The organism is Sediminivirga luteola, assembly GCF_014639315.1.
Taxonomy (GTDB): Bacteria; Actinomycetota; Actinomycetes; order Actinomycetales; family Brevibacteriaceae; genus Sediminivirga; species Sediminivirga luteola.
On sequence record NZ_BMFY01000004.1, the window covers coordinates 222,361 to 276,681 of the forward strand.

General features: G+C 69.3%; 62 protein-coding genes and 1 riboswitch (2 of these 63 cut by a window edge). Of the genes, 9 read left to right on the forward strand and 53 right to left on the reverse strand.

Annotated features, from left to right (window positions below):
- From IEW13_RS06205 to IEW13_RS06215, 3 genes are all read right to left on the reverse strand, one after another.
- Positions 1-503, reverse strand: the 5' end (the start) of a protein-coding gene (locus tag IEW13_RS06205; RefSeq protein WP_373283554.1) for a polyprenyl synthetase family protein. It extends 604 nt beyond the left edge of the window; 503 of the gene's 1,107 nt are visible here — the first part of the coding sequence; it begins with the start codon at positions 501-503; the stop codon falls past the left edge of the window.
- Positions 504-549: 46 nt separating this feature from the next.
- The gene (locus tag IEW13_RS06210; RefSeq protein ID WP_188550069.1) at positions 550-1,839 is read right to left on the reverse strand and encodes a geranylgeranyl reductase family protein; all 1,290 of its coding nucleotides are present in this window, start codon (positions 1,837-1,839) and stop codon (positions 550-552) included.
- Between the two features lie 84 nt (positions 1,840-1,923).
- Positions 1,924-2,613, reverse strand: a complete 690-nt coding sequence (locus IEW13_RS06215) for a demethylmenaquinone methyltransferase (protein ID WP_188550070.1) — start codon at positions 2,611-2,613, stop codon at positions 1,924-1,926.
- A gap of 81 nt (positions 2,614-2,694) precedes the next feature.
- Between IEW13_RS06215 and IEW13_RS06220 the strand changes: the two genes are divergently transcribed.
- From IEW13_RS06220 to metE, 3 genes are all read left to right on the forward strand, one after another.
- Entirely contained in the window at positions 2,695-4,035 is a 1,341-nt protein-coding gene (locus tag IEW13_RS06220) for an isochorismate synthase (RefSeq protein ID WP_229744963.1), read from the forward strand.
- 326 nt (positions 4,036-4,361) lie between these two features.
- Positions 4,362-5,303, forward strand: a complete 942-nt coding sequence (locus IEW13_RS06225; RefSeq protein ID WP_188550071.1) for a methylenetetrahydrofolate reductase — start codon at positions 4,362-4,364, stop codon at positions 5,301-5,303.
- An 84-nt stretch (positions 5,304-5,387) separates the two neighbouring features.
- The gene (gene metE / locus IEW13_RS06230; protein WP_188550072.1) at positions 5,388-7,709 is read left to right on the forward strand and encodes a 5-methyltetrahydropteroyltriglutamate--homocysteine S-methyltransferase; all 2,322 of its coding nucleotides are present in this window, start codon (positions 5,388-5,390) and stop codon (positions 7,707-7,709) included.
- Positions 7,710-7,746: 37 nt separating this feature from the next.
- On the opposite strand, the gene menD is transcribed toward metE, so the two are convergent.
- From menD to IEW13_RS06265, 7 genes are all read right to left on the reverse strand, one after another.
- Positions 7,747-9,399 carry a 2-succinyl-5-enolpyruvyl-6-hydroxy-3-cyclohexene-1-carboxylic-acid synthase gene (menD, locus tag IEW13_RS06235; protein WP_188550073.1) on the reverse strand — a complete coding sequence of 551 codons (1,653 nt, stop codon included), beginning with the start codon at positions 9,397-9,399 and terminating at the stop codon, positions 7,747-7,749.
- A gap of 41 nt (positions 9,400-9,440) precedes the next feature.
- Complete coding sequence (locus tag IEW13_RS06240; RefSeq protein WP_188550074.1) at positions 9,441-10,457, reverse strand: threonine aldolase family protein; 1,017 nt, start codon at positions 10,455-10,457, stop codon at positions 9,441-9,443.
- A complete protein-coding gene (locus IEW13_RS06245; protein WP_188550075.1) occupies positions 10,454-10,915 on the reverse strand; it encodes a hypothetical protein in 462 nt (153 codons plus the stop codon). The genes IEW13_RS06240 and IEW13_RS06245 overlap by 4 nt, the downstream gene beginning before the upstream one ends.
- A gap of 53 nt (positions 10,916-10,968) precedes the next feature.
- Positions 10,969-12,081 carry an adenosine deaminase gene (locus tag IEW13_RS06250; RefSeq protein WP_229744964.1) on the reverse strand — a complete coding sequence of 371 codons (1,113 nt, stop codon included), beginning with the start codon at positions 12,079-12,081 and terminating at the stop codon, positions 10,969-10,971.
- Between the two features lie 45 nt (positions 12,082-12,126).
- On the reverse strand, positions 12,127-13,497 hold the full coding sequence (locus IEW13_RS06255; RefSeq protein WP_188550076.1) for a BMP family ABC transporter substrate-binding protein: 1,371 nt from the start codon (positions 13,495-13,497) through the stop codon (positions 12,127-12,129).
- A gap of 4 nt (positions 13,498-13,501) precedes the next feature.
- A complete protein-coding gene (locus IEW13_RS06260; protein WP_188550077.1) occupies positions 13,502-14,710 on the reverse strand; it encodes an amidohydrolase in 1,209 nt (402 codons plus the stop codon).
- A 66-nt stretch (positions 14,711-14,776) separates the two neighbouring features.
- A complete protein-coding gene (locus IEW13_RS06265; protein ID WP_188550078.1) occupies positions 14,777-15,886 on the reverse strand; it encodes a mannose-1-phosphate guanylyltransferase in 1,110 nt (369 codons plus the stop codon).
- Positions 15,887-16,162: 276 nt separating this feature from the next.
- Between IEW13_RS06265 and sdhC the strand changes: the two genes are divergently transcribed.
- The 5 genes from sdhC (at position 16,163) to IEW13_RS06290 (ending at position 21,531) form a co-directional block, all read left to right on the forward strand.
- On the forward strand, positions 16,163-16,546 hold the full coding sequence (sdhC, locus tag IEW13_RS06270; protein ID WP_188550079.1) for a succinate dehydrogenase, cytochrome b556 subunit: 384 nt from the start codon (positions 16,163-16,165) through the stop codon (positions 16,544-16,546).
- Positions 16,543-16,995 carry a succinate dehydrogenase hydrophobic membrane anchor subunit gene (locus tag IEW13_RS06275; protein ID WP_188550080.1) on the forward strand — a complete coding sequence of 151 codons (453 nt, stop codon included), beginning with the start codon at positions 16,543-16,545 and terminating at the stop codon, positions 16,993-16,995. The genes sdhC and IEW13_RS06275 overlap by 4 nt, the downstream gene beginning before the upstream one ends.
- Positions 16,996-17,013: 18 nt before the next feature.
- Entirely contained in the window at positions 17,014-18,774 is a 1,761-nt protein-coding gene (gene sdhA, locus IEW13_RS06280) for a succinate dehydrogenase flavoprotein subunit (protein ID WP_188550081.1), read from the forward strand.
- The gene (locus tag IEW13_RS06285; protein ID WP_188550082.1) at positions 18,774-19,559 is read left to right on the forward strand and encodes a succinate dehydrogenase iron-sulfur subunit; all 786 of its coding nucleotides are present in this window, start codon (positions 18,774-18,776) and stop codon (positions 19,557-19,559) included. Before sdhA ends, IEW13_RS06285 begins: the two co-directional genes overlap by 1 nt.
- 739 nt (positions 19,560-20,298) lie before the next feature.
- Positions 20,299-21,531 carry a D-alanyl-D-alanine carboxypeptidase family protein gene (locus IEW13_RS06290; RefSeq protein WP_188550083.1) on the forward strand — a complete coding sequence of 411 codons (1,233 nt, stop codon included), beginning with the start codon at positions 20,299-20,301 and terminating at the stop codon, positions 21,529-21,531.
- Between the two features lie 86 nt (positions 21,532-21,617).
- Here IEW13_RS06290 and IEW13_RS06295 read toward each other — a convergent pair whose 3' ends face one another.
- The 5 genes from IEW13_RS06295 to IEW13_RS06315 all read right to left on the reverse strand — a co-directional run bounded on the left by IEW13_RS06295 (position 21,618) and on the right by IEW13_RS06315 (position 25,555).
- A complete protein-coding gene (locus IEW13_RS06295; protein WP_188550084.1) occupies positions 21,618-21,911 on the reverse strand; it encodes a cupin domain-containing protein in 294 nt (97 codons plus the stop codon).
- Between the two features lie 125 nt (positions 21,912-22,036).
- The gene (locus tag IEW13_RS06300; RefSeq protein WP_229744977.1) at positions 22,037-23,029 is read right to left on the reverse strand and encodes an App1 family protein phosphatidate phosphatase; all 993 of its coding nucleotides are present in this window, start codon (positions 23,027-23,029) and stop codon (positions 22,037-22,039) included.
- A gap of 77 nt (positions 23,030-23,106) precedes the next feature.
- Positions 23,107-23,646, reverse strand: a complete 540-nt coding sequence (locus tag IEW13_RS06305; RefSeq protein WP_188550085.1) for a 2'-5' RNA ligase family protein — start codon at positions 23,644-23,646, stop codon at positions 23,107-23,109.
- Positions 23,624-24,721: a tryptophan--tRNA ligase gene (gene trpS, locus IEW13_RS06310; RefSeq protein ID WP_188550086.1), complete on the reverse strand. Its 1,098-nt coding sequence runs from the start codon at positions 24,719-24,721 to the stop codon at positions 23,624-23,626. The genes IEW13_RS06305 and trpS overlap by 23 nt, the downstream gene beginning before the upstream one ends.
- An 18-nt stretch (positions 24,722-24,739) precedes the next feature.
- Positions 24,740-25,555, reverse strand: coding sequence for an exodeoxyribonuclease III (locus IEW13_RS06315; protein WP_188550087.1), 816 nt, complete (start codon positions 25,553-25,555; stop codon positions 24,740-24,742).
- A 115-nt stretch (positions 25,556-25,670) separates the two neighbouring features.
- Between IEW13_RS06315 and IEW13_RS06320 the strand changes: the two genes are divergently transcribed.
- Positions 25,671-26,162 carry a GNAT family N-acetyltransferase gene (locus IEW13_RS06320; protein ID WP_188550088.1) on the forward strand — a complete coding sequence of 164 codons (492 nt, stop codon included), beginning with the start codon at positions 25,671-25,673 and terminating at the stop codon, positions 26,160-26,162.
- Between the two features lie 118 nt (positions 26,163-26,280).
- On the opposite strand, the gene IEW13_RS06325 is transcribed toward IEW13_RS06320, so the two are convergent.
- The 38 genes from IEW13_RS06325 to rpsL form a co-directional block, all read right to left on the reverse strand.
- Complete coding sequence (locus IEW13_RS06325; protein WP_188550089.1) at positions 26,281-27,177, reverse strand: bifunctional methylenetetrahydrofolate dehydrogenase/methenyltetrahydrofolate cyclohydrolase; 897 nt, start codon at positions 27,175-27,177, stop codon at positions 26,281-26,283.
- The gene (glyA, locus tag IEW13_RS06330; RefSeq protein ID WP_188550168.1) at positions 27,177-28,442 is read right to left on the reverse strand and encodes a serine hydroxymethyltransferase; all 1,266 of its coding nucleotides are present in this window, start codon (positions 28,440-28,442) and stop codon (positions 27,177-27,179) included. The genes IEW13_RS06325 and glyA overlap by 1 nt, the downstream gene beginning before the upstream one ends.
- A 57-nt stretch (positions 28,443-28,499) precedes the next feature.
- A riboswitch (ZMP/ZTP riboswitch) is annotated at positions 28,500-28,597 on the reverse strand.
- 110 nt (positions 28,598-28,707) lie between these two features.
- Positions 28,708-29,265, reverse strand: coding sequence for a 50S ribosomal protein L17 (gene rplQ / locus IEW13_RS06335; protein ID WP_188550090.1), 558 nt, complete (start codon positions 29,263-29,265; stop codon positions 28,708-28,710).
- Between the two features lie 27 nt (positions 29,266-29,292).
- Entirely contained in the window at positions 29,293-30,303 is a 1,011-nt protein-coding gene (locus tag IEW13_RS06340) for a DNA-directed RNA polymerase subunit alpha (protein ID WP_188550091.1), read from the reverse strand.
- Between the two features lie 184 nt (positions 30,304-30,487).
- On the reverse strand, positions 30,488-30,886 hold the full coding sequence (gene rpsK / locus IEW13_RS06345; protein WP_188550092.1) for a 30S ribosomal protein S11: 399 nt from the start codon (positions 30,884-30,886) through the stop codon (positions 30,488-30,490).
- A gap of 38 nt (positions 30,887-30,924) precedes the next feature.
- Positions 30,925-31,293: a 30S ribosomal protein S13 gene (gene rpsM / locus IEW13_RS06350; protein WP_188550093.1), complete on the reverse strand. Its 369-nt coding sequence runs from the start codon at positions 31,291-31,293 to the stop codon at positions 30,925-30,927.
- 298 nt (positions 31,294-31,591) lie between these two features.
- Entirely contained in the window at positions 31,592-31,813 is a 222-nt protein-coding gene (gene infA, locus IEW13_RS06355) for a translation initiation factor IF-1 (RefSeq protein ID WP_188550094.1), read from the reverse strand.
- Positions 31,814-32,135: 322 nt separating this feature from the next.
- Positions 32,136-32,966, reverse strand: coding sequence for a type I methionyl aminopeptidase (gene map, locus IEW13_RS06360; RefSeq protein ID WP_188550095.1), 831 nt, complete (start codon positions 32,964-32,966; stop codon positions 32,136-32,138).
- 38 nt (positions 32,967-33,004) lie between these two features.
- Complete coding sequence (locus tag IEW13_RS06365; RefSeq protein ID WP_188550096.1) at positions 33,005-33,574, reverse strand: adenylate kinase; 570 nt, start codon at positions 33,572-33,574, stop codon at positions 33,005-33,007.
- A 77-nt stretch (positions 33,575-33,651) separates the two neighbouring features.
- Complete coding sequence (gene secY / locus IEW13_RS06370) at positions 33,652-34,953, reverse strand: preprotein translocase subunit SecY (protein ID WP_188550097.1); 1,302 nt, start codon at positions 34,951-34,953, stop codon at positions 33,652-33,654.
- 303 nt (positions 34,954-35,256) lie between these two features.
- Positions 35,257-35,712, reverse strand: a complete 456-nt coding sequence (gene rplO / locus IEW13_RS06375; RefSeq protein WP_188550098.1) for a 50S ribosomal protein L15 — start codon at positions 35,710-35,712, stop codon at positions 35,257-35,259.
- 2 nt (positions 35,713-35,714) lie between these two features.
- Positions 35,715-35,897, reverse strand: coding sequence for a 50S ribosomal protein L30 (gene rpmD, locus IEW13_RS06380; protein ID WP_188550099.1), 183 nt, complete (start codon positions 35,895-35,897; stop codon positions 35,715-35,717).
- Positions 35,897-36,577 carry a 30S ribosomal protein S5 gene (gene rpsE / locus IEW13_RS06385; RefSeq protein ID WP_188550100.1) on the reverse strand — a complete coding sequence of 227 codons (681 nt, stop codon included), beginning with the start codon at positions 36,575-36,577 and terminating at the stop codon, positions 35,897-35,899. Before rpsE ends, rpmD begins: the two co-directional genes overlap by 1 nt.
- A complete protein-coding gene (gene rplR / locus IEW13_RS06390; protein WP_188550169.1) occupies positions 36,574-36,954 on the reverse strand; it encodes a 50S ribosomal protein L18 in 381 nt (126 codons plus the stop codon). Before rplR ends, rpsE begins: the two co-directional genes overlap by 4 nt.
- A 2-nt stretch (positions 36,955-36,956) precedes the next feature.
- Positions 36,957-37,493 (reverse strand): 50S ribosomal protein L6, encoded by a 537-nt coding sequence (gene rplF / locus IEW13_RS06395; protein ID WP_188550101.1) that lies wholly within the window; start codon positions 37,491-37,493, stop codon positions 36,957-36,959.
- A 13-nt stretch (positions 37,494-37,506) separates the two neighbouring features.
- Positions 37,507-37,905: a 30S ribosomal protein S8 gene (rpsH, locus tag IEW13_RS06400; protein WP_188550102.1), complete on the reverse strand. Its 399-nt coding sequence runs from the start codon at positions 37,903-37,905 to the stop codon at positions 37,507-37,509.
- A 92-nt stretch (positions 37,906-37,997) separates the two neighbouring features.
- Positions 37,998-38,576, reverse strand: coding sequence for a 50S ribosomal protein L5 (gene rplE, locus IEW13_RS06405; RefSeq protein WP_188550103.1), 579 nt, complete (start codon positions 38,574-38,576; stop codon positions 37,998-38,000).
- Entirely contained in the window at positions 38,576-38,941 is a 366-nt protein-coding gene (gene rplX / locus IEW13_RS06410) for a 50S ribosomal protein L24 (RefSeq protein ID WP_229744965.1), read from the reverse strand. The genes rplE and rplX overlap by 1 nt, the downstream gene beginning before the upstream one ends.
- A 2-nt stretch (positions 38,942-38,943) precedes the next feature.
- A complete protein-coding gene (gene rplN / locus IEW13_RS06415; protein WP_188550104.1) occupies positions 38,944-39,312 on the reverse strand; it encodes a 50S ribosomal protein L14 in 369 nt (122 codons plus the stop codon).
- Positions 39,313-39,450: 138 nt separating this feature from the next.
- The gene (gene rpsQ / locus IEW13_RS06420) at positions 39,451-39,729 is read right to left on the reverse strand and encodes a 30S ribosomal protein S17 (protein ID WP_188550105.1); all 279 of its coding nucleotides are present in this window, start codon (positions 39,727-39,729) and stop codon (positions 39,451-39,453) included.
- On the reverse strand, positions 39,729-39,980 hold the full coding sequence (rpmC, locus tag IEW13_RS06425) for a 50S ribosomal protein L29 (RefSeq protein WP_188550106.1): 252 nt from the start codon (positions 39,978-39,980) through the stop codon (positions 39,729-39,731). The genes rpsQ and rpmC overlap by 1 nt, the downstream gene beginning before the upstream one ends.
- Positions 39,981-39,982: 2 nt before the next feature.
- Positions 39,983-40,399, reverse strand: coding sequence for a 50S ribosomal protein L16 (gene rplP, locus IEW13_RS06430; protein ID WP_188550107.1), 417 nt, complete (start codon positions 40,397-40,399; stop codon positions 39,983-39,985).
- Between the two features lie 3 nt (positions 40,400-40,402).
- Positions 40,403-41,200, reverse strand: a complete 798-nt coding sequence (gene rpsC, locus IEW13_RS06435) for a 30S ribosomal protein S3 (protein WP_188550108.1) — start codon at positions 41,198-41,200, stop codon at positions 40,403-40,405.
- 6 nt (positions 41,201-41,206) lie between these two features.
- Complete coding sequence (rplV, locus tag IEW13_RS06440) at positions 41,207-41,590, reverse strand: 50S ribosomal protein L22 (RefSeq protein WP_188550109.1); 384 nt, start codon at positions 41,588-41,590, stop codon at positions 41,207-41,209.
- Between the two features lie 32 nt (positions 41,591-41,622).
- Positions 41,623-41,904, reverse strand: coding sequence for a 30S ribosomal protein S19 (gene rpsS, locus IEW13_RS06445; RefSeq protein ID WP_188550110.1), 282 nt, complete (start codon positions 41,902-41,904; stop codon positions 41,623-41,625).
- 15 nt (positions 41,905-41,919) lie between these two features.
- A complete protein-coding gene (gene rplB, locus IEW13_RS06450; RefSeq protein WP_188550111.1) occupies positions 41,920-42,756 on the reverse strand; it encodes a 50S ribosomal protein L2 in 837 nt (278 codons plus the stop codon).
- 39 nt (positions 42,757-42,795) lie between these two features.
- On the reverse strand, positions 42,796-43,095 hold the full coding sequence (gene rplW / locus IEW13_RS06455) for a 50S ribosomal protein L23 (protein ID WP_188550112.1): 300 nt from the start codon (positions 43,093-43,095) through the stop codon (positions 42,796-42,798).
- Positions 43,092-43,751, reverse strand: coding sequence for a 50S ribosomal protein L4 (gene rplD, locus IEW13_RS06460; RefSeq protein ID WP_188550113.1), 660 nt, complete (start codon positions 43,749-43,751; stop codon positions 43,092-43,094). Before rplD ends, rplW begins: the two co-directional genes overlap by 4 nt.
- A gap of 5 nt (positions 43,752-43,756) precedes the next feature.
- The gene (rplC, locus tag IEW13_RS06465; protein ID WP_188550114.1) at positions 43,757-44,431 is read right to left on the reverse strand and encodes a 50S ribosomal protein L3; all 675 of its coding nucleotides are present in this window, start codon (positions 44,429-44,431) and stop codon (positions 43,757-43,759) included.
- A gap of 14 nt (positions 44,432-44,445) precedes the next feature.
- Complete coding sequence (gene rpsJ / locus IEW13_RS06470; RefSeq protein ID WP_188550115.1) at positions 44,446-44,754, reverse strand: 30S ribosomal protein S10; 309 nt, start codon at positions 44,752-44,754, stop codon at positions 44,446-44,448.
- Positions 44,755-45,288: 534 nt separating this feature from the next.
- Positions 45,289-46,545, reverse strand: coding sequence for an ABC transporter ATP-binding protein (locus tag IEW13_RS06475; protein ID WP_188550116.1), 1,257 nt, complete (start codon positions 46,543-46,545; stop codon positions 45,289-45,291).
- Positions 46,546-46,614: 69 nt separating this feature from the next.
- Complete coding sequence (locus tag IEW13_RS06480; RefSeq protein WP_188550117.1) at positions 46,615-47,463, reverse strand: carbohydrate ABC transporter permease; 849 nt, start codon at positions 47,461-47,463, stop codon at positions 46,615-46,617.
- A gap of 2 nt (positions 47,464-47,465) precedes the next feature.
- Positions 47,466-48,383 carry a carbohydrate ABC transporter permease gene (locus tag IEW13_RS06485; protein WP_229744966.1) on the reverse strand — a complete coding sequence of 306 codons (918 nt, stop codon included), beginning with the start codon at positions 48,381-48,383 and terminating at the stop codon, positions 47,466-47,468.
- The gene (locus tag IEW13_RS06490; protein WP_229744967.1) at positions 48,380-49,729 is read right to left on the reverse strand and encodes an extracellular solute-binding protein; all 1,350 of its coding nucleotides are present in this window, start codon (positions 49,727-49,729) and stop codon (positions 48,380-48,382) included. Before IEW13_RS06490 ends, IEW13_RS06485 begins: the two co-directional genes overlap by 4 nt.
- A gap of 256 nt (positions 49,730-49,985) precedes the next feature.
- On the reverse strand, positions 49,986-51,179 hold the full coding sequence (gene tuf / locus IEW13_RS06495) for an elongation factor Tu (protein WP_188550118.1): 1,194 nt from the start codon (positions 51,177-51,179) through the stop codon (positions 49,986-49,988).
- Between the two features lie 141 nt (positions 51,180-51,320).
- The gene (gene fusA / locus IEW13_RS06500; RefSeq protein ID WP_188550119.1) at positions 51,321-53,426 is read right to left on the reverse strand and encodes an elongation factor G; all 2,106 of its coding nucleotides are present in this window, start codon (positions 53,424-53,426) and stop codon (positions 51,321-51,323) included.
- Positions 53,427-53,488: 62 nt separating this feature from the next.
- Entirely contained in the window at positions 53,489-53,959 is a 471-nt protein-coding gene (gene rpsG / locus IEW13_RS06505; protein WP_188550120.1) for a 30S ribosomal protein S7, read from the reverse strand.
- On the reverse strand, positions 53,959-54,321 hold the 3' portion of the coding sequence (rpsL, locus tag IEW13_RS06510) for a 30S ribosomal protein S12 (protein WP_188550121.1). It continues 12 nt past the right edge of the window; only the last 363 of its 375 coding nucleotides appear in the window; its start codon lies beyond the right edge, outside the window — the gene reads right to left on this strand; it ends in the stop codon at positions 53,959-53,961. The genes rpsG and rpsL overlap by 1 nt, the downstream gene beginning before the upstream one ends.

Genomic DNA, 54,321 nt, shown 5'->3' on the forward strand with positions numbered 1-54,321 from the left:
TCGGAGACCAGCCTGGAGGCCTGCGCCAGGAGCATGTCCCCGGCGAGGATGGCGATCGAGTTGCCCCACAGCACATGCGCCGAGGTCGCGCCGCGCCGGACCGGGGCGTCGTCCATCACGTCGTCGTGGTAGAGCGTGGCCAGATGGGTCAGTTCCACGACCGTGGCGGCCTCGACCACCTCCGGCCGGCGCGGGTCGCCCAGCTGCGCGGCAAGGACCACCAGCATCGGCCGGGCCCGCTTGCCGCCGGCTTTGAGCAGATGCTGGCAGGTGGTGCTGATGAACTCGTCGGTGTGCGCGGTGGTCTCCGTCAGCCGTTCCTCGATCGCGGCCAGCCGCTCGGCCATGAGCGCGTCCTGGGCGGATCCGCTGAAGAGTGCGCTGCCGAGCAGCAGCGGCGAGGTCTGCGGCGCGCTGATGCTGCCGGCCGCGCCCGGGGTGTCCTGGCGGTCCGGCGTGCCTGTGCCGCTCTCGGCACGGTCATCCGACTGCGGGTTGGTCATCATCTCTCGTCGTTCTCGCTCCTGCCCGGGACCTGCGGTTTCGCGCTCACTGATTGCTCGTCGCCGGAGTCAGCCGCTCCAGCGCGTGGATGAGCCGGTCATAGGCGTCGCGGTCCGGCCGGTGGGGCGTCTCGGTGAGGTTCGCCAGGAGCTTCACGACGAACCGCATCAGCACCGTGGACCCGAGTCCGTACTTTACCCCGAGCTGCATGAGGGCCGGACGGCCGATCACCTCGGTGAAGCCGCGACCGAGCGTGAAATACGAGCCGAAGCGGTCACGGACCAGCTCCGGGTAGGCTGCCAGGCTCCGCTCCCTCGCCGCGGCCGGCAGATGCGCGGCGTCCGCGACGACCTCCGCCGCCAGCCGCGCGGACTCCATCGCGTAGGCGATGCCCTCGCCGTTGAACGGGTTGACCATGCCGCCGGCGTCGCCGATCAGCATCAGCCCATCGCGGTAGTGCGGCGTCCGGTTGAAAGCCATCGGCAGGGCGGCTCCGCGCACCGGACCGCGCTGGTTCTCCTCGCGGTAGCCCCACTCCTCCGGCAGGGACGAGGTCCAGGAGGTGAGCACCTTGCGGTAGTCCACCTTGCCGAACTGCTTCGAGGTGTTCAGAATCCCTAAGCCCACATTGGACGTGCCGTCGCCGACGCCGAAGATCCAGCCGTAGCCCGGCAGCACCTCACCGGGCCTGCCGTCCTCGCCCGGCGCGCGCAGCTCCACCCAGCTCTCCAGCCAGTCGTCGTCATGGCGGGGGGATTCGAAGTACGTGCGCACCGCGACGCCCATCGGGCGGTCATCGCGTTTCTCCACGCCCATCGCCAGCGCCAGCCGCGCGGAGATGCCGTCCGCGGCCACCACGAGGTCGCCGTGGAAGTTCTCCTCCGGCCCGACCTTCCGGCCCCGCGCATCCGTCCCGGTGGTCCGCACGCCGATGAGCCGGCCGGATTCGTCCAGGATGGGATCGGTGACGAAGACGTGCTCGCGCAGGTCCGCTCCGGCCGCCTGCGCCCGCCTGGCGAGCGCCTCGTCGAAGCCTTCGCGGGTGCGCACCAGCCCGTACTCGGGGAAACCGCTCAGGGCGGGCCAGGGCATCTCCATCGTGTGCCCGCCGCCGATCAGCCGCAGGCCCTTGTTCTTGCGCCACCCCTCCGATTCGGGGTGCTCGATCCCCATCAGGTTCATCTCGCGCACGGCACGCGGAGTCAGGCCGTCACCGCAGATCTTCTCCCGCGGAAAGCCGGTCTTCTCCAGGACGATCACCTCTACGCCGGCGGTGGCCAGGTAGTACGCCAGGGTCGATCCGGCCGGGCCCGCGCCGACGACGATGACTCTCACTGATGCTCCTGTCTGACTCTCGTGGGTCTGTAGCTGCTCACCTGCCACCGGCCGGTTGCTCGCCGGGGCGGTGACCGGGCGCGGTTAGAGGAACGCCCGGTGCAGGGCGACGATGCCGCCGTTCAGGTTCCGGTGCGACACCGAGTACCACCCGGCATCGAGGATCCGGTGGCTGAGCTCCTGCTGGTCGGGCCAGGCGCGGATGGACTCCGCCAGGTAGATGTAGGCCTCCGGATTGGAGGCGATCAGCCGGGCGACCCTGGGCAGCGCCTTCATCAGGTACTCCATGTACGCGGTCCGCACCACGGGGTTCACCGGCGTGGAGAACTCCGCGATCACCAGGCGGCCGCCGGGCTTCGTCACCCGGGCCATCTCGCGCAGCGCGGTGGCGGTGTCGGCGATGTTGCGCAGGCCGAAGGAGATCGTCACCGAATCGAAGGAGTCATCGGCGAACGGAAGATCGCAGGCGTCGGCATAGCGGAAGTCGATCTCCGGATGGCGTCGTTTGCCCTCCTCCAGCATCCCGGAGGAGATATCCCCCGCGACCACCTCGGCGCCGGCACGCAGGAACGGAACGCTGGAGGTGCCGGTACCGGCGGCCAGATCCAGGATGCGCTGGCCCGGCTGCGGGTCGACCGCGCGGGTGACGGCCTTACGCCAGCGGGTCGCCTGCCCAGCGGAGAGGATCTCGTTGGTGAGGTCATAACGCCTGGCCACCTCGTCGAACATGGCGGCGACCTCGCGGGGCTTCTTGTCCAGCTGGGCACGGTTCATGCCCTCCATGATCCCAGTGCCGGGCTGGTTGCGCTAATCCCGGCTGCGCTGCCCGGCGCGGCGGCTTCGTAGACTGGCGGTGTGAACGCCACCTCCGCCGAGACCGGGCATCCGGCCCGCACACTGCTCAGCCGCACCCGCTTCATCGACGGCATCAGCGAGGAGGTGGCCTCCCCCTTCGGCGACGACCTGCCGACCTCCGCCCAGGAGTTCCTGCGGCTGCTGCCCGCCGACGGCTTCTCCTGCTGGGTGCGGGAGAACTCCGGGCTGGTCGGCTGGGGCGAGCTCGCCCGGCTCACCGCCCGCGGACCCGGCCGGTTCCGTGAGCTGCAGCGGCAGTGGGACGCCCTCCTCGCCGGCGCGGAGGTCACGGACGCGGTGCGGATGGAGGGCTCGGGTCCGCTGGCTTTCGGCTCGATCGCATTCGCCGCCACCTCCGCCGCCGAATCGGTGCTCGTCGTGCCCCGCGTCGTGCTCGGCCGGCGGGACGGGCGGGTGTGGATGACCACCATGCGCTTCGCCGGCGAGCCGGAGGAGGCCTCCACACTCCCCCGGCTGCGCCCCACGCCCATCCGCCCGCCGGTGTCGGCGTCCATCCGGGAGGGCCGGCTGGGCGCCGATGCCTGGGGCGCGCTCGTGGATCAGATCGCCCCCCGCCTGGGCCGGCCCGGCGCGCCGGACAAGGTGGTGCTGGCGCGCGATCTGCTCGTGCACGACGAACAGCCCTTCGACATCCGTTATCTGCTCGGGCATCTGCACGCCTCCTACCCCTCCTGCTGGACGTTCCTGGTGGACCGGCTGCTCGGTGCCACGCCCGAGCTGCTGGTCAGCGTCTCCGACGGCGCCGTGACCTCGCGGGTCCTGGCCGGCACCTACCGCTCCAGCGGAGACCGCGGGCGTGACCTGCACGAGGCGAAGGAGCTCTTCACCCAGGCCAAGGACTCCGATGAGCACCGGCACGCGGTGGACTCCCTGGTGGAGGCCCTGGCACCCCTGACCGCCACCCTGGACGTGGACCCCCAGCCGTTCCTGCTGGAACTCGCCAATGTCATCCACCTGGCCACGGATGCGCACGGCCGACTCCGGGCCGGCTCCGACGGTGCCGTCCCCACCGCGCTGGAGGTCGCCGAGGCCGTGCATCCGACCGCGGCCCTGGGCGGCACGCCGCGCGGCGCGGCGATGGAATGGATCGAACGGCACGAGGAGATGGACCGCGGCCGCTACGGCGGGCCGGTCGGATGGATCGACGCGCGCGGCGGCGGGCAGTGGGGCATCGCGCTGCGCTGCGGCGAACTGCTCGACGAGTCGACCGCCCGCGTGTTCGCCGGCGCAGGGATCATGCCACAGTCCCGCGGCGAGATCGAGGTGGCCGAGACCGCGGCGAAGTTCGCGCCGATGCTCGGCGCCCTCGGCGCCCGCTGAGCGCTCCGGCGCAGGCATCGGCGACTGCCGGTGCGGTCTGTGACGAAATGCGACACCGGCCCTTGCGGCGCGCCGCGCCCCGCAGCCAGAATGAGGCCATCGAGCCCCGCACCACGGCCCGCGACGCAGATGCCTCGTGGACCAGCCCGGCCCGCAGCGCTGATGGCCCTGCGGACCCTCTCTTCTCCGGCGGGGCGTCACGATGCCGAAGCCCGGGCCATGCCGCGCGTTCCTGCTGCGCATTCCTTCCGGGCCGGTGCCCCGGGTGATGGGTTCGGCATCCTTCTTCAGATCCAGCCTCATGCTGCCTTCTGCAAAGGATGCCCATGCCGCCACCCCTTTCCGCCTCCGCACCCTCGGACGCCGATGACGCCCCCGCGTCCGTCAGGCGGCCGCCCCGGCGGCTGACACTGTCCTACGAGCTGTTCCCGCCGCGCTCCGACGTCCAGGCCCGGACCCTGCCGGACACCATCGAACGGCTCGCCGCGACCGGACCCGATTTCGTCTCGGTGACCTACGGCGCCGCCGGCCCCCGGCGCGCCACCACCACGGAGCTGCTGCGGTTCCTGGTAGACCAGACGCCGCTGCGCCCGCTCGCCCACCTGACCTGCGTCGGCAACACCGAGGAACAGCTGCGCGAGATCATCGACGAGTTCCTGAGCGCCGGTGTGCGCGGCATCCTGGCGATCCGCGGCGACATCCCGGACGGGCTCGGCTGGCCGCCGCCGGGCGCGCTGCGCTACGGCCACCATCTGGTCCGGCTGATCCGCGAGGTGGAGGCCGAGCGGGCGATCGAACTGGCTGCCGGCCGCGTCTCGATCGGCGTGGCGGCCTACCCCAACGGGCACCCGGACTCCCCGGGTCCCAGGCATGACATCGACGTGCTGCTGGCCAAGCAGCGCGCCGGCGCGGATTTCGCCATCAGCCAGCAGTTCTACGCTCCGGGCGAGTACCTGGCGCTGCTGCGACGGGCCGAGCTGGCCGGCGTGCGGCTGCCGATCCTGCCGGGGATCATGCCTCTCACGGAGCCTGGCCGCATCCTCAAGCTGTCCCGGCTGGCGCAGATCGAACCGCCCGCCGCGCTGCTGCACGAACTGGAACTGGCCCGGGACGAGACGGAACGGCACCGCCTCGGCGTCGCCGCGACCGTGCGCCTGATCCGCGCGGTGCTGGACGAGGGCGCGCCTGGCCTGCACCTGTACACCTTCAACAACCACCGCGCCGCCCTGGACGTGCTCGACGAACTCGGCTGGCCGTCCGCCGCTTGAGCACTCCCCCGCCGGGCTGCGATCCGCCCGGTTCTGCCACCGGCAGCACCTCACCGCGCCATCACCACCACAGGAGGAATCTCGATGACCACCACACCGTTCCCCGCCGCGACCATCCTCGGCTACCCCCGCATCGGCCCCCGCCGCGAACTCAAACGCGCTGTGGAGGCCTACTGGTCGGGCGCCATTCCCGCCGAGGAGCTGGAGGCCACCGCCGCGTCCCTGCGCATCGACGGCTACGCGCGGCTGGCCGAACTCGGGCTCGGCGCGCAGGACTGGTCGATCCCCGCGTCGTTCTCCTACTACGATCAGGTGCTCGACACCCTCGCGGCGGCCGGCGCCGTCCCGGACCGCTTCACCGGGCTGGGACCGGATCTCGACCTGGACGGGTACTTCACCCTGGCCCGCGGCGACGCCGAGCACCAGCCGCTGGAGATGACCAAGTGGTTCGACACCAACTACCACTACCTGGTGCCGGAGATCGGCCCGGAAACGGCGTTCTCGGCCCAGCCGGCGCGCCTACTGGAGCAGGTGCGCCAGGCGAAGGAGGCCGGCTTCGCGGCGCGGCCGGCCCTCATCGGCCCGGTGACCTTCCTGGCGCTGAGCAAGCCCGCGGCCGGCTCACCGGCGGACTTCCACCCGCTGGACCGGCTGGAGGACCTGCTGCCGGTCTACCGGGAGCTGCTGCGTGCCCTGAGCGCAGAGGGCGCGGCCTGGGTCCAGCTGGACGAGTCCGCGCTCGCGGCGGACCACCCTCAGCGCGACGACGCGGCCCTGGCCGCGCTCGCCCAGGACGCCTACCAGCGGCTGAGCCAGGGGTCCGGCGAGGACGTTCCCGGGATCTTCGTCGCCACCGCCTACGGCCGCCTGGAAGCGGCGCTGCCAGCCCTGCTGGGGACCGGCATCGGCGCCCTGTCCCTCGACCTGGTGAAGGGTGCCAGGCAGCTGGAGCGGCTGCGCGGACTGGACCTCGGAGGCACCCGCATCGCCGCCGGCGTCGTCGACGGGCACAACGTCTGGCGGACCGATCTGGACCGCGCCCTGGAGACCCTGTCCGGGCTGCGGGACACCCTCGGCGCGGACGTCACGGTGGCCACCTCCACCTCCCTGCTGCACGTGCCCTACACCCTCGACGTGGAGGACGACCTTCCGGCCGAGGTGGTCCCCTGGCTTGCCTTCGCCGAAGAGAAGGTGCGTGAAGTCACCGCCCTGTCCGGAGCGCTGCGAGCCGGCCGTGCGTCCCAGGCGCAGGCGTTCGACGCGGCCGCGAGCGCGCTGCAGGCCCGCCACGACTCACCGCTGCGGCGGCGGGAGGACGTGCGGCGGCGCACGGAAGCGCTCGGGGAACAGGACTACCGCCGCACTCCCGCCGGCCAGCGCCGCGCGGCGCAGCGCGAACGCCTCGGCCTGCCGGCGCTGCCGACCACCACCATCGGCTCCTACCCCCAGACGAAGGAGGTCCGCCGCGCCCGCGCCGACTACGCCGCCGGCACGCTGGACCGCGCCGGATACGAGGCGCGGATGCAGGAGGAGATCCGCTCCGTGATCGCGCTGCAGACCGAGCTCGGCCTGGACGTGCTGGTGCACGGCGAGCCCGAGCGCAACGATATGGTGCAGTACTTCGCCGAGCATCTGGACGGGTTCGCCGTCACCCGGTTCGGCTGGGTCCAGTCCTACGGCTCCCGCTGCACCCGCCCGCCGATCCTGTTCGGCGATGTCGCCCGTCCCGAGCCGATCACCGTGCCGTGGGCCCGCTACGCCCAGTCGCTCACCGATAAGCCGGTCAAGGGCATGCTGACCGGCCCGGTGACGATCCTGGCCTGGTCGTTCGTCCGCGACGATCAGCCGCTGGAGACCTCCGCGACGCACATCGCCCTGGCCCTGCGGGACGAGGTGGCGGATCTGGAGACCGCGGGCATCGGCATCGTCCAGGTGGACGAGCCCGCCCTGCGGGAACTGCTCCCGCTGCGGCGCGCGGACCAGCCGGCCTATCTGGACTGGTCGGTGCGCGCCTTCCGGGTCGCGACGGCCGGAGCCGCCGACGCCACCCAGATTCACACGCACCTGTGCTACTCGGAGTTCGGCGAGGTCATCGGCGCCATCGACGGCCTGGACGCCGATGTCACCAGCATCGAGGCGGCCCGGTCGCGGATGGAGATCCTGGAGGACATCTCCGCCAGCGGCTTCACCCGCGGCATCGGCCCGGGCGTGTACGACATCCACTCCCCGCGAGTGCCCTCGGCGGAGGAGATCGCCGAGCTGCTCGGCGCGGCGCTGGCGCATGTGCCGGCGGAGGCGCTGTGGGTCAACCCGGACTGCGGCCTGAAGACGCGCGGCTATGCGGAGGTGACGGAGGCGCTGGCGAATCTGCGGCAGGCCACCGAGCGGGTCCGGGCCACGCTCTGAGACCTCCGCACCACCGGTGATCGGCCGGCCGGCGTTGTCAGCCGGCCGGCACGATCTCCAGCAGCCGGCCGGGCACCACGCCGCCGGCCAGGGCAGCCCGCAGCTGCCCGGCGGTGTCCGCTCTGAGGTGCTCCCAGCCCAGCGCCGCGGCGATGGGCCCGAAGCCGAGGCCGTGAGGGGTGCCGAAGAGGCGCGGGAACCGGTCGGCGAACTGCGGCCGGCCGTGCTCGAGGCCCGCGAAGATGCTGCCGCCGTCGTCGTTGACGACCACGACCTCCAGCGCCGGGCGCGCTTCCAGCGAAGGGAGCACCAGCCCGCCCAGGTCGTGCAGGGCGCTGATGTCGCCGATGACCGCGCGCACCGGTTCCCCGCTGCCCAAGGCGAGGCCGGCCGCGGTGGAGATCAGGCCGTCGATGCCGGCCAGGCCGCGCGAGGCGTGCACCCGGGCGCGATGGGCGGGCGTCATCGCCGCGTCCAGGTCCCGGATGACCGAGGATGATCCGGCCAGCAGCAGCCCCTCGGGTTCCGCGAGCAGCGCTGCCGCTGCGGCACGGTCCAGGGGAGCAGCGGCGTCCTGGCCCAGCGGCCGGGCGTTCCCTGCCTCGCGCCAGCGCCGGAGCCAGGACGGCTCGGCGTGCGGGGCTTCCGGCTGCGCCGGCAGCTCTGCGGGGCGCAGCAGCGTGGCGCCCGGGACGCCGGCCCCGAACCACTCCGGTTCGGGGCTGATCACGATCTGGGGCAGCCCGGACCGGGCCAGCAGCCTCGCGACGGGACGGGACAGCGTGGGGCGGCCCAGCGTGAGCACACCGGTGATCTCCGGTGCGGGCCCCGCCGCAGCGGCCAGGACTTCCCGGTAGCGCGGGATCGCGTGCGGGTGCGAGCGCAGGCCGGAGGACGGTTCGGCCAGGACCGGCCAGCCTCGGTCCGCGGCCAGCTCGGCGGCCCGGCGCAGCGCTCCCTCACCGGGACCGGCGCCTCCGGTCTCGCCGGCGACCAGGACCGGGCGGGGCCCCAGGCCGGCAAGGCTGCCGGGCGAGGCGCTGGCATCGGGCTCGGATTCCCAGCCGTCCCGGGGCGCCGGCAGCGGCTCAGCGTCCGCACGCCCGGGGCCCCACGGCGTCGCGTCCTCAGGCACGAGCGGATCGCGGAACGCCGCATTGGCCTGGACCGGCCCGCTTCCGGCGACCGCCTCCTGGATCAGCCGGCGCAGCGATTCGCGCCAGCGGAGTTCCGCATCGGCAAGGTCGCCCGGCTCCGGGGCGGGCAGTTCGGCGGTGGCACGCAGTTCGGCGCCGAACAGCGCGCCCTGCTGCCGCATGGTCTGATTGCTGCCCGTGCCGCGCAGCTCCGCGGGACGGTCCGCGCTGAGCACCAGCATCGGCAGCCGGGAGTAGGAGGCTTCCAGGACCGCCGGGTGCAGGTTGGCCACCGCCGTGCCCGAAGTGGTCACAACCGCGGCCAGGCCGTTCTCGCCGCGGGCGCGCAACCCTCGGGCGATGCCCAGCGCCAGGAAACCGGCATCGCGTTCGTCCAGGCGCACGTGCAGCCGCAGCCGGCCGGCCTGCTCGGCGTCGTAGAGGGCGTATGCCAGCGGAGCCGAGCGCGAGCCGGGCGCCAGGACCACGTGGCGGATCCCGCAGCCGAGCAGCTCGGTCACCGCGGCGCGGGCCAGACGGGTCGAATCGTTCACCGGCCGGCTCCCTCTGGCCGGGCAGCTGCGCCTGGCATGCCTCAGGGCTCCACGAGCGGCGCCAGGCCGGTCAGCAGGGCGTCGATGTCGTCCTCGGCGGTGTCGAAGGACGCCACGGCACGCAGGGTGGAGGCGTCCCACGGCACGACCGGCAGCACCGCGGCGATCTCCGCCGCGCGGCCTTCCGGCACGGGGATGAAGACGGCGTTGGCCTCCACCGGGTAGCGGGGATGCAGTCCCAGTCCCGCCAGGCCCTCGGCCAGCCGGGTGGCGGCGGCATTGGCATGGGCGGCGTTGCGCCGCCACAGATCGTCCTCCAGGAGCGCCAGGAGCTGCGCGGAGAGGAAACGCTGCTTGGACGCCAGCTGGGCGGAGGCCTTGCGCAGCCGCTCCAGCGGTTCGGCGAACACCGGGTCCGTGGCGATGACGGCTTCGGCGCCCAGGGCGCCGTTCTTGGTGCCGCCGAAGGAGACCAGGGCGGCTCCGCCGGCCGCGCCGCCCAGTCCGGTGCCAAGCCGGACGGCGGCATTGGCCAGCCGGGCGCCGTCCAGGTGCAGCCTGGCGCCGTGGCGGCCGGCCAGCGTGGCGAACTCGTCCAGTTCGGCGGCGGAGTAGACCGTGCCGTATTCCGTGGCCTGGGTCAGGCTCAGCGCCGCCGGCTCCGGCTGGTGCACCGAGCGGCGGGGGGCCTCCAGGACGGCGGCGACGGCCGCGGCATCGGCTTTGCCCGCCGTGTGCGGCACCGGGAGGATCCGGGTGCCGCCGATCCGCTGCGGCGCGGTCGACTCGTCGGTGAGCATATGCGAGGCCGCAGGGGCCAGGAGCGCCTCCCAGGGGCGGAGCATCACCTGCGCGGCCAGCACATTGGCACCGGTGCCGTTGAAGACCGGGTGAACGGTGGCGTCCGGTCCGAAATGGTCCGTGATGCGCTCGCGCAGGGCCGCCGTCCAGCGGTCGGCGCCGTACGCAGGGGCGTGTCCCTCGTTGGCCTCCGCGAGCGCGGCGAGCACCCGCGGGTGGACCCCAGAGGCGTTGTCGGACCAGAAGCCCCGCGTCATCGGCGGCCGTCCTGGCCGGGATCCTCACCGGCGGCGGCGCCACCGAGCGTGCCTTCGGTGTAGGCCAGCACGCGAGGAGTGAACATGCACAGCAGCGCGGCGATGTTGGGGATCAGCAGGAGCAGGCCGAAGGGCTGTCCGCTGCCGAGCATGGAGGCGCCGGCCATGCCGGAGAGCAGCTGCCAGGCGACCGCCGCGGCGCGGGGCCAGCGGTAGCCGAGCCATAGGGCCCGGGCCGTCATGAGCAGCCCGAAGGCGAAGGCGAGCAGCAGGAGCCCGAGCGCGATGCCGGAGACGATGAGCTCGTATTCGCCCTCCCCGAGCAGCGCCAGCCAGGCGATGACCGCCCAGACGGCCAGCGCGAGCCCCTGCAGCGTGACGATCCCGACCAGCACCGCCAGCAGCGGCGGGCGGCCTTTGAGGTTTCGCGTCCCCTTGGCGGGCGGGGTCCCCTTCATCGGCGTGTCATTCCCTTCACCTGTGCTCAGCCGCTGTGCTCGCCGGTCTCCGGTCAGAGGCTCACGGCGGCGAAACCGGGCACCAGCTGATCGTCGATCAGCCGTTCGCGCTCGTCCAGCGGCAGGAAGGCGCTGCCGAGCGCGTTGACGGTGACCCATTCCAGATCGGCCAGTTCCCAGCCGCAGCGGTCCACCAGGAGACGCATCTCCTTCGTCACCGAGGTGTCCGACATGAGCCGGTTGTCGGGGTTCACGGTGACGGCGAAGCCGTGCTCCTTCAGGAAGGTGATGGGGTGCTCCTCGATGGCGGCGGCGATGCCGGTCTGCAGATTCGAGGAGGGGCACAGCTCCAGGGGCACCTGGTGGTCCAGGATCCAGCTGGCCAGGCGGCCCAGGGCGATGTCGTCCTCGCCTGCCGAGGTGATGTCCTCGACGATCCGGGCGCCGTGGCCGATCCGCTGGGCGTGGCAGATCTGGACGGCTTCGAAGATGCTGTCCACGCCGGCGGCCTCACCGGCGTGGATGGTGACCGGGAAGCATGCCCGGTGAAGCGCCTGGAAGGCCGGCAGATGCGCACTGGGCGGGAAGCCATCCTCGGCACCGGCGATGTCGAAGCCCACCGCGCCGCCGTCCCGGTGCCGCAGCGCCAGCTCGGCCACGGCCAGGCTGTTGTCGGCGTGCCGCATCGCGGTGATGAGCTGACCGGTCTTGATGAAGCGGCCCTGATCGGCGGCGATCGCCTCACCGGCCTGCAGCCCGCGCTGAACGGCCTCGACGGCGGCGTCCATCGTCAATCCCTGGCCCAGGTGCTGTTCCGGGGCCCAGCGCGCCTCGGCGTAGATGACTCCGTCAGCGACCTGGTCAAGGGTCCATTCGGTGGCGACCCGCTCGAGCGCCTCGGCGGTCTGCATCACGGCGATGGTGTGGTCGAAGGTCTCCAGGTACCGGACCAGATCCCCGGAGCTGGCGGCTTCCCGGAACCAGACGCGCAGCTCCTCAGGATCGCCCACCGGGAGCTGATGGCCCACCTCGGCGGCGAGTTCGACGATGGTGGCCGGCCGCAGGCCCCCATCCAGGTGGTCGTGCAGGGAGACCTTGGGCAGTCTCAGCAGCGGATCGGATTCGCTGACGCCAGACGGGGCGGGGAACAGGGTTTCGGAAGACACGCCCCTAGCCTAACCGTTCCCTTCCGGTGCCCCGGAGCACCGGCCCTAGGGCAGGTCGATGCGGCCCTCGGCGATCTCGCGCTGGAGCACCTCCAGCTCCGCCTGGAGGGACCCGCCGGAGAGCAGCGCGATGTCCGTCGGCGGCACCAGCCGTGTCCCGCCGTTCTCCAGGTCACCGGTCCAGCTGTGCGACCGTACCGCGAGGGTGCGCCTGGCGGCGTCCGTGTCTCCGTCCCCGGCGTCTGCGGCCTCCGAGGCAGCCTGGGCCGGATCCGCCTCGTCGCCCGCGGCATCGTCCGGGTCGTCGGCGCCGCGCCCGTTCGGCTCGCCGCCGTCCCCGGCATCGTCCTCGGCAGCGTCGCCCTCAGCGGCATCTGCGCCCTGTGGCGTGTCCCAGCCTGCCAGCACGGCGGAGAGCCCCAGCTCGGCGCGCAGTTCGACGCTGGCGAGGACCCGCTGCCGCGCGTCCTCGGGCAGCAGCCTGGCGCCGTCCGCGCCGTGCCAGATGAGTCGCACCTGATCCGGGTCGACCTGGTCCTGGTGTTCCTCCGCCACCGCGATGGGCGGCTCGGCCTCCTCGCCGTCCTCGGCGTCGAGGCGCCGGGCCTCGGCCGCCTCCGCGGCGGCCTCGTCGATCGCGTCGGCGGCGCCCAGCCCGGCCGGGCCCGCCACGGGATAGATCACATCGGCGCCGGCGTCGATGAAGTCACGAGTCACCCGCGCGGCGCGGCCGCTGTCGGAGGTGGACTCGGTGAAGGCGCCCTGGCGTTCCTCCGGGTCCCAGCCCAGCAGCTCGATCTCCGCCTCCCGGCTGTCGTTGAAATGCTCGACTCCGGCGGCGAAGCCCTGGAGCGCGGCCACCGTCGAGGGGGTCGGGAGCGCGGCGAAGGCCGCGACGGTCCCGGTGCGCGACTGCGAGGCGGCGACGTACCCGGCCAGGAACGCGGCCCCGGTGGGATCGAAGGTCACCGCCGCGAGGTTCTCGGCCCCCTCGGCCTCTTGCGGGGGTTCGGCGTCGATGAGCACGTACAGCGTCTCCGGGTGCTGCGCGGCGGCTTCGGCGAGGCCTTCCCCCACCGCGCCGCCGGCGCCCATCACCAGGGTGCAGTCCTGCGCGGCGAAACGCTCGAGCGCGGCGTCCAGGCTGCCCGGACCGGTGATCCGCTGTGAGGAGGTCCCCGCCAGGACGCCGGCGTTGCGCGCCTGCTGCATGGCGGCGAAGGCCTGCTCGGCAGCGCCGGCCTGACCTCCTCCGGCACCTCCGGCGACGAGACAGCCGGCCTCGGGCATCGGCGCATCGGGATCGGGCGCCTGCTCCTCGACTCCCCCGCAGCCGGCGATGAGCCCCACGCTGAGCAGCGCGGTAGCGCCGAGCAGCACGGCACGGGAATGCGAGGGACGACCGGTGCGGGACATGCCCCTAGTCTACGGAGGCGGCCCCTTCGGGTCCTCCGGCCAGCGCCGTCAGCGCAGTCGCGGCGAGGACCCGGGCGCCGATGACGATGGCACGCTCGTCCGGTTCGTAGTCGCCCTGGTGCAGATCGTATGTCGGCCCGCCGGGCGTGCGGGTGCCCAGCCGGACCATCGCGCCGGGGATGTGGGAGACGTACCAGGCGAAGTCCTCCCCGCCCATCGACTGCGGGGTGAGCTCGACGCTGCCGGGACCCAGCTCGGCGCGGACCGCGGCCTCGATGAGAGTGACCTCCGCCTCGGTGTTGACCACCGGCGGCACGCCGCGCCGGTGATCGAGGTCGGCGGCGATGCCGTAGGGCGCGGCCAGGTTCTGCACGATCTCCGGCAGCAGTTCCCCGGCCTGATGCCAGCCCTGGACGTCCAGGCAGCGCAGCGTGCCCTGCAGGGTGCCATGGTCCGGGACCACATTCGGGGCGTGCCCGGCCCCGATGGCTCCCCACACCAGGGAGACCGAGTGCCGCGGGTCGATCAGCCGCCCCAGCGCGGCCGGGACCTGCGTGGCCAGATGGCCGAGCGCGTAGACGAGGTCCTCGGTCAGATGCGGTCGGGAGGTGTGCCCGCCGCGCCCGGTGACGGTGATGGTGACGGTGTCCCCGGCTGCGGTGATGGGGCCGATGCGCGAGCCGACCCGCCCCAGATCCGTCTTCGGATCGCAGTGCAGCGCGAAGATCCGGGGAACGCCGTCCAGACCTCCCTGGCGGATCACGTCGAGCGCACCGCCCGGGGTGACCTCCTCGGCCGGCTGGAAGAGGAACCGCACCCGCCCGCCCAGGCCGCCCGGCTGCTCCCGGTCGAGGCGGGCCAGCGCGACCGCGGCGCCCAGCGCGGCAGTGAGGTGGACGTCGTGGCCGCAGGCGTGCGAGACACCCTCGACGACGGAGGCGTGGGCGGTGCCGGTGCGGTCCTCCAACGGGAGGGCGTCGATGTCGGCGCGCAGCGCCAGGGCCACGGGACCGGAACCGACATCGCACATCAGTCCGGTGTCGTCGAAGCGGACCGGCGAGAGCCCTTCGGCTTCCAGGCGCGCGGCCAGGCGCTCGGTGGTGCGGTGCTCCTGGCGGGAGAGCTCGGGGTGCCGGTGGATGTCCCGGCGGAACGCGACGAGCTCCTGGCCCAGCGGCGCCAGCCGGGCCTGAAGATGGTCCGATAACAGCATCGCCCGATGCTATCGCAGCGCCGGCGACCCGGACCGTCGCGCGGCGTCACCGCCCGTCACAAATGATCAGAGCAGATCCTCGCGTCCGCTTCGCCGCACTTCCTCCACCGCCTGCTTCACCCGCTGCGCATGCCGGCGCGTGGTGACCAGCAGGACGTCCGCGGTGTCCACCACGACCAGGTCCTCCACGCCGACGAGCGCCACCAGCCGGTCGCTCTCGGAGAGCACCACGCCGCTGGCGTCGACGGAGACGAGCTCGGTGTCCTCATTGGTGGCGAAGACACCCGAGCCCTCCCCCGGCACGGGCTGGCGCAGCGAGGCCACCGAGGCGAAGTCGCCGACGTCGTCCCAGCCGAAGTCGCCGGGGATCACGATGACCTTCCCGGCCTCTGCGGCGGGTTCGGCGACGACGTAGTCGATCGCGCGCTTCTCCAGGGAGTCCCACAGCCGGCGGGCCTCGTCGGCCCGGCCCCCGTCCTGGCGGGCGGAGGCGATCAACGCGAGGGTGGAGCGCAGCTCGGGGGCGTTGGCCTCGATCTGGGCGAGCATGGCGTCGGCGCGGGAGATGAACATCCCCGCGTTCCAGCGGTAGCGGCCGGAGAAGACATACCGGCGGGCGGTGCTGGCCTTCGGCTTCTCCACGAAGCCCCCGGCGCGGCGGGCCGAGGGGGCGCCGGGCAGGTCGAGGGGCTCGCCGGTGCGGATGTAGCCGTATCCGGTGGCGGGGAACGTCGGCGTCACGCCCACCGTGACGATCTCACCGCCAGCGGCTGCGGCGATGGCCTCCCGGATGACCTCGTGGAAGCCGAGCTGATTGGTGATCGAATGGTCCGCCGCGAAGGACCCGATGATCGCCTCGGGATCCCGGCGGCTGATCAGTTCCGCGGCCAGGCCGATGGCAGCGGCGGAGTCCTTGGGCGAGGGCTCCCGGACGAGGTTCTCCTCCGGGAGGTCCGGCAGCTGGGCGCGCACGGCCTCGGCGTGCGCCTCACCGGTGACCACGTGGATACGCTCAGGGTCCGCCAGCGGCACCAGGCGGTCCCAGGTGGACTGCAGCAGGGAACGGCCGGCGCCGAGCAGATCGTGGAGGAACTTGGGGCTCTGCTGCCGGGACAGCGGCCACAGGCGGGTGCCGTGGCCGCCGGCGGGTATGACGGCGTGGAAGTGCTCTCGCATAGACAGAACCTATCGCCTCGCGGTGACAACGGCATCACATCAAAGGCCCGCCAGGCGTCCGGCCATCAACCCCGCCGCGGGCGACCGGCGCCGTTGTGACCTGGGCCACAGCCGATTTTCGATACTGCACGTTTTCCAATAGGCTTCCCAGGAGCTTTCAAGCCTCATCTTCACACGCGACACCCCACGGCCGTGGGGGCAAAGTGGCGGACGAGGGCACGGGAGGCGTAAAGATGTAAGGAAGCATCGTGTTTCTTCATACCTGGAGGATGGTCCGTGGCTAAAGCGTCAACGGGCACCCTGTACCGGGGAGACGAAGGCATGTGGTCATGGGTGCTCCATAGGATCACCGGTGTCGGCATTTTCTTCTTCCTGCTGGTGCATGTGCTCGACACCTCACTCGTGCGTGTCTCCCCGGAGGCCTACAACGCCGTGATCGCGACGTACAAGACGCCCGTCATGGCAATCGGTGAGATCGGCCTCGTCGGCGCCATCGTCTTCCACGCCTTCAACGGCCTGCGCGTCATCGCGGTCGACTTCTGGAAGGGCGGTCCCGCCAATCACAAGAAGCTGCTGTGGGTCGTCGTCGGGCTCTGGGTCATCACGATGATCGGATTCCTGTCCCGTCACCTCGCCCACGCGTTCGGATGGTGGTCATGAGCCAGGCAACGATTCCCGCGCCCCGCTCCGGGTACAACCGCAGCAAGTCCGGCGGCTCGAAATTCGAGCTGGCCGCCTGGCTGTACATGCGCCTGTCCGGCATCCTCCTGGTGGTCCTGATCTTCGGGCACCTCTACGTCAACATGATCGCCGGCGAAGGCGTCCAGCAGATCGACTTCGGCTTCGTCGCCGGCAAGTGGGCCTCGCCGTTCTGGCAGATCTGGGATCTGCTGATGCTGTGGCTCGCGATGCTCCACGGCACCAACGGCATGCGCACCATCATCTCCGACTACGCGGAGAAGCCGGCCACGAGGATGTGGTGGCAGATCATCCTGTACGCCTCGAGTCTGACGATCATCGTCCTGGGCACCCTGGTGATCTACACCTTCGAGCCCTGCCCGGCCGGCGCCGATCCGAGCGTCCTTGCCAGCTTCTGCACCGCGGACTGAGGAGAAAACGACACTCTCATGAAGATCCACCAGTACGACGTCGTCATCGTCGGGGCCGGCGGCGCCGGGATGCGGGCTGCGATCGAAGCCGGGCAGCGCACCCGGACCGCGGTCCTGACCAAGCTCTACCCCACCCGCTCCCACACGGGCGCCGCGCAGGGCGGCATGTGCGCCGCGCTGGCGAACGTGGAGGAGGACAACTGGGAGTGGCACACCTTCGACACCATCAAGGGCGGCGACTACCTGGTCGATCAGGACGCTGCCGAGGTGATGGCGAAGGAGGCCATCGACGCGGTCCTCGACCTGGAGAAGATGGGCCTGCCGTTCAACCGCACGCCCGAGGGCAAGATCGACCAGCGACGGTTCGGCGGTCACACCCGCGATCACGGCAAGGCCCCGGTGCGCCGGGCCTGCTACGCCGCTGACCGTACCGGCCACATGATCCTCCAGACCCTCTACCAGAACTGCGTCAAGCACGGCGTGGAGTTCTACAACGAGTTCTACGTCCTCGACCTCATCCTCACCGAGGTCGACGGCCGCCGCCGCGTCGCCGGTGTCGTGGCCTACGAGCTGGCGACCGGCGAACTGCACATCTTCCAGTCCAAGTCCGTGGTGTTCGCCACCGGTGGCGTGGGCAAGGTCTTCAAGACCACCTCCAATGCGCACACCCTCACCGGCGACGGCATGGCCGTCGCCTACCGCCGGGGCATCCCGCTGGAGGACATGGAGTTCTTCCAGTTCCACCCGACCGGCCTGGCCGGCCTGGGCATCCTCCTCTCCGAGGCGGCCCGTGGCGAGGGCGGCATCCTGCGCAACGCCGACGGGGAGCGCTTCATGGAGCGCTACGCCCCGACCATCAAGGACCTGGCCCCGCGCGACATCGTCGCCCGGTCCATGGCCAATGAGGTGCGCGAAGGCCGCGGCGCCGGCCCCAACAAGGACTACGTGCTGCTGGACCTCACCCACCTGGAGCCCGAGCACATCGACGCCAAGCTCCCGGACATCACCGAGTTCGCCCGCACCTACCTGGGCGTGGAGCCGTACACGGAGCCGGTGCCCGTCTTCCCGACCGCGCACTACGCCATGGGCGGCATCCCGACGAACGTCGACTCGGAGGTCCTGGCCGACAACGACACCGTCATCCCGGGCCTGTTCGCCGCCGGCGAGGTCGCCTGCGTCTCGGTGCACGGCTCCAACCGCCTGGGCACCAACTCGCTGCTGGACATCAACGTGTTCGGCAAGCGGGCCGGCAAGGCTGCCGCCGCCTACGCCGCGGGCGCCGACTACGTCGAGCTGCCCGAGGCGCCGGAGACCGAGATCGCCGCGACGCTGGAGAGCCTGCGCACCAGTGATGGCAGCGAGAACATCGCCGCGATCCGCAAGGATCTGCAGGACATCATGGATGCCAACGTCCAGGTGTTCCGCACCGAGCAGACGTTGCGCGAGGCGCTCGACGTGATCGCCACCCTGCGCGAGCGCTACGCCAATGTGGGCATCCACGACCGCGGCAAGCGCTTCAACCTGGACCTGCTGGAGGCCGTCGAGCTCGGCTTCCTGCTGGAACTGGCCGAAGTCATCACCGTCTCCGCCCTGCACCGGAAGGAGTCCCGCGGCGGGCACTTCCGCGAGGACTACGAGAAGCGCGATGACGAGAACTTCATGCACCACACCATGGCCTACCTCGACCCGGAGAGCGAGGCCGAGGGCGTCAGGGGCGTCCGGCTGGACACCAAGCCGGTCGTCGTGACCCGCTATCAGCCGATGGAGCGCAAGTACTGATGACTACCGAGATCGCAGAGCCAGCAAGCAAGGTCGAGCTGCCCAGCCACCTGTCCGGCGACGCCGGCGAGATCCCTTCCTTCGAGTGCACCATCCGGATCGCCCGCTTCGTCCCGGAGCAGGACGAGGAGCCGCACTGGGAGGACTACCAGGTCACGATGTACGGCACCGACCGGGTGCTGGACGCGCTGCACAAGATCAAGTGGGAGATCGACGGCTCGCTGTCCTTCCGCCGGTCCTGCGCGCACGGCATCTGCGGCTCCGATGCGATGCGCATCAACGGCCGTAACCGCCTGGCGTGCAAGACGCTGCTGAAGGACCTGGACACGTCCAAGCCCATCACGGTCGAACCCATCAAGGGCCTGCCGGTGGAGAAGGACCTGATCGTGGACATGGAGCCGTTCTTCCAGTCCTACCGCGAGATCATGCCCTTCCTCATCACGACCGGCAACGAGCCCACCCGGGAGCGGCTGCAGTCGCAGGAGGACCGCGCGCGGTTCGACGACACCACCAAGTGCATCCTGTGTGCCGCCTGCACCTCCTCCTGCCCGGTGTTCTGGACCGACGGCCAGTACTTCGGGCCGGCGGCGATCGTGAACGCGCACCGCTTCATCTTCGACAGCCGGGACGAGGGCGGGGATCTGCGCCTGGAGATCCTCAACGACAAGGAAGGCGTCTGGCGCTGCCGCACGACCTTCAACTGCTCGGAGGCCTGCCCCCGCGGCATCGAGGTCACCAAGGCCATCGCCGAGGTGAAGCAGGCGCTGTTCACCCGGGCGTTCTGATCGTCCTCACGGCTGCCGGGTAGACCTGACACCGGACCCACGCAGAACGCCGCGGCAGTGCCGGAAGACCACTTCGTTCCGGCACTGCCGCGGTGTTCGTGCTCTCAGGTCGGTATCGGAGCATCCCTCATCCACCCGCCCGGAAAACACGACCTTCGTGCCAGGGCATACCCGTAGTGCCGAAACACCACCGTAGACGGTGGTGTTTCGGCACTACGGTGGTGTTTCGCGGACCAGACGCGCCTGACGCCCGGTGCGTGCCGCCTGTGCCAGACGCAGCGGCCTGGCGGTCCAGCGGCGCGCTCGATCTCGGGACCGATGGGGGCGAACGCCTCGCGGCCCTCATCCGCACCCTCCGCGAACGCGCAGATCCGCTGCCGCCTAGGCGCATGCGCGCTGCAACGGGACGAGCCAGCCATTCCGGCCACAGCGCACCAGCCTCATGATCTGCGTCGGCAGAAAGGTCATCCACGATCCCGGATCGAAGGGGCGAGCGTCGATGGCCGCCCCCGGTCCAGGACGCCAGTACAGTGGTACGGTGATCCATCGCCTTCCCCGCGCGCGTCACATCCGCGCCGCCGAAGCGGCTGCCCGAATGCCCGCCCGGTCGCGGTTCGGCGCTGCTGCGTGTCTGCCGGACTCACCGACCCGCCAGTCCGGGGCACGGTTTCCATCGGCTCTTCATACCGGACGTCTTCATGCCCGGCGCGCCCTCGCCGCGCTGGCTGCGCTGCTGTGCGTGCTGATCGCCCCCGGACAGGCCGCATCCGCGACGCCGGCCGGTCACGGACCTTCCGGCTCGGCGTCCGGGCCCCTCGCGCTGGCCGGGCCCGCCCCGGAACAGCCGGCGCCCGAGGAGACCACGGCCACCTACGCTCCCCCGGAGATCACCGATGGCGGTCCTGCCCCGCAGCCGCCTGCCGGTGGCTGGCTGGTCGGCGACGCCGAGACCGGCGAGGTGTGGGCGGGCGAGCACATCGAGCAGCCCTTCGCCCCCGCATCGACGCTCAAGCTCTTCTCCGCGCTGGCACTGGAGCCGGTCCTGGACAAGGACGAGGTGTACACCGCCACGGCGGAAGAGGTCAGGGTGGACGGCACCAAGGTCGGCATGGTCGACGGCGGCGAGTACACCATCGATCAGCTCTTCCACGCCATGATCATGTCCAGTGCGAACGATGCCAGCTACGCGCTGGCCGAAGCCGCCGGAGGGCAGGACCGCGCGCAGGAGCTGATGGCGGACCTGGCGGACGAGCTCGGCCTGCAGGACTCCCGCGCCGTGAACACCTCGGGGCTGGACGCCGACGGGCAGGCCTTCTCCGCACGGGATCTGATGGTGGTGGCACACCATTTCGCCCAGAACGACTACCTCATGGAGGTCGCCGGCACCGACGTCTACGACTGGCCCGGGGCCACGGACCGCGACGGCCGCCGCTGGGACGGCTTCCAGATCCAGAACCACACCCGCGTCGCAGGCCGCGTGGACGGCGGGCTGGGCCTGAAGAACGGCTACACGCAGAACGCCAGGGGGTCTTTCGTCGCGCTGGCAGAACGGGACGGGCGCCGCGTGGTGTCCGTGCTGCTGCGCAACGAGACCATGACCCGCGAGGCGGCCGTGGACCTGCTGGAGTGGGGCTTCGCCCAGAGCGATCCCGAGCCTCTGGCGATGGTGCGGATGGACCCGCCGGACGACGATGAACCGGGTGCCTCTGCTGCCCCTCATCCAGTGGCCGAGAACCTCCACGCCGCAGCCGATGACGATGACGCGTCCGCGGGCACCGCGTTCCCGCCCGCGGCCCTGTGGGGCGCCGGGGCGCTCGCCGTGCTGGCGCTGCTGCTGGGTCTGGTCATCGGGCTCCGCGCCTCACGCGGCCGGCGCAACCGGCGCCGGCAGCGCGACCGCCGGAGCGCCCGTCGCCCTGGTGCTCAGCCGGCTCGTTCCGATGCCCGGCCGGCAAGGCGCCCGCGGCACTGAACCCGGGTGGCCCCGCAGCCAATCGCGGCCAAGCCCACGGCACCCGCAAGGTCGCCTCACCGGCGCCGGACCGGGCCCGCGCCGGTTCAGCTCAGGCGTTCGACCTCGACGAAGACGATCGCGTCCTGCGTACCGCGGTTCTCCACCTGGTGTTCCTGGCCGGCCGGACGCGTGTAGCTGGTGCCTGTGACCAGCTCGGCGGCGATCTCGGTGCCGTCGGCGTTCGTCACGTGCATGGTCCCGGTCACCAGCGGGACCACGACGTACTCGTAGTCGTGCCGGTGCATCGGGATCACTCCGCCGGGTTCGATGGTCCACTTCGTCACCCGGAAGTGCTCGTTCTCCAGCTGCACCTCGCCGTTCGAACCGTGCTCGCTCATCGCCGCCTCCGTATCGTGCCGCATCGTGCTGTCTCGCGCGGTCTCACCGCTCGATTCATCATCCACAGCGTATACGTCCCGCCATAGCGGCCTCGTGCCCGGCCCGCGCACCTGACGGCGCGGCTTCAGAGGATTCCGCGCTCCATCAACTTCGAGGCCAAGCCGGCTCCATCGGGCGCGTAGATCCACGGCACTCCCCTGCCGCGTCCAGCTCCCTTCGAACGGCCGCCGGCCCAGACCGCCTCGCCCACGGAGAGTTCGCGGATCGCCACGGCGACGACGTTCTCCGGGTGGTTCTCCACGAACTCCCCGTAGATCTCCTCGTCGTGCTGGCCGTCGTCGCCGATCAGCAGCCATTTGACCCAGGGGAACTCCCTGGCCAGACGCGCCAGGGTGGAGCGTTTGTGCTCGCTCCCGGAGCGGAAGACCCGGTCGGTCGTCGGGCCCCAGTCGGTCAGCAGCAGCGGCCCGGCCGGGTACAGATGCCGGGAGAGGAACCGCTTGAGGGTGGGGGCGACGTTCCACGCTCCGGTGGAGAGGTAGAACATCGGGGTGTCGGGTTTGAGGTAGACCAGGCGGTCGTACAGCACGGCCATGCCGGCGACGGCGCTGCGGGCGTGCTCGTCCAGCACGAAGGTGTTCCACGCGGCCAGCAGCGGCCTGGGGAGCTTGGTGACCATGACGGTGTCGTCGATGTCGGAGATGATGCCGAAGGTCTGCTCCGGGCCGATGATGCGGATGGACGCCGTGACGACCTCCGAGCCCTCGCACCAGAGCTCTGCCGTGGTCCAGCCTGGGGTGAACTCCCCGGGGATCTCCGCGTCGATCACGCCGCCTCGGTCGGCCTGCACCACATGTTCCTGGCCGCCGACCCGCACCCAGGCGACCTCCTTGTTCAGGGGTACCGCCCGGAAGGAGCGCCAGCCGCGGATGCTCTTGGACATGTGCGTTTCCGGTCGGCCGTCCTTGGTGAGCACAGTCCGGGCGAGGATCCGGACCGAGTGCACGCCGCCGTAGCTGTCGTAGGGGATCACGGTGGGCCGGTAGCCCCGGTCGAGGCCGCGGCGGGCGAACCACGAGTGGAGGGTGTCCTCGACCCGTGCCGCCGTGTGCATCATCTCGGTGGACAGATGCAGCGGGTTCTCCCCGTGGCGCTGCGGTTCCTCCGGCACGTGGCCTCCTCGTTGCTTGCGTCTCACGGGCCGAAGTGCACGCGGTCCTGGAGCCGCCACTCGCCATCGGGGCCGTGCAGGTACACGCCGAATCCGTGCACCATGAACGACAGCTCGAAGTCGGCCAGGGCGTCGTAGGCGATGTCCAGGCGCTCGTCGTCGAGTTCCTGGGCGATGGTCACATGCGGGTGGTACGGGAACGCCAGGTCCTGGTCCAGGACGCCTTGGCGCAGCTGCGCGGACAGGGACTGGCAGTGGGCGATGCCGTTGGCGACCGCGACGAACACGACCGGTGAGACAGGGCGGAAGGTGCCGGTGCCGCGCAGCTCGATGGTGAACGGCGAGGTCTGATCGGCCACCTCGACGATGTGCTCGCGCACGCCGGGCCAGGAACCGGCGGGGATGGTGCACGGCGGGATGATCGTGATGTGCGCCGGTATGGTCTCGGCCCGCGCGTCGCCGAACTGCAGTCGCCGGCCGCGCAGCTCCGAGCCGTACGGCTCCGGGATGTCGATGGTGACGCCGACGCTGAGCAGCTCGTCAGAGGAATCCGACGGCAGCATAGACGTCCTTCACAGTCGTGTCGGCGATCTCCCGTGCCCGCGCCGCGCCGCGGTCGAGGATCCGTTCGAGCTCGGCGGTGTCGGCCAGGAGTTCCTGGGTGCGTTCGCGGACGGGACGTAGCGACTCCACGACCACCTCGGCGAGGTCGACCTTCAGGTGCCCGTACATCCGTCCCTCGTACTCGGATACGAGCGCCTCGACGCTCGACCCGGTCAGGGCCGCGTAGATGGTCAGCAGGTTCGAGACACCGGGTTTGCCCTCGGGATCGTAGGCGATCTCGGTGCCCGCGTCGGTGACAGCGGACTTGATCTTCTTGGCGACGGCCTTCGGCTCGTCCAGGATGTCTATCCGCCCGGCCGCCGTCGGCGAGGACTTCGACATCTTGGCGGTGGGATCCTGCAGATCGTAGATCTTGGCGGTGGCCTTGAGGATATGGGGTTCGGGCACCGTGAACGTCTCGCCGAAGCGCGCGTTGAACCGCTCGGCCAGGTTGCGGGTGAGTTCCAGGTGCTGACGCTGGTCCTCGCCCACCGGGACGACGTCGGGGTGGTAGAGCAGGATATCCGCGGCCTGCAGCACCGGATAGGACAGCAGGCCCAGGGAGACCCGCTCGTTCCTGGCGGACTTGTCCTTGAACTGGGTCATCCGGCGCAGCTCCCCCAGGGAGGCGACGCATTCGAGCACCCAGCTGGCCTGCGTGTGCGCCACCACCTGGGACTGGACGAAGACGGTGGCCCGTTCCGGGTCGAGGCCGGCAGCCAGGAACTGCGCCGCCGTGCGCAGCGTCCGCTCCCGCAGTTCGGCCGGATCGTGGTCCACCGTGATGGCGTGCAGGTTCGCGATGAAGAAGAACGCCTCATGCGTGTCCTGCTGGGCGACGAACTGCCGCAGCGCCCCGATGTAGTTGCCCAGGTGGAGGGAATCAGAGGTGGCCTGCACCCCGGAGAGGGACCTCGGGCGGCGGGTGGGGTCGGCCTGCCGGCGGGTGGGGTCGGCCTGCCGGCGGGTGGGGTCGGCCTGCCGGCGGGTGGGGTCGGCCTGCCGGCGGGTGGGATCGGCGGTGGAACTCGTCATGTCTCCCATTGTGCCCGATCAGGAGACCGCGAGCGCCGGCAGCTCGTAGCGCACCCGCAGCGGCGCGTGGTCGCTCCAGCGCTCCGCGTAGCTGGGCGCGCGGTCGACCTGGCTCTCCCGTGCCAGCGCCGCGAGCGCGGGGGTGGCCGCGTGGTAGTCGATGCGCCAGCCGGTGTTGTTGTCGAACGCCTGGCCGCGCATCGACCACCAGGTGTAGGGGCCTTCGACCTCGCCGGCCAGGGAGCGGGCGACGTCGACCCAGCCGAGCTCGCCGAAGAAGCGGTCGAAGTAGGCGCGCTCCTCCGGCAGGAAGCCGGCCTTCTTCACATTGCCCTTCCAGTTCTTGATGTCCAGCGTGGTGTGCCCGACGTTGAGGTCGCCGGTGATCACCGCGTAGGGGCTGTGTTCGGCCAGCTGCGGCAGCCGTTCGATCATGGCGTCCAGGAACCGGTACTTGGCCTCCTGGCGGGGCGTGCCCACCTCCCCGGAGTGCACGTAGGCGCTCACGACGGTGAGGATGCCTCCGTCCTGCAGCCGGTAGTCGGCCTCCAGCCACCGGCCGTCCGTGGCGAAGCTGCCATCCGGGAAGCCGGCACGGATCTCCACGGGGGCGACGCGGGCGCCGAGCGCGACCCCGGCCCGGCCCTTCTGGTCCGATTCGGCGCCATGCATCAGGTACCCGGTCTCGGCGAAGATGCCCTCCAGGATCCCGTTGTCGGCCCGCACCTCCTGCAGGGTGAGGACATCGGGAGCAGCCTCTTCCAGCCAGGGAGCCATTCCCTTGCGCCATGAGGCTCGGATACCGTTGACGTTCACGCACGCGATCTCGATCATGACTCCCCATCCTGCCAGATCGGCGGGGCGGCTTTCGGCATCCGAGATCGCTTTGGCGCCGGTTGCTCTACGAGAAGTAGTATGAGGGCATCCGCCCACCAGTGAAGGAGGAGCCATGTCCGATGCTCAGCCCGGGATCGACTTCGAGAAGGTCTCGATCGTCCCTTTCTCCGAGATCGACCCCTTGGACCTCCGTGAGTTCCTGGTCAACGCCCAGAGCGAGTTCTGGGAGGACCGCGATTTAAGCGGTGAGCACGGCGCGTTCTGGTTCCGTCAGTTCGCGGAGTTCGGTCTCGTCGCCCGCTATGAGGGCACCACCATCGGCTACCTCCTCGGCTGCGTGCCGATGACGGGCCCGGCCTACATCCACCTGGTCGCGGCGCACCGGGACTACCGGCACATCGGCGTGGGTACCGAGCTCTACAAGGCGTTCATCCAGAATGCCAAGCAGGCGGGCGCCTCCCAGGTGCAGGCCACCACCGTGCCGGGCAACAGCCACACCATCGCGTTCCACTCCGCGCTCGGCTTCAGCGGGGAACTGGTGGAGGATTACGCCGGCCCGGGGAACGCACGCGTGTTCTTCGAGCTCTCCCTGCACTCGGCCTGAAGGTCTGCCTGAGCGCCTTCAAGCACTCGCACGGATGACAAAGAGCCGCCCCGTCCGACCGGACGAGGCGGCTCTAGTCGTTCTCGTGTCGTTCTCGCCGCGCGGGTCGCCGGCGTGGTCAGCCGGCGGCGCGTTCGGCCGTCAGGACCACGTTCTCCAGCAGCAGCGCCCGGGTCATGGGGCCCACTCCCCCGGGATTGGGCGAGATCCACCCGGCGACGGACGCCACCGCCGGATCCACATCGCCCACCACCCGGGATCTGCCGGTCTCGGGGTCGATCCGGCGGCTGACGCCGACATCAAGCACGACCGCTCCCGGCTTGACCGCCTCGGGCCGGACGATTCCCGCGGACCCGGCCGCCGCCACGATCACATCCGCCTGCCGCAGCAGGGAATCGAGGTCGCGGGTGCCGGTGTGGGTGAGGGTCACCGTGGCGTTGTGCTCGCGGCGGGTGAGCAGCGCGCCGATGGAACGGCCCACCGTCACGCCGCGGCCGATGACCACCACATGCGCCCCGTCCAGTGAGATCCCGTGCCGTCTCACCAGCTCGATCACCCCGCGCGGCGTGCACGGCAGCGGCGTGGTGATCTCCCTGCTGGTGTTGAGCATCAGCCGGCCCAGATTCATCGGGTGCAGCCCGTCGGCGTCTTTCTCGGGCCGGATGCGCTCCAGGATGGCGTCGGTGTCGATCTGCGCCGGCAACGGCAGCTGCACGATGTAGCCGGTGCAGGCGGGGTCCTCGTTGAGCTCGTCGATGACCGCTTCCAGCTCCGCCTGCGAGGCATTGGCCGGCAGATGCCGCCGGATCGATTCGATGCCCACTTCGGCGCAGTCGGCGTGCTTGCCGTTGACGTACCAGGTGGAGCCGGGGTCGTCGCCGACGAGCACGGTGCCCAGGCCCGGCACGATCCCTCGAGTCTTGAGCGCGGCTACGCGCTCGCGCAGTTCCTCCTTGATGCGTGCGGCCGTCTTCTTCCCGTCCAGTACCTGCGCGGTCGGTGTCTGCTCCGCCATCAGTACTGCTCGAGCCCTTCGTAGAGCGGGAAGTCGTCGGCCAGGCGCTGCACCCGGGCGCGCAGCGAATCCACATCGGCGGCGGCGCCCTGGGCCAGCGCGATCGCGATGACGTCGGCCACCTCGCGGAACTCGGCCTCGCCGAATCCCCGCGAGGCCAGTGCCGGGGTGCCGATGCGCAGACCGGAGGTGACCATCGGCGGGCGGGGGTCGAACGGCACGGCGTTGCGGTTCACGGTGATGCCGATCTCGTGCAGCAGATCCTCGGCCTGCTTGCCGTCCAGCTGCGAGTCCCGCAGGTCCACCAGCACCAGGTGGACATCGGTGCCGCCGGTCAGCACGCTCACGCCGGCCTCGGTAACGTCCTGCGCGGCCAGCCGTTCGGCCAGGACGCGGGCACCGTCGAGGGTCCGCTGCTGCCGCTCGCGGAACTCCTCGCTGGCGGCGATCTTGAAGGCTACGGCCTTGGCGGCGACGACGTGCATGAGCGGCCCGCCCTGCTGGCCCGGGAACACCGCGGAGTTGATCTTCTTGGCCCACTCCTGCTTGGCCAGGATGAACCCGGAGCGGGGGCCGCCGATCGTCTTGTGCACGGTCGAGGAGACCACATCGGCGTGCTCCACCGGGTTCGGGTGCAGGCCGGCGGCGACCAGGCCGGCGAAGTGCGCCATGTCCACCCAGAGCTTGGCGCCGACTTCGTCGGCGATGGAGCGGAAGGCGGCGAAGTCGAGCTGGCGGGGGTAGGCGGACCAGCCGGCGACGATCACCTCGGGGCGGTGCTCCAGCGCGCGCTTGCGGACCAGGTCCATGTCGATCACGTGCGTGGCCGGATCCACCTCGTAGGAGGCGACGTCGTAGAGGCGGCCGGAGAAGTTGAGCTTCATGCCGTGGGTGAGGTGCCCGCCGTGGGCCAGGTCGAGACCGAGCAGCTTGTCGCCGGCCTGCGCCAGGGCATGCATGACCGCGGCGTTGGCGGTCGCGCCGGAGTGCGGCTGGACATTGGCGAACTCAGCGCCGAACAGCGACTTGGCGCGGTCGCGGGCGAGTTCCTCGGCCACGTCGACTGCCTCGCAGCCGCCGTAGTAGCGCCGGCCCGGGTACCCTTCCGCGTACTTGTTCGTCAGCACGGAACCCTGGCACTGCAGCACGGCTCGGGGCACGAAGTTCTCCGAGGCGATCATCTCCAGGGTCCCCCGCTGGCGGGCCAGCTCGGCATCCAGGACGGCGGCGATCTCCGGATCGACCGCGCTCAGGCTGCCGTTCATCGTCTCATTGCTCACGTGGGCGTCTCCTTACATAGGCCACAGCTGGACATCATGACCGCGCGGGGCCCAGGCGAACGGCCGAGCGGGTCTGCACAAAGGGGTGTCGCTCCACGGTGGTTGTGTCCCACCTTAAAACGCCAGTCACGACTGCAGAGATCCCGCCGGCGCGGACGACGCGCCGTTGGGGCGGAACCTCTAGGGAACACAATAGCAACGGCCGCCACCCGGCAATCGGGCGGCGGCCGTCGCATGGGACGTCTGGACGTCAGGCCTTGGCCTCGCCGTCCTCGGTCTCCTCGGCAGTGTCTTCCGCGTCGGCGGCCTCGTCGGTCGGAGTGTCCTCCGACGTCTCCTCAGCAGCGGTGTCCTCCGCAGCGGTCTCCTCCGCCTCGTCGGCGGCCGGCTCCTCGCTGGCGGCCTTCGTCGCGGCCTCGGCCTCCTTCACGGTGGCCTGCTTGGGCGAATAGGGCTCGAGCACGAGCTCGATCACGGCCATCGGCGCGCGATCGCCCTTGCGGGGCTCCAGCTTAGTGATGCGCGTGTAGCCACCAGGACGCTCGGCCATGGCCGGGGCGATCTCGGTGAACAGCTCGTGCACGATGCCGGCGTCCTGGATCTGCGCCAGCACGCGGCGGCGAGAGGCCAGGTCACCGCGCTTGGCGAAGCTGATCAGGCGCTCGGCCACCGGGCGGAGCCGCTTGGCCTTGGTGACGGTGGTGGTGATGGAACGGTGCTCGAACAGCTGGGCGGCCAGGTTGTTGAGCAGCAGGCGCTCGTGCGCCGGCGAGCCGCCGAGGCGCGGGCCCTTGGTAGGCGTAGGCATGGTTCGTGTCTCTCCTTGGAAATGTGCTTAGAGCTGCTCGTCTTCGGCGAAGGCGCTGCTGTCGTCGTCCTCGTCGGAGGCCGCCGGCGACTCGTATCCGGGAGGGCTGTCCTTGAGCGAGAGGCCCAGCTCGGCCAGCTTGCTCTTGACTTCCTCGATGGACTTCGAGCCGAAGTTGCGGATGTCCATCAGATCCGCCTCGCTGCGGGTGACCAGTTCGCCGACGGCGTGGATCCCCTCGCGCTTGAGGCAGTTGTAGGAGCGGACCGTCAGGTCCAGATCCTCGATCGGCAGCGCCAGGTCCGCGGCCAGGGCCGCATCGACCGGCGAGGGCCCGATCTCGATGCCCTCGGCCTCGGTGTTCAGCTCACGGGCCAGCCCGAACAGCTCGACCAGGGTCTTGCCGGCGGAGGCGACGGCATCGCGCGGGGTGATGGAAGGCTTGGTCTCCACGTCCAGCACGAGGCGGTCGAAGTCGGTCCGCTGCTCCACACGGGTGGCCTCGACCTTGTAGGTGACCTTCAGCACCGGCGAGTAGATCGAGTCCACCGGGATCCGCCCGATCTCGGCGTCGGCGCTCTTGTTCTGCGCCGCCGAGACGTAGCCGCGGCCACGCTCGATGGTGAGCTCCAGCTCCAGGCGGCCCTCGCCGTTGAGCGAGGCCAGGCGGAGGTCCTTGTTGTGGATCTCCACGCCGGAGGGCGCCGTGATGTCCGCGGCGGTCACATCGCCGGGACCCTGCTTGCGCAGGTAGGCCACGACCGGCTCGTCGAACTCGGAGGAGACCACGAGCGACTTGAGGTTGAGGATGAACTCCGTGACGTCTTCCTTGACACCCGCCACGGTCATGAACTCGTGGAGCACACCGTCGATGCGGATGCTGGTGACCGCCGCGCCGGGAATCGACGACAGCAGGGTGCGGCGCAGGGAGTTGCCGAGGGTGTAGCCGAATCCGGGCTCCAGCGGCTCGATGGTGAACCGCGAGCGGTGCTCGGAGACGACCTCTTCATTCAGAGTGGGACGCTGTGCGATCAGCACGTGGGCTTCCTTTCAGCAGACATCCGCCATATGACGTCTGCATGCACTTGGTGAGTCCTCCGGGTGATCCGGACGAGTTCTCCTAATTGAGGGTCGAACGTATGAGCGCCGGTCCGCGGTGCCCGCCGAGGCCGTCGTACGGTACGGCGGTCCCGCGGGCCGGTGCTCGAGGAACGCGAGCGTCTTACACGCGGCGGCGCTTGGGCGGACGGCAGCCGTTGTGCGGGGTCGGCGTGACGTCCTGGATGGAGCCCACTTCGAGGCCGGCGGCCTGCAGCGAGCGGATCGCCGTCTCGCGCCCCGAGCCGGGGCCCTTGACGAAGACGTCGACCTTCTTCATGCCGTGCTCCTGCGCACGCCGGGCCGCGGACTCGGCGGCCATCTGCGCGGCGTAGGGAGTCGACTTACGCGAACCCTTGAAGCCGACCTCACCCGAGGAAGCCCACGCGATGACGGCGCCGGACGGATCGGTGATCGACACGATGGTGTTGTTGAAGGTGCTCTTGATATGCGCCTGGCCGGCGACGATGTTCTTCTTCTCCTTGCGGCGGGGCCGCTGCGCGGAGCGAGTCTTGGGAGGCATTGTCTACTGTTCTCCTGATCGAATCTGCTACCGGGTGCTTACTTCTTCTTACCGGCCACCGTGCGCTTGGGGCCCTTGCGGGTACGCGCGTTGGTCTTGGTGCGCTGTCCGCGGACCGGCAGGCCGCGACGGTGACGGAGGCCCTCGTAGCTGCCGATCTCAACCTTCCGGCGGATATCGGCGGCGACCTCGCGGCGGAGATCGCCCTCCACCTTGAACGTGCCCTCGATGAAGTCGCGCAGCTGCACGAGCTCGGCGTCGGTGAGATCCTTCACCCGGGTGTTCGGGTCGATCCCGGTCTCGGTCAGGGTCTGGCTCGCACGAGTGCGGCCCACACCATAGATGTATGTCAGGGCGACCTCGACCCGCTTCTCACGGGGCAGATCGACTCCGGCAAGACGTGCCATTTCTCTCTTCTCTCATTCGTTTCAGGGGTGCTTCGGCAGTCTCTCTCCCCTTGCCCGTTCACTGCTCGTGCGATGAACGGGCTCCGGGTCCCCGGCCCCTGACCGGGGGTGTCATCGAACGCTCGCGTTCCCTGCTGACGGGAGCGGCGCCGAAGGAGCCTGCCTCGGGTGTGGTGCGCGCATGCGACGGGTAGCACCCGTGTCGCCGTGACGCCCCTTCACGCGGGCCCCGGCGCACTGCGCCGGACACCCGCTCGGCCGGACCCGCGCTCGTCGCGCCGGCCCGGCCGGAAGCTCTTTACTTGTAGCGGTAGACGATGCGGCCCCGGGAGAGGTCGTACGGGCTGAGCTCCACCACGACCCTGTCCTCCGGGAGGATGCGGATGTAGTGCTGGCGCATCTTGCCCGAGATGTGCGCCAGGACCACGTGGCCGTTCGTCAACTCAACGCGGAAGAACGCGTTGGGCAGCGCTTCGACCACAGTGCCCTCGACTTCGATGACCCCTTCTTTTTTGGCCATGTCGTTCGCAAACCTCATATCCCCCGCGCTCGCTGCGCGGGCCTCGTCGTCTCGCGGTCGTGCCCCGGTGCGTGACCGGGTATTCCTCACGACAGCCGTCCTTCTGTCGTTTCCACGGGGTTTCCCCGGTGCCCGGCTTGCGCCTTCGTCAGGCGCACCCGCCCGGCACCGCGCAGCGCGCGCGCCTGACGGCGTGCGGGCAGCATGAAAGGACAGACCAGTCCACTACGATACGGCATCCCCGCCGTGAACGCCAAATCATCGAGCAGCCGACGCGACGACTACGGACGCCGCCGTGAGCTCGCGCCGGGCGGGCCGGGGTTCAGTCCTCCAGCGGGACCGGTTGGACCCCGAAGCGCGCCAGCTCGGCGGCGCCGCCGTCGGGCGCCGTGAGCACCCAGATGCCCCCGGCGTGCCGGGCCACCGTGTGCTCCCACTGGGCGGCGCGTCCCCCGTCGTCGGTGACGACCGTCCAGCCGTCGTCGAGCACGTGCGTGCCGATCCCGCCGGTGACGAGCATCGGCTCGATGGCCAGGCACAGGCCCGGCTTGATCCGGGCGCCGGCGTGCTGGCTGCGGTAGTTGAGGACATCAGGGGCCTGGTGCATCGCCGAGCCGATGCCGTGGCCGACGTAGTCTTCGAGAATGCCCAGGTCCGGTGCCTCGGCGGAGACGAAGTCATCGATCGCCTCGCCAATCTCCCCCACCCGGGACGCCGTGGCGAAGGCGGCGATGCCGGCCCACAGTGCGCGTTCGGTGACGCGGCTCAGCCGCACGTCCGCAGCCGCGGCGGCGGCCTCACCGCCGACCGGGAAGGTCAGCGCCGAGTCCGAGTGCCAGCCGTCGACGATGCAGCCGCAGTCGACCGTCACCAGGTCACCGGCCGCCAGGACGCGATCTCCCGGGATGCCGTGAACGGCCTCGTCGTTGACCGAGATGCAGGAGACGGCCGGGAAACCCGAGTAGCCGAGGAAGTTGGGCGTCGCCCCGGCCTGCTCGATCACCGCGGCGGCCGCGGCGTCGACCTGCGCGGTCGTGGCGCCCGGCACGGCCGCTTCCCTGGCGGCGGCGAGCGCCCGGGCGGTGATCAGCCCGGCGGCGCGCATGGTGCGGATCTGCGCGTCGGTCTTCATCTCGATCTTGCGACCGAACATGTCTGCCGTCCCTTGTGTCTCTCGTCGTATCGCGTGGCTCAGCGGCCGAGGGCGGCCAGGATGCGATCGGTGACGTCCTCCACCTCGCCGAGGCCGTCCACTTGCTTGAGCAGGCCGCGCTTGGCGTAGATATCGGTCAGCGGCTGAGTCTGCTCGGCGTAGATGTCCAGCCGGTGCCGGATGACGTCCTCGGTGTCGTCGGACCGTCCTTGCAGCTGGGCGCGGGCCAGCAGCCGGCCGACCACCTCATCGGTGTCAGCGGTGAGTTCGACCACCGCGTCCAGCCCGGTCCCCTGCTCGGCGAGCATGGCGTCGAGCTCTTCGACCTGCTGGGCGGTGCGCGGATACCCGTCGAGGAGGAAGCCCTCCGCGGCGTCCGGCTGGGCCAGGCGGTCGCGGACCATCTTGTTCGTCACCTCGTCGGGAACGTACTCGCCGGCGTCCATGTAGCGCTTGGCCAGCACGCCCAGCTCGGTCTCCTCAGCGACGTTCTGGCGGAAGATGTCCCCGGTCGAGATGGCCGGCACGCCGAGCTTCTCCTGCAGGCGCGCGGCCTGGGTGCCCTTGCCGGCGCCGGGGGCTCCGATGAGGATGATGCGAGCTGTCATGGGTTTCCTCTCGTAGGTGCGTCATGCGCGCGCGAAGCGTCCTCGCCTCACGCGCGCATGCCGCATCGGACTAAGGATCAGCGGAGCAGGCCCTCGTAGTGCCGCTGCTGCATCTGCGAGTCGATCTGCTTCACCGTCTCCAGGCCGACGCCGACGATGATCAGCAGCGAGGTGCCACCGAACGGGAAGTTCTGGTTCGCGTTGATGAGCACGAGCGCGATCAGCGGGATCATGGCGACGAACGCCAGGTAGAGCGCACCGGTGAACGTGATCCTGGTGAGGACGAAGTTCAGGTACTCCGCCGTGGGACGGCCCGCGCGGATGCCCGGGATGAAGCCGCCGTAGCGCTTCATGTTGTCGGCGACTTCCTCCGGGTTGAAGGTGATCGCGACGTAGAAGTACGTGAAGAAGATCGTCAGCAGGAAGTACCCGGCCATGTACACCGGGTGGTCCCCGGTGGTCAGGTACTGGCCGATCCACTGCACCCAGGCGTCTTCGGGATCGCCGAACTGGCTGATGAGGCTCGGCAGGTACAGCACGGACGAGGAGAAGATGACCGGGATGACGCCGGCCATGTTCACCTTGATCGGGATGTAGGTGGACGTGCCGCCGAACATCCGGCGTCCCACCATGCGCTTGGCGTACTGCACCGGCACCCGGCGCTGCGACTGCTCGACGAAGACCACCAGGGCGACCAGCAGCAGGCCGACGGCGCAGACGATCACGAAGATGTCGATGCCCTGCTCGCTCAGGATGGCGCCCAGCGCCGCCGGGAAGCCGGCGGCCACGGCGGTGAAGATCAGGATGGACATGCCGTTGCCGACGCCGCGCTCGGTGATCTGCTCGCCCATCCACATGATCAGACCGGTGCCGGCCGTCATCGCCAGGACCATGACGGAGATGCCGAACCAGGTCTCGTCGGCGATCAGGTTGTCACAGCCGGGAGCGTTGCCGAACAGCGCGCCGGTGCGGGCGGTGGCGATGAGCGTGGTGGCGTTGAGCAGCGCCAGGCCGATCGTCATGTACCGGGTGTACTGGGTCAGCTTGGCCTGCCCTGTGGCGCCTTCCTTGTGCAACTGCTCGAAGCGCGGGATCACCACGCGCAGCAGCTGCGTGATGATGCTGGCGGTGATGTAGGGCATGATCCCTAGCGCGAACACCGACAGCTGCAGCAGCGCGCCGCCGCTGAAGAGGTTGATCAGTCCGAACGCGCCCGACTCGAAGTCGTTGTTGTTCACACAGGCCTGCACGGCGGTGTAGTCCACGCCCGGGGCGGGGATGTACGAGCCGAGGCGGTACAGCACGATGATGGCAAGCGTGAACAGCAGCTTGCGTCTGAGGTCAGGCGTGCGGAACGCGCGCCCAATTGCGCCGAGCAAACATCCTCCCGGGATTCGTTCATGAGGGCCCTTGCATCCGCGCCGCTCTCGCGGCGCGTCCACCGGCGGTGCCGGTCGCGTGCACCGCGCATGCCGTCGGGCTGCGGGCCACATAACTACCTAGGGAAGCCTACCAGCTTCCCGCCCGCCGCCACTCCCCTCAAGCGGCACGGAGGCAACCTGTGGATGAACGGCAGGTGACGCCGCCCTCGGGACCGGCCCGTGCCCGGCGGCGGTGCAGACGCATGAAGGCGGCATCCCGGGGATCCGGGATGCCGCCTTCATCGTCGCGCGAGCGGGTGCTCAGACCTCGGTGGCGCTGCCGCCGGCGGCCTTGATCTTCTCGATCGCGGAGCCGGAGAACTTGTTGGCGCTGATGTTCAGCGCGCTCGTGATCTCCCCCGTGCCCAGCACCTTCACCGGCTGCTTCGGGCGCACGGCGCCCTTGGCGACCAGGTCCTCGACCGTCACATCGCCGCCCTCCGGGAAGAGCGCGCTCAGCTTGTCGAGGTTGACCACCTGGTAGGTGACCTTGGCCGGGTTCTTGAACCCGCGCAGCTTCGGCAGGCGCATGTGCAGCGGCGTCTGGCCGCCCTCGAAGCTGTGCGGCACCTGGTAGCGGGCCTTCGTGCCCTTGGTGCCGCGGCCTGCGGTCTTGCCCTTGGAGCCTTCACCGCGACCCACGCGGGTCTTGGCGGTCTTGGCTCCGGGAGCCGGGCGAAGGTGGTGCACCTTCAGTGCATGTTCGTCGTTCGCCATGCTCACTCCACCTCTTCAACAGTGACCAGGTGGCTCACGGTGTTCACCATGCCGCGGATCTCCGGACGGTCCTCTTTGAGGACCGTATCGTTGATCCGCTTCAGGCCCAGCGTGCGGAGAGTCTCCCGCTGGTTGCGCTTGCCACCGATTTCGGACTTGATTTGCGTGATCTGCAGCTTGGCCATCAGGCTTTCGCCCCCTCGGCGGCGGCGCGCAGCAGTGCCTCCGGCGCCACCTCGTCCACGGCACGGCCGCGGCGGGCCGCGACCTCCTCGGGACGCTCGAGCTTGCGCAGCGCCTCGATCGTGGCGTGCACGATGTTGATGGCGTTGGACGAGCCGAGCGACTTGGACAGGACGTCGTGGATGCCCACGCAGTCCAGGACGGCGCGCACCGGACCGCCGGCGATCACGCCGGTACCCGGGGAGGCCGGACGCAGCAGCACCACGCCGGCGGCCTTCTCACCCTGGACCGGGTGCGGGATGGTCTGGCGGATGCGCGGGACGCGGAAGAAGTTCTTCTTGGCCTCCTCCACGCCCTTGGCGATGGCCGCCGGGACCTCTTTGGCCTTGCCGTAGCCCATGCCCACCAGTCCGTCGCCGTCGCCGACGACCACCAGGGCGGTGAAGCTGAACCGGCGGCCGCCCTTGACGACCTTGGACACGCGGTTGATGGTGACGACGTGCTCGATGAACTGGTTCTTGTCGTCCCGGTCGCCCCGGCCCCCGCGGCCACGGCCTTCGCCGCGTCCGCGACCGCGGCCGTCGCCGCGCTGGCCACGACCCTGGTTCTGGCCCTTGTCGTTGCCGGCGTTCCCGGCGTTCTCAGCGGTAGTTGGCTGATCCTTGACCTCTTCGGTGCTCACAGGGTCAGACCTCCTTCACGGGCTCCCTCGGCGATGGCGGCCACACGGCCGTGGTAGGCGTTGCCACCACGGTCGAAGACCACGGCGGTCACACCGGCTTCCTTCGCGCGGGCGGCGATCAGCTCGCCGACCTTGCGCGCCTTGGCGGTCTTGTCGCCGCCGTCCTGCCGCAGCTCCGGCTCCATGGTGGAGGCGCTGGCCACGGTGTGCCCCGACGTGTCGTCGATGACCTGCACGAAGACGTGCCGGGTCGAACGGGTGACGGCCAGGCGCGGACGCTCGGACGTGCCGGAGATGCGCTTGCGCAGGCGGACGTGCCGCCGCTTGCGCGCGGCGGCCTTGCCCTTGCCGTAGCTCTGCTTCTTGGCGAAGGCCATACTCACTTACCAGCCTTTCCGACCTTGCGGCGAATCTGCTCGCCGGCGTAACGCACGCCCTTGCCCTTATAGGGCTCGGGCTTGCGGAGTTTGCGGATGTTCGCGGCGACCTCACCGACGAGCTGCTTGTCGATGCCGTTCACCGTGACCTTGTTCTGGCCCTCCACCGCGAAGCTGATGCCTTCCGGCGGCTCCACCGTGATGGTGTGGCTGTATCCGAGCGCGAACTCCAGGTTCGAGCCCTTCGCCTGCACGCGGTAGCCGGTGCCGACGATCTCGAGCTGCTTGGAGAAGCCCTCGGTGACGCCCAGGATCTTGTTGTTGATCATGGTGCGCGTCAGGCCGTGCAGGGACCGCGACTCACGCTCGTCGTTCGGGCGGGAGACCGTGATCTGGCCTTCCTCCTGGCTGACCGTGATGGGAGCGGCGACCTTGTGGCTGAGCTCGCCCTTGGGGCCCTTCACCTTGACCAGCGGGCCGTCGATGGTGACCTCGACGCCGGCCGGCACGGTGATGGGCTGCTTGCCGATACGTGACATGTTCCCTTCCCCCTTACCAGACGTAGGCGAGGACTTCCCCGCCCACGCCCTTCTTGGCCGCCTGGCGGTCCGTGAGGAGACCAGACGAGGTGGACAGGATGGCGATGCCCAGGCCGCCGAGCACGCGAGGCAGGTTGGTGGACTTGGCGTACACGCGCAGGCCCGGCTTCGACACGCGGCGGATGCCGGCGATGGCGCGCTCTCGGTTCGGCCCGAACTTCAGGTCGAGGTGCAGCTTCTTGCCCACTTCGGCGTCTTCGACGCTCCAGTCGGCGATGTAGCCCTCGGCCTTCAGGATGTCGGCGATGCTCGACTTCAGCTTGCTGTACGGCATCGAGACATCGTCGTGGTATGCCGAGTTGGCATTGCGCAGACGCGTGAGCATGTCTGCGACGGGATCTGTCATGGTCATGTGGGCTCTATGCCCTTCCTCGCTGCGGTTTCCTCATCGCGCCGGTGCGGCGTGAGCCGTCAGGCGGTCATCGGACCTGCAACGTAGAGTGGTCAGTTGCTCTTGAACGGGAAACCGAGGTGACGCAGCAGCGCGCGTCCCTCATCGTCGGTCTTGGCGGTGGTCACGACGGTGATGTCCATGCCGCGCACGCGGTCGATCTTGTCCTGATCGATCTCGTGGAACATCGACTGCTCCGTCAGGCCGAAGGTGTAGTTGCCGTTGCCGTCGAACTGCCGGTCCGAGAGCCCGCGGAAGTCGCGGATACGGGGCAGAGCGAGGGAGATCACGCGGTCCAGGAACTCCCACATGCGGGCGTTGCGAAGCGTGACGTGAGCGCCGATCGGCTGGCCCTCGCGCAGCTTGAACTGCGCGATGGACTTCCTGGCCCGGGTCACGACCGGCTTCTGGCCGGTGATCGCGGTCAGATCGGCGATGGCGCCCTCGATGAGCTTCGAGTCGCGGGCGGCGTCGCCGACACCCATGTTCACGACCACCTTGCTGAACGTCGGAACCTGGTTGACGTTGGCGTACTGGAACTCCTCCTGGAGCTTCGCCACGATCTCCTCGCGGTAGAGCTTCTTCAGGCGAGGCAGCTCGCGCTGGATCCTCTCCGGTGCTTCCGCGCTCATCAGATGTCCTCCCCGGTGCGACGGGACACGCGGACGCGCACGGTCTTGGTCCGACCGTTACGCTCCACTTCCTCTTCTCGGTAGCCGATGCGGGTCGGCTTGTTGTCCTTGGGGTCCACCAGCGCCACATTCGAGATGTGGATGGGGGCCTCGTGGATCTCGATACCGCCGGTCGCCCCGCCCTTGGCGGTCTGACCGGCACGACGATGCTTGCTGACGCGGTTCACGCCCTCGACCAGCACGCGGTTCGTCTCCGGGAACACTTCGAGGACCTTGCCCTGCTTGCCGCGGTCGCCGCCGCGCTCCTGGCGGGCGCCGGCGATCACCTGGACGAGGTCGCCCTTCTTGATCTTGATCTTCGGCATGGCTACAGCACCTCCGGGGCCAGCGAGATGATGCGCATGAACTTCTTGTCCCGGAGCTCACGGCCCACGGGTCCGAAGATGCGCGTCCCGCGGGGCTCGTTGTCGCCCTTGAGGATCACCGCGGCGTTCTCATCGAAACGGATGTACGAGCCATCCGGACGGCGGCGCTCCTTCACGGTGCGGACGATGACGGCCTTGACCACATCGCCCTTCTTGACATTGCCGCCGGGGATGGCGTCCTTGACGGTGGCGACGATCGTGTCGCCGATACCGGCGTAGCGTCGACCGGAGCCGCCGAGCACGCGGATGGCGAGGATCTCCTTCGCCCCCGTGTTGTCGGCGACCTTGAGTCGCGACTCCTGCTGAATCACTTCATTCTCCTGTCGTCGCGTCGGTTCTCATCGGCTGGGATGAGCCTGACGGAACGGTCGTTGTCTTGGGTGACCGGCCGGCGCGGCCGGCGGCGCCCCGTTTCGGGGCCCCCGGCCGCGGCCGGTCCTGGCAAGCGCTTACTTCGCGCGCTCGACGATCTCCACCAGACGCCACCGCTTGGTAGCGGACAGCGGCCGGGTCTCGGCCAGGAGCACGGTGTCGCCGATGCCGGCGGTGTTCTCCTCGTCATGGGCCTTGATCTTCGTGGTCCGGCGGATCACCTTGCCGTACAGGCGGTGCTTCACGCGGTCCTCGATCTCCACCACGATGGTCTTGTCCATCTTGTCGGAGACCACCAGGCCCCGGCGGATCTTCCGGCTGGCGCGAGCCGGAGCGGCCTGCTGCTGCTCAGACATCACTTATCCTCTTCCTTCGCGTCTGCGGGGTTCGAGCGGATGGCCAGCTCGCGCTCCCGGATCACGGTGTAGATACGGGCGATGTCGCGGCGCACGGCCTTGAGCCGGCCGTGGCTCTCCAGCTGTCCGGTCGCGGACTGGAACCGCAGGTTGAAGAGCTCGGCCTTGGCCTTACGGAGCTCCTCCAGCAGCCGCTCGTCGTCGAAGCCGTCGAGCTTGTCGATCGACAGATCCTTCGATCCAACTGCCATGATCATTCACCACCTTCACGCCGCACGATGCGGGCCTTGAGCGGGAGCTTGTGGATCGCCAGGCGCAGAGCCTCGCGAGCCACCTCCTCCGGGACGCCGGCCAGCTCGAACATCACGCGGCCGGGCTTGACGTTGGCGACCCACCATTCGGGCGAGCCCTTGCCGGAGCCCATGCGGGTCTCGGCGGGCTTCTTGGTCAGCGGCCGGTCCGGGTAGATGTTGATCCAGACCTTGCCGCCACGCTTGATGTGGCGGGTCATGGCGATACGAGCAGCCTCGATCTGGCGGTTCGTCACATAGGCGGGCTCAAGCGCCTGGATGCCGAAATCGCCGAAGGCGACCTGCGTGCCGCCCTTCGAAACGCCGGAGCGCTTCGGGTGGTGCTGCTTGCGGAACTTGACTCGACGTGGGATCAGCATCTGTCACTTCTCCGATCCGGCGTCGGCGGCCGGGGCCGCCGACTCAGCCTGGTTCTGCTGGGCCTCGCCGCCGCGCTGACGGCCTGCGCCGCGTCCACGGGCACCGCGACCGCCGCGGGGGCCGCGGCTGGGAGCCTGCGCCTGCTGGGCAGCGAGCTCCTTATCGGTCAGATCGCCCTTGTAGATCCACACCTTCACGCCGATCCGGCCGAAGGTGGTGTGCGACTCGAAGAACCCGTAGTCGATGTTGGCGCGCAGGGTGTGCAGCGGCACGCGGCCCTCGCGATAGAACTCCGAGCGGCTCATCTCCGCGCCGCCGAGGCGGCCGGAGCACTGCACCCGGATGCCCTTGGCGCCGGCCCGCTGAGCGGACTGGATCGCCTTGCGCATCGCGCGGCGGAACGCCACGCGGCTGGCCAGCTGCTCGGCGACGCCCTGCGCGACGAGCTGGGCGTCCACCTCGGGGTTCTTCACCTCGAGGATGTTGAGCTGGACCTGCTTGCCGGTGAGCTTCTCCAGGCTCCCGCGGATGCGGTCGGCCTCCGCGCCGCGACGGCCGATGACGATGCCCGGCCGGGCGGTGTGGATGTCGACGCGGACCCGGTCCCGGGTGCGCTCGATGTTCACCTTGGAGATGCCGGCGCGCTCCATGCCGTCGGTGAGGAGCCGGCGGATCTTGACGTCCTCGCCGACATAGTCCTTGTAACGCTGCCCCGGCTTGGTGGAGTCAGCGAACCACTTGGACTTGTGATCGGTGGTGATTCCCAGTCGGAAACCGTTCGGGTTGATCTTCTGACCCACTACCGGTCACCTCCCCTTCCGCGTTGCGCCGGCGGGAAGATCCTCGCCGCTGGCCAGCACGACGGTGATGTGGCTGGTGCGCTTCTTGATCTGGAAAGCGCGTCCCTGGGCCCGGGGCCGGATGCGCTTCATGGTGGGTCCCTCGTCGACATACGCCTGGGCGATCACCAGATCGTCCTCGTTGAAGGCTTCGCCGAGCTGCTCAGCCTTCACACGGGCGTTGGCGATGCCAGACGCGACGAGCTTGTAGATGGGCTCGGAGGCACCCTGCTGCGCGAACTGCAGCACAGCAAGGGCTTCGGTCGCCTGCTGACCACGGATGAGGTCGACGACGCGCCGAGCCTTCTGGGGCGTGACGCGCAGATAGCGCGCTTTCGCCGTGGCTTCCATCGCTTCCTTCTCTCTTTCGATTCAGGCCGCGGTCAGCGGCGGCGGCCCTTGCGGTCGTCCTTCTCGTGGCCGCGGAAAGTTCGCGTGGGAGCGAACTCTCCGAGCTTGTGGCCAACCATGGCTTCGGTGATGAACACCGGGACGTGCTTCCGGCCGTCGTGCACGGCGATCGTGTGCCCGAGGAACTCGGGGATGATCATCGAGCGGCGCGACCAGGTCTTAATGACGTTCTTGGTGCCCTTTTCGTTCTGCGTAGCGACCTTCTGGTAGAGGTGCTCGTCGACGAAGGGGCCCTTCTTGAGGCTACGAGGCATGATCGAGGCTCCCTATCAGCGCTTCTTACCGGTCCGGCGGCGACGCACGATGAGCTTGTCGCTTTCCTTGTTGGGCTTGCGGGTACGACCCTCGGGCTGACCCCAGGGGCTGACCGGATGACGGCCGCCGGAGGTCTTGCCCTCGCCGCCACCGTGCGGGTGGTCGACGGGGTTCATGACCACACCGCGCACGGTCGGGCGCTTGCCCTTCCAGCGCATGCGGCCCGCCTTGCCCCAGTTGATGTTCGACTGCTCCGCGTTGCCGACCTCGCCGATGGAGGCGCGGCAGCGGGCGTCGACGTTGCGGATCTCGCCGGAGGGCATGCGCAGCTGCGCATACGGCCCGTCCTTGGCGACCAGCTGCACGGAGGCGCCGGCCGAGCGGGCGATCTTCGCCCCGCCGCCCGGGCGCATCTCGATGGCGTGGATCACGGTACCGGTCGGGATGTTGCGCAGCGGCAGGTTGTTGCCGGGCTTGATGTCGGCGCCGGCGCCGGCCTCGACGGTGTCGCCCTGCTTCAGGCGGTTCGGCGCGATGATGTAGCGCTTCTCGCCGTCGGCGTAGTGCAGCAGCGCGATGCGGGCGGTGCGGTTCGGGTCGTACTCGATGTGTGCGACCTTCGCCGGGATGCCGTCCTTGTCGTGCCGGCGGAAGTCGATCACGCGGTACTGGCGCTTATGACCGCCGCCCTGGTGACGGGTGGTGATGCGACCCTGGTTGTTGCGGCCGCCGCGCTTGGGCAGCGGGCGCAGAAGCGACTTCTCCGGAGTGGACCGGGTCACTTCGACGAAGTCGGCACCGCTCGAGCCGCGGCGGCCCGGCGTTGTCGGCTTGTGCTTACGGATTCCCATGTGCTCTCAATCCTTCTTGCGGTTCGTCGTCACGCCCGGTCAGAGCGTTCCACCGAAGATGTCGATGCTGCCTTCTTTGAGTGCGACGATGGCGCGCTTGGTGTCCTTGCGCTTGCCCATCCCGTGCCGCGTACGGCGCGACTTGCCCTCGCGGTTGGCCGTGTTGACGGAGGCGACCTTCACGTCGAAGATGCTCTCGATCGCGTACTTGATCTCGAGCTTGTTCGACCGCGGATCGACGAGGAACACGTACTGGCCCTCGTCCGCGAGGCGGAACGACTTCTCCGAGACGACCGGCTTGATGATGATGTCGCGGGGGTCCTTCTGCGCAGAGCTCATGATGCGTTCTCCTCCTTCGCTGCGGTGGACCGCGTGGCGAGGAACTCCTCGAGCGCACCCGAGGTGAACACGATGTCGTCCGCGACGAGGACGTCGTAGGTGTTGAGCTGACCGGGGGTCAGCACATGCACATCGGCGAGGTTCCGCACGCTCTTGATCGTGAGCTCGTCACCGTGCTGGACGACGATGAGCTTGTTCGCCCGGTCCGAGAGATTGTTCAGCGCCTGCTTGGCCTGCTTGGTCGACGGGACCTCCGAGTCGACCACCGAGGACAGCACGAAGACGCGGCCCAGGCGTGCCCGGTCCGAGAGCGCACCGCGCAGGGCGGCGGCCTTCATCTTCTTGGGGGTGCGCTGGCTGTAGTCGCGCGGGACAGGCCCGTGCACGACGCCGCCGCCGGCGTACTGCGGGGCGCGGATCGAGCCCTGGCGGGCGTTACCGGTGCCCTTCTGGCGGTACGGCTTCTTGCCGCCGCCGGAGACCTCGGCGCGGGTCTTGGTCTTGTGCGTGCCCTGACGCGCGGCGGCGAGCTGCGCGACGACGACCTGGTGGATCAGCGGCACATTCGTGGGGACGTCGAAGATCTCCGCGGGCAGCTCGGCGGTGCCGGCCTTCTTGCCCTGGGCGTCGAGGACGTCGATAGACGTGGTGGCCATTGTGCTTAGCCCTCCTTCGCAGCAGTCCGGACGAGCACGACTGCGCCCTTCGGGCCGGGCACGGCGCCCTTGACCAGCAGCAGACCGTTGTCCGTGTCGACGGAGTGGATGGTGAGGTTCTGGGTGGTGTGCTTCACCGCACCCATGCGACCGGCCATCCGCAGGCCCTTGAAGACGCGACCCGGGGTGGCGGCGCCACCGATCGAGCCCGGCTTGCGGTGGTTGCGGTGGGCACCGTGCGAGGCGCCGACGCCGGCAAAGCCGTGGCGCTTCATGACGCCCGCGGTGCCCTTGCCCTTGGTCTTGGCGGTGACATCCACCTTGGAACCGGCGGTGAAGACGTCGGTGCGCAGCTCCTGGCCGAGCTCGTACTCGGAGGCGTCGGCGGTACGCAGCTCGACGAGGTGACGGCGCGGGGCGACGCCCGCCTTGGCGAAGTGGCCGGCGACCGGCTGGTTCACCTTGCGGGGGTCGATCTCGCCGAAGGCGATCTGAACGGCCTCGTACCCATCGGCGTCCGCGGTGCGGATCTGGGTGACGACGTTGTTGTCGGCGGCGATCACGGTGACCGGGACGAGGGTGTTGTTCTCATCCCAGACCTGGGTCATGCCGAGCTTGGTGCCGAGGAGGCCCTTGACCGTGCGCAGCGCCGGCTGTGCCTTGGAACGCGTGTTAGCCATTGGTCACTCCTCTCCTACAGCTTGATCTCGATGTTGACGTCATCGGCCAGGTCGAGGCGCATGAGCGAGTCGACGGCCTTCGGCGTCGGATCGACGATGTCGATCAGGCGCTTGTGCGTGCGCATCTCGAAATGCTCACGGCTGTCCTTGTACTTGTGCGGCGAACGGATGACAACGTAAACGTTCTTCTCCGTCGGCAGCGGCACCGGGCCCACGACAGTCGCGCCGGCACGGGTCACAGTGTCAACGATCTTGCGCGCTGCACTGTCGATGACCGCGTGGTCGTACGACTTGAGCCGGATGCGGATCTTCTGTCCCGCCATGGCTGTTGGTCCAACTCTCTGTTCGTTCCTCCCGGCCATCAACCCCGCGCCTCGCCCTGCTGAGCGCCGAAGCACCCTGCTGGACCGCGCACGAGCTCTGTGCCGGCTGTTCACTACGACCCCCGAGGTCGGGCGTGTCGCGCTTGCCTTTCGGGCGAAATCCCCAGTCATGAAGATTCCGTTTCGAGGCGAGCCGCCCGATGCTTCCGGCTTTCTGCGAACCGGCCGTGAGCCGATTCCCTTCCGGTCCGCGGGGCACGCACGCGAGCACGCCGCAGCAGCGGCATGTGCACACGCAGGGGTCACCCCCGGAAAGCAACTTTTCAATCTTGGCATACTCCGGCACGGCATGGCAAACCGCTGCGCCTGTGCCTCTCGCCACGTCTCCCGCCGCTACGCGCCGCCCACCGGCCTCGCACCCATCCACGTCGCGGGCGGCCGCAGCCGATGTGGCCCCGGTTGTGGTGGCCGGCCCCGGTTGTACCTGGGGCACACCACCATGACCGCGGCCATGCCTGCCCAGGCACCGTCGGCTCAGGCGGCGCCGCTGTGCTGCTCGCGAGCGCGCTCGAGCGCCTGCTGCCTGGCGGCTTCGGACCGTTCGGCGATGCGTGCGGCGTTCTCGTCGTCGCGGCTCAGATTGCGTCCGGTCCTGGGATCGAACAGTTTCACGCTCTCGGGCACGAAGGCCAGGTCCACGGCATCGCCGGCGCCGATGCGCGTGCGCGAGTCGAGCGCCGCGACCACCTGGGTGCGCAGGCTCTCCCCGTCCAGGTCCCGGTCGAGTTCGGCGAGCGCCTGGGAGACCTCCGCATCGGCCTCGAAGGGAAGGTACGCGTAGACCTCATTGCCCAGCCATTCGGTGACGTCCACCGTCGCGGAGATCACGGCGCGGTCCTGGCGGGTGGCGTCGTCCAGCAGCGCGGCGTCCTCGAATGCCTCCGGCCGGATGCCGGCGATCAGGAGCTCGGGCGCCTCCGCCAGCGCGGCCTCGTCGCGAGCGGTGACCGGGATCGGCCCGAACGGCGAGTGCAGGACGCCGTCCTGGTTCCGCACCGGGATGAAGTTCATCGGCGGCGAGCCGATGAATCCGGCCACGAACAGGTTGATCGGCTCGTCGTAGAGCTCCTGCGGGCTGGCGTACTGCTGCAGCTCGCCGCGCTTGAGCACCGCCACCTTGTCCCCGAGCGTCATCGCCTCGGTCTGGTCGTGCGTCACGTAGACGGTGGTGGTCCCCAGCCGCCGCTGCATCCGGGCGATCTCGGTGCGCATCTGGCCGCGCAGCTTCGCGTCCAGATTGGACAGCGGCTCATCGAAGAGGAAGGCCTTGGCATCGCGCACGATCGCCCGGCCCATCGCCACACGCTGCCGCTGGCCGCCGGAGAGGTTCGCCGGCTTCCGCTCCAGGTGCTCCCCCAGCTCCAGCATCGACGCCGCCTGCTCGACCTTCCGGCGGATCTCCTCCTCCCCCAGGTCCTTTGCCAGGCGCAGCGGGAAGGCGATGTTCTCGAACACGGTCATATGGGGGTACAGCGCGTAGTTCTGGAACACCATCGCCAGGCCGCGGTCCCGCGGGGCCTTCTCATTGGCGCGCTCGCCGTCGATGGTGAGCTCGCCGTCGGTGATGTCCTCCAGTCCCACGATCATCCGCAGCAGCGTGGATTTGCCGGAGCCGGAGGGGCCGACCAGGATGACGAACTCGCCGTCGGCGATCCGCAGCGAGACGTCGTTGACCGCAGGGAAGCCGTCACCGTACTTCTTGACGATCCGGGAGAGATTGATTTCAGCCACGGCTGACTCCGTTCCTTGACTCGGCTGGCTGGTGCTCGGCGGAGAGGCGCCCGGCGAGGGCGGCGGGGGTCATCCCTTCACCGCCCCGCTGGTGAGGCCGGCGACGATCTGGCGCTGGAAGAGCAGCACCAGGACCACGACGGGAATGGTCACGACGATGGCCGCCGCGGCGATGGCGCCGGCCGGCTCCTCGAACTGTGAGGCGCCGGTGAAGAAGGACAGCGCCGCGGGCACGGGCCGGGCCGCGGAGGTCGAGGTGAGCGAGATCCCGTAGAGGAAGTCGTTCCAGGCGATGAAGAAGGCGATGATGGCGGTGGTGAACACTCCCGGCGAGGCGAGCGGCACGATGACCTTGCGGAAGGCCTGCCAGCTGGTGGCGCCGTCCACCTGCGCGGCCTGCTCCAGCTCCCAGGGGATCTGCCGGAAGAACGCCGCGAGGGTCCAGATGGAGATCGGCAGGGTCAGGGACAGGTAAGGGATGATGAGGCCGAGCCAGGTGTCGTACAGGCCGATGCGGGACCACAGGTTGAACAGCGGCGTGACGATCGAGATCACCGGGAAGATGGACACGCCCAGCGCCATCGTCAGGATGAACTTCTTTCCCGGGAAGTCCAGCCGGGAGACCGCGTAGGCGGTCAGCGTGGCCAGCACGACCGCGATGGCGGTGGCGATGAGGCAGATGCCGATCGAGTTGATCAGCGCGGGGACGAACAGCTCGCTCGCCTGGCCGGTGAAGATCAGCTCGTAGTTCTCCCAGCTGACCGCGGTCGGCCAGAACTGCTGATTGCCCACATCGGACGGGGACTTCAGCGAGAGCGAGATGATCCACACCACCGGGAAGAGCGCGTAGACCGCCACCAGGACGGAGACGACCGCCCAGAGGATCTTCCTGCCCGTGGTCAGTTTGCCGGTGTCCATGTTCACTCACCCCGTGCCCGCGAGAGATCGACCCTGAACAGCTTGATGAAGATGAAGCAGATGAGCGCCACGCAGGCGAACAGCAGCACCGAGACCGCCGAACCCAGGCCCACCTGCAGCTGGCTGATGGTCTGCGCGTAGGCCAGGAACGACACCGTGGCGGTTCCCTGCGCGCCGGAGGTCATCACGAAGACAGAATCGAAGATGCGGAAGGCGTCCAGAGTGCGGAACAGCAGCGCCACCATGATGGAGGCGGTCATGTTCGGCAGGATCACCTTGGTCATCCGTTGCCACCAGGTCGCGCCGTCGACTTTCGCCGCCTCCAGCATGTCCCCGGGGATCTGCGCCAGGCCGGCCAGCAGCAGCAGCGAGATGAAGGGAGTGGTCTTCCAGATCTCCGCGGCGGAGATGACCAGGAATGCGGTCCAGAAGTCGCCGAACCAGTCGAAGCCCGGGTTGCCGGTCCAGGCACCGACGAAGCCGGTGCCCAGGTCGAAGGCGTACTTCCAGCTGAAGGCGCTGACCACGGTGATGATGCCGTACGGGATCAGGATCACGGTGCGCAGCCACGGCCGGACGGTGCGCACCGCGTTCAGCATCACCAGGGCCAGGGCGAAGCCGAGGACGAGTTCGATGGCCACCGTGAAGACGGTCACCAGGAGCGTGAAGCCGAGCGTCTGCCACCACTGCGGGTCGCCGAGCACGACGACGTAGTTGTAGCCCCAGTTGAAATAGCGCGCGTCGGGATCGGTGAGCCGGTAGTTGAACAGGGACTGGTAGAAGGCCTGCAGGATCGGGTAGGCCGTGACCGCCAGCAGGACCAGCACGGCCGGCCCGGAGAGCAGCCAGCCCATCCGGGTCTCGTCGCGTGCCCGGTCGGAGGTGCGGGCGCCAGGCGCCGGCTTCGTGGTGGTGCTCACAGCAGGGCCTCCCCTCGGAGGATCTGTTCGATCAGGTCCGCGGACGCCGCCGGCGTGGTCTGCGGGTCGAGTCCGGCGGGCGGATGCCAGCTGCGCTGCAGCCCGCCGGTGACCTCGTTGTAGTACGGCGTCATCGGCCTCGGCGCGGCGCGTTCGAGCGATTCGCGGATGATATCCGCCATCGGGTACTGCTCTTGCACCTCGGGGTCCTCGTACGCACGCGTGTCCGAGGCGGGGTTGCCGTTGGTGACCATGTACTCGGCCTGGTTGTCGGTCGAGCGGATGCACTCGATCGCCTGGAAGGCCTCGTCGGGGTGCGCGGAGTAGGAGCTGACGCCGATGTTGATGCCGCCCAGCGGGGGACGGGATTCCGTGCCCTCCTCGGTGGCCGGGTAGAACGTCCAGGCCATATCGTCGAGGACTTCCTGGTCCAGGCTGCCGCCGTCCACGGACGCGGCGGTGGCCGCGTAGACGAACGGCCAGTTCACCATGAAGGAACCGGTGTCGCCCTGGAACCGGAGCATCGCGCCGTTCTCATCCTGATTGCTGAAGGACGGCCCGCCCAGGCCTTCTTGCCCGATGGTGGACATGATCTCCGCGGCCTTCTGCCCGGCGGGGCTGTCGATGCCGAGCTGGACCTCATCGGCGGAGGCCTCCGGGTTCTCCACGATATGACCGCCGGCGGATTCAATCAGCGCGTTGATCCACACGGTGAGGGCTTCCGCGCGGATGCCCTGAACGCCGAGTTCCTTGTCCTGGGAGGCGGCCGCCTCGATGAGCTGGTCCCAGGTGACCGGCTCATCCATGTCCAGGCCGGCGGCCTCGGCCACCGACTCGCGGTACCAGAGCAGCTGCGTATTGGCCCAGAACGGGGCTGCGATCAGCTCGTCCTCCCAGGTGGACGAGGCCACCGAGCTCTCCACGGCATTGGCCGTGAACTCCTCGACGTACTCGTCCGGCACCGGCACGAGGTAGCCGGCGTTGGCCATCTCCGGCACGTAGACCGGATCCAGGCTCATCATGTCGATCGACGCGTCCTGCGAGGCGAGGCGGCGGATCAGCTGCTCCCGCTGACCGTCCGCATCACGTGGGAGGAGGGAGACCTGGATGCGGTACGCGCCTGCTGCCTCCTCCGTGCAGCGCTCCGCCAGCGTCGCCTGACCGCCGTCATCGGGATTGATGTACCACATGAGAGTCGGGACGCCGTCGCCCCCGGCACAGGCGCTGGTGCCCAGGACGGCCGCAGCCGCGCCCAGCCCGAGTGCCCGTCTCCATCGATGTTCCCGCATGCTGTCCGTCACTCCCGTCACGACGCCGGTGTCGCCAAAGTCGCTGCTGGTGGCCACAGCATACAACACCGGATGCCACCGTGAGCCGGACATCCGCTCTGGTCACGACCGCATCCCGCCGGGCGCCGCGCCATCGGGCGGGCCCGTGGTCGCTGAGCCGTGACGCGCAGATTCCGGGCGAGCTCACCGGGACGGGGTGCACACGCCCGCCATCAGCGGCAGGGTGGCGTGACCGCCACAGCGCGATACGGGCTGACAATGCACGAAGCCCCGCAGCGGCGAACCGCTGCGGGGCTTCGTGGGAAGAGCGTGATTACTTCACGATCTTGGTGACACGACCGGCGCCGACGGTGCGGCCACCCTCACGGATGGCGAACCGCAGGCCCTCCTCCATGGCGATCGGCTGGATGAGCTCAACCGACATATCGGTGTTGTCGCCCGGCATGACCATCTCGGTGCCCTCGGGCAGCGTGATGACGCCGGTAACGTCCGTGGTCCGGAAGTAGAACTGCGGACGGTAGTTCGAGTAGAACGGGTTGTGACGGCCGCCCTCGTCCTTGGACAGGATGTAGACCTGCGCCTCGAAGTTGGTGTGCGGCGTGATCGAACCCGGCTTCACGATGACCTGGCCACGCTCGACCTCGTCGCGCTTGGTGCCGCGGAGCAGCAGGCCGACGTTCTCACCGGCGCGCGCGTCGGGGAGGGTCTTGCGGAACATCTCGATCGCGGTGACGGTCGTCTTGGAGGAGTGCTCCTTGATGCCGACGATCTCGATCTCTTCGTTCGGCAGCAGGATGCCGCGCTCCACGCGACCGGTGACCACGGTGCCGCGGCCGGTGATGGTGAAGACGTCCTCGACCGGCATCAGGAACGGCTTGTCGACATCGCGCTCGGGCTCCGGCACGAACTCGTCCACGGCGTGGATGAGGTCGAGCACGGTCTTGCCCCACTCGGCGTCGCCCTCGAGGGCCTTGAGCGCGGAGACCTTCACCACGGGGGCGTTGTCGCCGTCGAACTCCTGCGAGGAGAGCAGGTCGCGCACCTCGAACTCGACGAGCTCCAGGAGCTCCTCGTCGTCGACCATATCGGCCTTGTTCAGCGCCACGACGATGTAGGGCACGCCCACCTGGCGGGCCAGCAGCACGTGCTCGCGGGTCTGCGGCATCGGGCCGTCGGTAGCGGCGACCACGAGGATCGCGCCGTCCATCTGGGCCGCACCGGTGATCATGTTCTTGATGTAGTCGGCGTGACCCGGGGCGTCGACGTGAGCGTAGTGGCGCTTCTCCGTCTGGTACTCCACGTGGGAGATGTTGATGGTGATGCCGCGCTGCTTCTCTTCCGGCGCGTTGTCGATCTGGTCGAACGCGGACGCGGTGTTCAGCTCAGGGTAAGCATCGTGCAGCACCTTGGTGATGGCCGCGGTCAGCGTCGTCTTGCCGTGGTCGACGTGACCGATCGTGCCGATGTTCACATGCGGCTTAGTCCTGTCGAAACTAGCCTTTGCCACTGGGTTCCTCCTCGTGGATACCGTAGAGATTGCTTCTCAATCTTACGGGCTTTTTGGGTTTCTGACCTTGGGTTGCTTGTGTCCGGCCGCTCACACGGTCCGCGCTGGTGAAGGCGCGGACCGTGCGCGAGAGCAACGGGATTACTCCTCGCCGCGGGCCTTCTGGATGACCGCCTCGGCGACCGCCTTCGGGACCTCCGCGTAGCTGCTGAACTGCATGGAGTACACGGCACGACCCTGAGTGCGCGAACGCAGGTCGCCGATGTAGCCGAACATCTCCGACAGCGGCACGGTGGCGCGGACGACCTTGACGCCGCTCGCGTCCTCCATGGACTGGATCATGCCACGACGGGAGTTCAGGTCGCCGATAACGTCACCCATGTACTCCTCGGGGGTGCGCACCTCGACGTCCATCACCGGCTCCAGCAGAACCGGGTTCGCCTTCCTGACGCCCTCCTTGAGGACCATCGAGCCGGCGATCTTGAACGCCATCTCGGAGGAGTCCACGTCGTGGTAGGCACCGTCGACGAGAGTCGCCTTGATGCCGACGAGGGGGTATCCGGCCAGCACGCCCAGCTGCATGGCGTCCTGGATGCCGGCGTCCACGCTGGGGATGTACTCCCTGGGCACGCGGCCACCGGTGATGGCGTTCTCGAACTCGTAGATGGTCTCGCCCGTGACCTCAAGCGGCTCGAACGTGACCTGGACCTTGGCGAACTGGCCGGAGCCACCGGTCTGCTTCTTGTGGGTGTACTCGACCTTCTCCACCTTGCGGCGGATGGTCTCGCGGTACGCCACCTGCGGTGCGCCCACGTTCGCCTCGACCTTGAACTCGCGCTTCATGCGGTCCACCAGGATGTCCAGGTGGAGCTCGCCCATGCCGCCGATCTCGGTCTGACCGGTCTCCTCGTTCAGGTTGACCGTGAAGGTGGGATCCTCCTTGGCCAGCTTCTGGATCGCGGTCGAGAGCTTCTCCTGGTCGCCCTTGGTCTTCGGCTCGATGGCCACGAAGATCACCGGGTCGGGGAAGCTCATGGACTCCAGGACCACCGGCTTGGCCGGATCGCACAGGGTGTCACCGGTCGTGGTGTCCTTCAGCCCGATGAAGGCGTAGATGTGGCCGGCGACGGCCTCCTCCACCGGGTTCTCCTTGTTGGAGTGCATCTGGAAGAGCTTGCCGATGCGCTCCTTCTTCCCGCTCGTGGTGTTGAGCACCTGAGCACCGGAGGCGACCTTGCCGGAGTACACCCGGACGTAGGTCAGCGACCCGAAGAAGGGATGCGTGGCGACCTTGAAGGCGAGCGCGGAGAACGGCTCGTCCATCGAGGCCTTGCGGGTCACCTCGGCCTCCTCGTCGCCCACGGCGTGGCCGGAGACATCCGGCACGTCCAGCGGGGAGGGGAGGTAGTCGATGACCGCGTTGAGCATCGGCTGGATGCCCTTGTTCTTGAAGGCGGAACCGCACAGCACCGGGAACGCCTCGCTGGAGATGACCAGCTGGCGGATGCCCGACTTGATCTGCTCGATGGACAGCTCGCCCTCTTCGAGGTAGGCCTCCATCAGTTCCTCGGTGGCCTCGGCGACATCCTCGACCAGCTGGTTGCGGTACTCCTCGACCTTGTCGGCCAGGTCGGCGGGGATCTCGATCTCCGTCATGTCCTGGCCCTTCTTGGACTCATCCGGCCAGGCCCAGGCCTTGCGCTCGATCAGATCGATGACGCCGGAGAACTCGCTCTCGGCACCGATCGGGAGCTGCACGACGAGCGGCTTGGCACCGAGACGGTCCTTGATGGTCTGGACGGTGAAGTAGAAGTCCGCACCCAGCTTGTCCATCTTGTTGACGAAGCAGATACGCGGCACGTTGTACTTGTCCGCCTGACGCCACACGGTCTCCGACTGGGGCTCCACACCCTCTTTGCCGTCGAACACCGCGACGGCGCCGTCGAGCACGCGCAGGGACCGCTCCACCTCGACGGTGAAGTCGACGTGGCCGGGCGTGTCGATGATGTTGATCTGGTTGCCCTCCCAGTAACAGGTGGTGGCAGCCGAGGTGATCGTGATGCCGCGTTCCTGCTCCTGCTCCATCCAGTCCATGGTGGAGGCACCGTCGTGCGTCTCGCCGATCTTGTAGTTGACGCCGGTGTAGAAGAGGATGCGCTCGGTCGTAGTGGTCTTGCCGGCATCGATGTGGGCCATGATGCCGATGTTGCGGACCTTCTTCAGGTCGGTCAGCACGTCCAGTGCCACGATGTCTCTCTCTCGTCGTTAGACCTTGCCGCGCCCGCGGGTGTTGCGGGCACGCTTGTACGTCACCAGCGGTAGTGAGCGAACGCCCGGTTGGACTCGGCCATCTTGTGGGTGTCCTCGCGACGCTTGACCGCCGCGCCGAGACCGTTGCTGGCGTCCAGGATCTCGTTCTGCAGACGCTCGGTCATGGTCTTCTCACGACGCTGACGCGCATAGCCGACCAGCCAGCGCAGCGCCAGGGTGGTGGCGCGCACGGCGCGCACCTCGACCGGCACCTGGTAGGTCGCGCCGCCGACGCGGCGGGAGCGGACCTCCAGCGACGGGCGGATGTTGTCGAGCGCCTTCTTGAGCACGACGACCGGGTCGCTGCTGCTCTTCTCGCGCACGCCCTCCAGGGCGCGGTAGACGATGCGCTCAGCCGTGGAGCGCTTGCCGTCGAGGAGGATCTTGTTGATCAGCTGGGTGACCACCGGGGAACCGTAGACCGGATCCACGACGAGCGGACGCTTGGGTGCGGGGCCTTTACGCGGCATTACTTCTTCTCCCTCTTCGCGCCGTAACGGCTGCGGGCCTGCTGACGGCCCTTGACGCCCTGGGTGTCAAGGGAGCCTCGGACGATGCGGTAGCGCACGCCCGGGAGGTCCTTCACACGACCGCCGCGCACCAGCACGATGCTGTGCTCCTGGAGGTTGTGACCCTCACCGGGGATGTACGCCGTCACTTCGATCTGGCTGGACAGCTTGACACGAGCGACCTTCCGCATCGCGGAGTTCGGCTTCTTCGGGGTGGTGGTGTACACACGGGTGCACACGCCGCGGCGCTGAGGGCTGCCCTTCAGCGCGGGGGCGTCACTCTTGGTGACCTTGTCGCGCCGGCCCTTGCGGACCAGCTGCTG

Bases quoted from the DNA above. Each gene is read 5' to 3' on its own strand.
- IEW13_RS06215 (WP_188550070.1), bottom strand. From the start codon at position 2,613: ATGAACCGTGCCCAGCTGGACAAGAAGCCCCGCGAGGTCGCCGCCATG.
- IEW13_RS06225 (WP_188550071.1), top strand. From the start codon at position 4,362: ATGCCGCCACCCCTTTCCGCCTCCGCACCCTCGGACGCCGATGACGCC.
- metE (WP_188550072.1), top strand. From the start codon at position 5,388: ATGACCACCACACCGTTCCCCGCCGCGACCATCCTCGGCTACCCCCGC.
- IEW13_RS06240 (WP_188550074.1), bottom strand. From the start codon at position 10,457: ATGACGCGGGGCTTCTGGTCCGACAACGCCTCTGGGGTCCACCCGCGG.
- IEW13_RS06245 (WP_188550075.1), bottom strand. From the start codon at position 10,915: ATGAAGGGGACCCCGCCCGCCAAGGGGACGCGAAACCTCAAAGGCCGC.
- IEW13_RS06255 (WP_188550076.1), bottom strand. From the start codon at position 13,497: ATGTCCCGCACCGGTCGTCCCTCGCATTCCCGTGCCGTGCTGCTCGGC.
- IEW13_RS06260 (WP_188550077.1), bottom strand. From the start codon at position 14,710: ATGCTGTTATCGGACCATCTTCAGGCCCGGCTGGCGCCGCTGGGCCAG.
- IEW13_RS06265 (WP_188550078.1), bottom strand. From the start codon at position 15,886: ATGCGAGAGCACTTCCACGCCGTCATACCCGCCGGCGGCCACGGCACC.
- IEW13_RS06275 (WP_188550080.1), top strand. From the start codon at position 16,543: ATGAGCCAGGCAACGATTCCCGCGCCCCGCTCCGGGTACAACCGCAGC.
- sdhA (WP_188550081.1), top strand. From the start codon at position 17,014: ATGAAGATCCACCAGTACGACGTCGTCATCGTCGGGGCCGGCGGCGCC.
- IEW13_RS06285 (WP_188550082.1), top strand. From the start codon at position 18,774: ATGACTACCGAGATCGCAGAGCCAGCAAGCAAGGTCGAGCTGCCCAGC.
- IEW13_RS06295 (WP_188550084.1), bottom strand. From the start codon at position 21,911: ATGAGCGAGCACGGTTCGAACGGCGAGGTGCAGCTGGAGAACGAGCAC.
- IEW13_RS06300 (WP_229744977.1), bottom strand. From the start codon at position 23,029: ATGATGCACACGGCGGCACGGGTCGAGGACACCCTCCACTCGTGGTTC.
- IEW13_RS06305 (WP_188550085.1), bottom strand. From the start codon at position 23,646: ATGCTGCCGTCGGATTCCTCTGACGAGCTGCTCAGCGTCGGCGTCACC.
- trpS (WP_188550086.1), bottom strand. From the start codon at position 24,721: ATGACGAGTTCCACCGCCGATCCCACCCGCCGGCAGGCCGACCCCACC.
- IEW13_RS06315 (WP_188550087.1), bottom strand. From the start codon at position 25,555: ATGATCGAGATCGCGTGCGTGAACGTCAACGGTATCCGAGCCTCATGG.
- IEW13_RS06320 (WP_188550088.1), top strand. From the start codon at position 25,671: ATGTCCGATGCTCAGCCCGGGATCGACTTCGAGAAGGTCTCGATCGTC.
- IEW13_RS06325 (WP_188550089.1), bottom strand. From the start codon at position 27,177: ATGGCGGAGCAGACACCGACCGCGCAGGTACTGGACGGGAAGAAGACG.
- glyA (WP_188550168.1), bottom strand. From the start codon at position 28,442: ATGAACGGCAGCCTGAGCGCGGTCGATCCGGAGATCGCCGCCGTCCTG.
- rplQ (WP_188550090.1), bottom strand. From the start codon at position 29,265: ATGCCTACGCCTACCAAGGGCCCGCGCCTCGGCGGCTCGCCGGCGCAC.
- rpsK (WP_188550092.1), bottom strand. From the start codon at position 30,886: ATGCCTCCCAAGACTCGCTCCGCGCAGCGGCCCCGCCGCAAGGAGAAG.
- rpsM (WP_188550093.1), bottom strand. From the start codon at position 31,293: ATGGCACGTCTTGCCGGAGTCGATCTGCCCCGTGAGAAGCGGGTCGAG.
- infA (WP_188550094.1), bottom strand. From the start codon at position 31,813: ATGGCCAAAAAAGAAGGGGTCATCGAAGTCGAGGGCACTGTGGTCGAA.
- map (WP_188550095.1), bottom strand. From the start codon at position 32,966: ATGTTCGGTCGCAAGATCGAGATGAAGACCGACGCGCAGATCCGCACC.
- IEW13_RS06365 (WP_188550096.1), bottom strand. From the start codon at position 33,574: ATGACAGCTCGCATCATCCTCATCGGAGCCCCCGGCGCCGGCAAGGGC.
- rplO (WP_188550098.1), bottom strand. From the start codon at position 35,712: ATGGCGAACGACGAACATGCACTGAAGGTGCACCACCTTCGCCCGGCT.
- rpmD (WP_188550099.1), bottom strand. From the start codon at position 35,897: ATGGCCAAGCTGCAGATCACGCAAATCAAGTCCGAAATCGGTGGCAAG.
- rplR (WP_188550169.1), bottom strand. From the start codon at position 36,954: ATGGCCTTCGCCAAGAAGCAGAGCTACGGCAAGGGCAAGGCCGCCGCG.
- rplF (WP_188550101.1), bottom strand. From the start codon at position 37,493: ATGTCACGTATCGGCAAGCAGCCCATCACCGTGCCGGCCGGCGTCGAG.
- rpsH (WP_188550102.1), bottom strand. From the start codon at position 37,905: ATGACCATGACAGATCCCGTCGCAGACATGCTCACGCGTCTGCGCAAT.
- rplE (WP_188550103.1), bottom strand. From the start codon at position 38,576: ATGAGCGCGGAAGCACCGGAGAGGATCCAGCGCGAGCTGCCTCGCCTG.
- rplX (WP_229744965.1), bottom strand. From the start codon at position 38,941: ATGCCGAAGATCAAGATCAAGAAGGGCGACCTCGTCCAGGTGATCGCC.
- rpsQ (WP_188550105.1), bottom strand. From the start codon at position 39,729: ATGTCTGAGCAGCAGCAGGCCGCTCCGGCTCGCGCCAGCCGGAAGATC.
- rpmC (WP_188550106.1), bottom strand. From the start codon at position 39,980: ATGGCAGTTGGATCGAAGGATCTGTCGATCGACAAGCTCGACGGCTTC.
- rplP (WP_188550107.1), bottom strand. From the start codon at position 40,399: ATGCTGATCCCACGTCGAGTCAAGTTCCGCAAGCAGCACCACCCGAAG.
- rplV (WP_188550109.1), bottom strand. From the start codon at position 41,590: ATGGAAGCCACGGCGAAAGCGCGCTATCTGCGCGTCACGCCCCAGAAG.
- rpsS (WP_188550110.1), bottom strand. From the start codon at position 41,904: ATGCCTCGTAGCCTCAAGAAGGGCCCCTTCGTCGACGAGCACCTCTAC.
- rplB (WP_188550111.1), bottom strand. From the start codon at position 42,756: ATGGGAATCCGTAAGCACAAGCCGACAACGCCGGGCCGCCGCGGCTCG.
- rplW (WP_188550112.1), bottom strand. From the start codon at position 43,095: ATGAGCTCTGCGCAGAAGGACCCCCGCGACATCATCATCAAGCCGGTC.
- rplD (WP_188550113.1), bottom strand. From the start codon at position 43,751: ATGGCCACCACGTCTATCGACGTCCTCGACGCCCAGGGCAAGAAGGCC.
- rplC (WP_188550114.1), bottom strand. From the start codon at position 44,431: ATGGCTAACACGCGTTCCAAGGCACAGCCGGCGCTGCGCACGGTCAAG.
- rpsJ (WP_188550115.1), bottom strand. From the start codon at position 44,754: ATGGCGGGACAGAAGATCCGCATCCGGCTCAAGTCGTACGACCACGCG.
- IEW13_RS06480 (WP_188550117.1), bottom strand. From the start codon at position 47,463: ATGGACACCGGCAAACTGACCACGGGCAGGAAGATCCTCTGGGCGGTC.
- rpsG (WP_188550120.1), bottom strand. From the start codon at position 53,959: ATGCCGCGTAAAGGCCCCGCACCCAAGCGTCCGCTCGTCGTGGATCCG.